The organism is Marinobacterium jannaschii DSM 6295, assembly GCF_000620085.1.
In the GTDB taxonomy this organism is placed as follows: domain Bacteria; phylum Pseudomonadota; class Gammaproteobacteria; order Pseudomonadales; family Balneatricaceae; genus Pontibacterium; species Pontibacterium jannaschii.
The window spans coordinates 115,344-173,014 of the sequence record NZ_JHVJ01000005.1 but is presented as its reverse complement, the minus strand read 5'-3'; the positions used below and the strand labels follow the sequence as shown (position 1 = coordinate 173,014).

Here is a 57,671-nt window from a genome sequence, read left to right as displayed (position 1 = left end):
TGTGCCGGTCGGACGTTCTGCTATCGGTTTGTCCTTTGCCGGTTCCATTACGGCATTCACCTCGTTTTTTGTTGGCGCACCAGGGCCTGCTCTGGCTGGCATTCTGGGACGTTTCAGTCTGAAAAAACTGCAGTTTGTCGGCTCAATTACCGTCTGTATGTTGGGGCTGAACTTGATGAAGTTGTCCGCCTTTTACAGCATCGGATTCCCTGTGCAGCAGTGGTTAACGGTGTGTTTGCTGATGATGCTTGCGGGAGTGGTGGGCACTTTGTTGGGGAGTAAGCTGATGGGTAAAGTCGACGACGGAAAGCTGTTCATCGCTGTACGTGTCGCCATGGCATTGGCCGCAATGAATCTCTTCTACAAGTCTTATGGATCTCTATGGATTTAACACGGAAGGGCAGGGTAACTAGCACTGCTATATTTGCTATATCCAATGCCTGAGCTTGCGGAGGTTGACCATGCAACCCGTTGATCCTGAAGTATTGCTAAGTGAACTACCGTTAGAGCACTTGAGGGAGTTAGCGACATTCGGCGCTTTACCTGAAGATGCGGTGCGCTGGCTAATAGAGAACGGAAAAATCGTTGAGTTGGAAGCGGACGAGATGCTGTTCAAAACGGGGGACCGTGTCAACGAATTCTATATAGTCCTCATAGGTAGCCTGTCGACTTGCCGACCGCTTAAGGACCAGCTGGTGTTAACCCGGTTATGTCAGCCGGGAGAACATGTAGGCTTTACCGGCATGATTGCCCTCCATGACCGTTATGGTACAGCCATCGCCAAGCAGCAGAGTATCTTGCTGGAAATCTCATCCAGCCAGTTTTATCAGATGCATGAGGAGTTACCACAGGCGTTCGGTATCCTGCTGCTTAATCTCACCCGTGAACTGGCTAGGAATGTCGGCGTGCTAGGTGACAAAATTACCACGCTATCTGAGACGCTGCTGAGATAAAAGCCGCAGTTAAGGATGCATAGAACGACTCAGGGTGACTGCTGGTCATCCCTATTTACCACGGCAATATTTTGATCCCCATCCGCAAGGACTCGAGCGCGTGCTCGAAACAGCTTGATAAGCCGGTTTACGCTTTCGGACTGCTCCCGTTGCTGTGGCAACAGCAAGCCAAATGACATCCACTTTTCCGGAATCAGCGGTCGTAGTGTGACCTTGCTTTGATCGACTTTTCACGCTCAGTGAGCTCTTTAGACATCATATACAAGGTATCCGCATCACGGGTGGGTATTGCCCCCCTGGGATGACGGACAAACAACGTGGTATCTAAGGTTTGCTCCAACCCTGTATCGCTGAGGTGATGGATGGCTGGGAAAGCACGCAAGGGCTGTGAATTTCCCGAGGCCATTCGGGCTAATGTTGAACGTCTGGAGGCAAAACATGCCGGAATCCCGAGGCCTGAAAGCATCGGACGGAAGATCGCTATCCGACGGAAATAGATGGGCTTAGCATAGATAAACCCGGCTTGTAGCCGGGTTCTGTATTCGAGAGCTGACAAGTTTATTCGGCAACAATTTCCCGATTGGCCGGATCTAGCCAAAGCTGTTGGTCTTGAGTCAGTACTTCGGTCACATCTTCTTCAAATCCATCCAGCAGCGAGATGCCCGCAAAGGCAGCAGCCTGCACCATTACCGGCCCCGCGTTGTTAAATACCAGCGCGGCTGGCGCAGTACCAAGGCGAACCATCTCACGAAGCAGCCATGAGCTGGCTACACCGCCCTTGGCGCGGTCAGCGATCAGGATTTTTCCTGCGACGCAGGCATCTTCCGTAGCGAGGCCGGGGCGAAGGAATTTGCCGGTCTTGACGTCCAGGTCATAACGGGCGGAAAAGGCGCATTTCAGCACCAGCGCTTTACCTTCAACTGCTGCCCCCAGTCCTGGTTTAGAACTCTTCAGCTTGTTCATGCCTTTGCCTCCCCTTGAATTACGTGCCCGGCAATAGCGGAGGCCACACAAGTTTCCAGTGTTGTCGCAGCGGCTTTATAGCCGGCACCGTTGAGGATGTTGCCCAGCTTCGGCGAAGCCGTTAGGGTGGTGGTCCAACCATTGGCCTGACGGATTGGCTCGGAGCCGGACTGGAAATAATCGATACCATCCAGTAAACGGCAGCCGGCGGCTTCCAGTTTGTCAGCTAGCCCCAGTGTACGGGCGGTTTCGATGCTGCCCTTGTCGACAAAGGCCAGCAGGGTGGTGCAGTCTGCTACCTGATTGCCGTCTAGCAGTTGTGCCAGCTCAACCACTTCGTTCCAGCCCATCTGCGGTGCGCCCAGCACCACCAAATCCAGCACCTGACCGTCGAGCTTTTCGGTGCTTATTACGGCGTCCAGTTCGGTAGCGGTCAGCCTCTCCACCGGCAGATCGATATCGTTGAACTGGTGCGCTTCCGGCGTTACTCCTTCAATGTGGAACAGGCCTACGGCGGCGTAACTGGCCAGGGATGCACCTATATGATTCAGAGCCAGTGCACCCGGATGTTCCCGTAGCCCTTTGATCAGCGGAATTTCGCTGGCGTTGTTTAGACGCAGGCCGATAGCCGCGCCTAAGGCACCCCATTCCGCGAGGCTTTGTGGTGTGCGCTCTACTTCGAATACGCGCTTAGGGACGCGGTTTTCATCCAGATGCAGGCCCCAGCGTGGTACGTATCCGGCCAGCGCAGACGCTAAAGCAGCGGGACCCGCTTCAAAGTTAGTGCGTGCACCCAGGGCGGAGTTGGCATAGATCGCCGTAGGCGTCGAGCCCATCGCAATAGATTCACCAAAGCAGGGCGCGGGGATGGAGTGGTTGTTGATATGACCGTACTCCATAATGCAACCCAGCTTGGCGATGGCATTCAGGCGGCGCTGGTCCAGGTCCATAAACCACTGTGGTAGGCCGTAATCGGCAAGTTCAGCGGCGGTCTGGCGACTCTCCAGATAGAGATTGGCGGCAGGGATGCGTTGCTCCGGCGCAGCCAGTGCCAACTCTTCCATAAAGTTGATACCTGCTTCGCCCATAGCGTCGGTATCGGCCATAAAAAAGGCGTAACGGATAGGTATCAGCCGGTCGGCACCCAGCACGCTACCGGTATCTGCCAGAAACTTCATTGCCCAGGCATAGGCGGGGCCGAAGTTGCCATCAAGCATCTTTTGTTGATGCGCAGTTAATTGCATGTGTGTTTGTCCTCGCCGGGATCGGTCCCGGGCTTATTGTTGTTACGCGTAGATAAATGCGCTTAAAAGCCGTAAAGCTGTGACGGGTTATCAACCAGAATGCGGTTGCGAACGGAGTCATCCGGGGCCCAGAGCGCCAGCATATCGAGCAGATCGCCATCATTGGGCATCGTCAGCGGGATATGCGGATGTGGCCAGTCGGAGGCCCAGACCATGCGTTCCGGGTTAGTGCTGATCAGGGCTTGTGCTACCGCAGTGACGTCCTGATAAGGGGCGCTAGTTTCAGCGGTAAAACGGTAGCTGCCGGAGAGCTTCACCCAGGCTTTGCCGTCGCCCACCAGTGCCAACAGGTCCTGAAAACCAGCATGCGCCTGACTCTGAGTCGTCGGCATATGGCCCATATGGTCGAATACCAACTCCACCGGCAGGTCGCCCAGGGTGGCTTTGAGTTCGCTAAACTGGGATACATCGACCAGAAGCTGCAGATGCATATTGGCATCGGCCAGCTTCGTCGCTAGCCTGCGAAGATCGTCCACCCGAAAGTTGCTGCGAAACAGCAGGTTTATCCGCACGCCCCGTGCACCAGCGTCATACATTGCTTGCAGCTCTTGCGCGGAGATATCTTCGTTTACCACCACGACGGCACGGAACTGTTCGCCACCAGCAGCGACGGCATCCAGGGTGGCGCGGTTATCGGTGCCCAGCACGCTGGGCTGCACAATTACACCGCGTTCAAGACCGAGCTTCTGAAGTATCTGCTGATACTGTTCGAAAGAAGCATCAGGTGGGGTGTAAGTTCGATCTGCGACATAGGGGTATCGATCGACGGGCCCAAACACATGGGCGTGGCAGTCACAGGCATTGGCAGGAGGCGTAAACCTTGCCGGGCGAACGTCTGGATCGGCAGCCGCACACAGCGGTGCTGAGTCTTGAGGAGTTGTCAGCATCTGGCTTGTCTCGTATTCAGCGAAAAACGCCTGGATTGCGATCTACTGCAATCGGCGATAACTGAAACTACGATAACAACGGCTTGGGTATCTGAAAAATACTATAGATATATAGGGGTGTATAAGAATTTATAATAGCAAACCGCTGTGTTTTATCGGTCTGGTGTTCGTCCAGCTCAGCACTCGGCGCAGCTGCAACCTTTGAACTGAAGGGGCCGTAGCTAACGGTATTACGGCTCTAAAGTTAAGCTTATGGTAGAGAGCCGTTCGGATATCAACCAATGCCGCCGGCATATTCGATGGAGGGCTGGCAGTTATGGGGACATTCTCTAGGGGGCTGAACCGTCGCGACGTTCTATGGTTGCTGGCCTACGGGAGCGCACTCGCATCACTCGGAGCCCTGCCTGCCCGGGCGATATCCAGTCAGCCGTTGGTTAAAGCGATTCCTGCCACAGGCGAAACCTTACCAGTCATCGGTATGGGGACCTGGAAGACCTTCGATGTCGGGCGTGATAGTCGGTTGCTCGGTCATCGCATGAAAATTCTGCAGACGTTTTTTGACCGAGGCGGGCGGATGATCGATTCCTCGCCAATGTACGGTTCGTCGGAGGCGGTGATCGGTTACTGCCTGAAGCAGCTTAGCAATACAGCAGACCCCTTCACTGCAACTAAAGTCTGGACCTGGTTCAGCTCCCAAGGCCCTGCGCAGATAGCGACATCACAGGATCTATGGGACGTTAACACCTTCGACCTGATACAGGTGCACAATATCCTTAGCTGGGAGGATCATCTGAAAACCCTCCGCAAGGGGAAGGAGGCAGGGCGTATCCGCTATATTGGCATAACCACCTCCCATGGCCGGCGTCATACGAAGTTTGAGCAGATTATGCGCCAGGAGCCACTCGACTTCGTGCAGTTGACCTATAACATTCTCGATCGCGAGGCGGAGGCGCGTTTACTGCCCATGGCCGCCGAGCGCGGCATCGCGGTGATCGCTAATCGTCCGTTCCGGCGCAAAGCACTCTTTCATCTCTTCCAAAATCAGCCGCTTCCACCCTGGGCGCCTGAGATAGATTGCGCAAACTGGGCACAGTTCTTCCTGAAGTTTGTCGTTTCGCACCCGGCAGTTACTTGTGCGATTCCCGCTACCTCTCAGATTGCGCACATGGAGGAGAACATGGGGGCGCTTTATGGCCGATTGCCCACTCAGGTCGAACGTCGGCATATGATTCGCTACGTTGAAAGCCTCTAGATTGATAGTTGCGGTGCAGTCGCGCGCTATGCCAAAGATATGGAGCCGCCCCATGTTGAACATCGGTTAATGCCAAAAGGCCCAGCTTTCTGATCGATTCTGGAAGCGATGGAAAAGTGGGCGATAGATGCGATGGCCGGGGTAATCACTAAAGTAACAGGATAGAAAGGGGGCAGAATGAATTCTGCCCCCTGAAGGTTCAAACCCGCTCAATAGTTAAAGCAATCCCCTGACCTACACCGATGCACATAGTGCACAGAGCATAACGGCCACCGGTGCGGTGCAGTTGGTACATCGCGGTAGTCACCAGCCGTGCACCACTGGCGCCCAGTGGATGGCCCAAAGCGATGGCACCGCCGTTGGGATTCACTTGCGGTGCATCGTCCGGCAGGCCAAGATCACGCAGTACTGCTAAGCTCTGGGAGGCAAAGGCTTCGTTTAGTTCGATCACATCCATCTGTGCCAACGACAAACCAGACTTCGCCAGCACCTTGCGCACTGCGGGGGCAGGGCCGAAGCCCATAATGCGTGGCTCGATTCCCGCTGTGGCCATCGCGACAACACGCGCTTTTGGAGTCAGGCCATATTTTATCGCTGCGTCTTTGGAAGCGATCAACAAGGCGCAGGCACCGTCGTTGACGCCGGACGCATTTCCGGCGGTGACGGAGCCACCTTCACGGAATGGCGCTTTCAGTTTCGCCAACCCGTCCAGCGTGGTGGAGGCACGTGGGTGTTCGTCGGTGTCCACAATCAGATCGTTACCTTTGCGCTGCGGAATGGTGATGGGACAGATCTCTTGCTTGAACAGAGCAGCTTCCATCGCCGCTGCGGTTTTCTGCTGGCTGCGCAGGGCGAACAGGTCCTGATCTTCACGGGAGATGTTGAATTCTTCCGCCACGTTCTCGGCTGTTTCCGGCATGGAATCGACACCATACTGCGCTTGCATCTTTTTGTTGATGAAACGCCAGCCGATAGTGGTGTCTTCGATCTGGGCGTTACGGGAGAAAGCCGTGTCGGCCTTGCCCATCACGAACGGTGCGCGGGACATGGACTCGCAACCACCGGCGATCATCAGATCCGCTTCACCGGACTTGATGGCGCGGGCTGCGGTGCCGATGGCGTCCATACCGGAACCGCAGAGCCGGTTGATGGTAGTGCCCGTTACTGCCGTGGGCAAACCTGCCAGCAGTGCTGACATACGCGCCACGTTGCGGTTGTCTTCACCGGCCTGGTTAGCGTTGCCGTAGATCACATCGTCGACCGATTCCCAGTCCACCTTCGGGTTGCGCTCCATTAGTGCCTTCAGCGGCACGGCACCGAGGTCGTCGGCCCGCACAGAGGAGAGTCCGCCGCCGTAGCGGCCGAAAGGTGTACGGATGGCGTCACAAATATAAGCGTCAGACATGGAGTGCTCCTTATACGGTGCCGCTTTCGCGCAGTGCGTTTATTTCGTCTTGCGACAGGCCCAGCGAAGCCAACACTTCGCTGGTGTGCTCGCCTTTCTCCGGTGGCGGCAGGCGCAGGTCATCGAGACCGGCGGAGAATTTCACCGGGTAACGTACCTGAAAGGTCTCGTTTTCGCCGTTCTTGTCGGTCATGGTCTGCATCAGGCCACGTGCCTGAATGTGTGGATCGTCGAAGAAACGCATATCACGTAGCACCGGTGCCCAGGGCAGGTCGGTAGGCTCGAACAGCTCGGTCCACTCGGCAAGCGTTTTGGACGCGAACACTTCAGACAACAGGCCATGCACCTCTTTCTTCGCCTGGTTGCGCCGGCGGGTGTTGGCAAAGCGCTCATCGGCCAGCGCCGGGAATTCGCCGGACAGCATCTCGACCAGTTGTTTCCAGAATTTGTTCTCGAACAGGCCGATTGCCAGATTTTCACCATCTTTGGTGGCGAAGATATCGTTATCCGGCATCACGAACGGCATTTTGTCCGGATCACTGTCGCATACATCGTGTGCAACACGCAGCAATGGCGCAGACCATGCGGTCATCGCATCCAGAATCGCTACGTCCAGGTACTGGCCGACACCGGACTGCTTAGCGCTGGCCAGGGCTACGCTGAGGGACAGCGCCGCGTACATCGCGCCGGCGTAGTCACTCAGGCGAACCTTAGGACGCGCAATCTTGTCCTGGACCTGGGAGGGCACACCGAAGTAGCCGGACAGAGCGAGGAAGTCGATATCGTGACCGGCACGGCTGGCGTAGGGGCCGGTCTGGCCGTAACCACTCAGGGACAGGTAGACCAGCGATGGGTTGATCGCTTTGACTTCCTCGTAGGAGAATCCCAGACGCTCCATCGCACCCGGACGGAAGCTCTCCACCAGGCAGTCGGCATCGGCGATCAGCTTGCGGAAGATCTCGCGGCCTTCGTCGCTTTTCAGGTTGATCGACAGTGACTTCTTGTTGCGGTTAAGACGCGCAAACATGTCTTTACCCAACACACGGCCGGTGTCGCCTTCTTTCGGTTCTTCGATTTTGATCACTTCCGCGCCGAGATCTGCCAGCAGCTGAGTGGTCATCGGGCCGGGCAGCAGGCGGGACATATCGATAATGCGGATGTCCTTCAGAAAGGACCAGTTGTTGGTAGTCATGATTGTGCTTCCTCTGCAGCCTGCTGGGCTTTCTGCCAGTCTTTGTTGATGCCTTTGGCGATGGTATTGCGCTGAACTTCGCTGGAACCGGTCAGGACACGGAACATTCGCAGGCGACGGAATACCCATTCCACAGGCTCACCCTGAGTCATGCCCACAGAACCGTGGATCTGGATTGCCTTGTCGGCGATCTGGAAAGCGTTTTCGCCAACGAAGACCTTACACATGGAGGCTTCGCTGCGGATATCTTCGCCACGGTCCGCTTTGGCCGCTGCGGATTCGATCATGCTGCGACAGGCGAAGAGGGCGGTTTTCATATCGGCCAGCATGTGCTGGATCGCCTGGAAGTTGGCGATCGGACGCCCAAATTGCACACGGCGGTTGGCGTAATCGACTGCCTGCGCGTAGACGAATTCTGCATGACCTAGCATGGTAGGGCATTGCAGTAAGCGATTGATATTTATGCGGTTCATTCCTAGTTTAAAGCCGTTTCCCAGGCCGCCGAGTATATTGCGCGCCGGAACGCGCACATCTTTCAGGTAGATATCATTGTCGATGTGCTGGCCGGACATCGGTAGGTATTCACCAGCGATCTCGTAGCCGTCGGAATCTGCATCGACCAGGAAGGCGGTCACGCCGTCGGTACCTGCGTCAGGATCGGTAACCGCCATCACGATGGCATAATCGGAAGTACGCGAAGCCGTGATAAAGCGCTTGTGACCGTTGAGGATGTAGTCGTCGCCGTCCTGTAATGCGCGGGTCTCGATGCGGGTTGCATCGGAGCCAGCCTGGGGCTCGGTAAGGGCGAAACAACCGGCACGCTTACCCTGTGCGGTGGGGATAAAGAACTCCTCTAGCTGGCCTTCGGTCGCCTGATTGAGGATGTAGCCGATACGCATCGGGCCGCCGTTCTCACCCAGTACACAGCCATATAAGGCGGCGTTAGAACGGGTGGCGTCGGCTTTCAAAATACACAGCTGGCTGATCGACAGGCCCAGGCCGCCAAATTCTTTCGGCAGGTTGCAGCCATAGATGCCCAGCTCGTAGGAACGCTGCCAGATCTCCTGCAGCTGATCACGGGAGAAGCAGGTTTCCGGTGTCAGGCCTTGTTCTTTCTCCAGTGGTATCAGCTCATCGTAAATGAAGGCGTTCATCTTTTCGCGCAGGGCGTTGAAGTCCGCTTCCGGCATCCCGGCGTTTTTCATATGTTGCATGGATTGTTTCCTCTTGGCCGTTTGCGGATCAGACCTTACGGTCCTGACCTTTCCAGTACTCAGCACGTACGTCGCGGCGCTGGATTTTGCCGGTGTTGTTCTTTGGCAGTTCAGACACGAAATCCACCGCGTGGGGTTTCTTGAACTTACCCAGCTCGTTGGCGCAGTGTTCGATTAGCTCATCGGCATTGCCTTCGTGACCTTCTTTCAGCACCACCACAGCTTGTACCACTTCGCCCATATCCGGATCAGGCGCGCCAACCACGCAAGCCTCGAATACGGAAGGGTGGTGATAGAGGGCGTTCTCCACTTCGTTCGGATAGACGTTGAATCCGCCAGAGACGATCATGTCTTTCTTACGATCGACGATGAACAGGTAGCCGTGCTCGTCGGCGTAAGCGATATCGCCGGTGTGGTAGTAGCCGTTTTTCAGCGCCGCATCGGTCAGATCCGGCGCGTTCCAGTAACCCGCCATCACGTCGTTGCCGCGGATGATCATCTCGCCGCGCTCACCCACTGGCATCTCGTTGCCTGCGTCATCGACGATTTTTACTTCGCTCTCAAACAGCGGGCGACCACAGGAAGTCAGGCGCTCCGGGTAGCCGTTAAGCGCGCTGGCGTGGTCCTCTTCAGTCAGCATGCAAACGGAGTGGTTAGTTTCACCGGCACCGTAACCCTGGTTCAGGATCGGGCCGAAGAACTCGATTGCTTCTTTTAGGCGGGCAGCAGAGATTGGCGCTGCACCGTAACGGATCTGGCGCAGACTGCTGATGTCATACTTATCGCGATTCGGCGAAGAGAGGATACGGTTGATCATGGTTGGCACCAGATAAGTCTGCTGCGCCTTTTCCGCTTCGATCACGCTCAGGTAGGTATCCACGTCAAAGCGACTCAGGACCACGTGCTTACAGCCCTGGGCCAGCAACGGCAGGATCGACATGCCGGAGGCGTGGGTGATCGGGCCCACGTGCACCATGGTCTCCGGACGATCTACGTGCAGACCGGCCCGGTAGTTGACCTTACGCACAATGGCCATGCGGTTACCCACGGTCTGCATCGCAGCTTTCAGCACTCCGGATGAACCGGAGGTGTAGTGCAGTACCGCCAGGTCGTCGCCAGCCAGATCAGGCAGTTCTAATTTCGCAGACGCGTCTTTCAGCGCGGCTTCGTAGCTGTCTTCGGTGATGCCGTCACCCATTACCAGAATACCGGAAACGGTTGGACATTCGTTCAGAGCCAGCTTTGCGGCTTCCAGATGCTGCGAATCGACAATCAGCAGGTTAGCCTGGGAATCGTTACAAACATGCACCGCTTCCTGCGCCGACAGCCGGGCGTTGACCGGTACGCGCACAAAGCCACCTTTGTACAGTGCGACCTCTGCTTCAACGAGCTCGGTGCGGTTCCACGCCAGTACCGCGACCCGGTCGCCTTGATGGATGCCCAGTGTATGCAGGGCGTTAACCAGGCGGTTGGAGCGTTCGTCCAGCTCAGAATAGCGGACAGTTTTTTGTTCATCTTTGAGGGCTATGCGATCACCCCAGAAGCGGGCGGCACGGACAACGAGACTACCTAAGTTCATTAACCTGTTTCTCCGGTTTACTTAAAGCGGGTCATATCAGCGGGCGTTATTCGACATTCGAGACCAGGCAATCCAGTCGTCAGGTCACAGCCCGTGAAGGTTAAACCGAAGATAAAAGAACATTTGCTATCAGAAAAATATTAAATAAGTCTGCTTGATATATATAAAAATGATAGCTAAGGAGACAGGGGTGTTATAGCAATAAAGGATTGTGATTGCGGTGCCTTAGCTATAGGGAATTGCGATAGTCGCTACATGTAAATTGTATTTTTTGCGCTGATTTCGCTTTGCTACCCTGCGGTCAACCGAGTGGTGTGAACCGGCTGGAACATACCCATATAGCAAAATTCTAAGCGAGGATGTTATGGCAGCAGTCAGCATGCAGATATCAGATGGCGTAGCGGTAATCACCGTCGATCATCCCCCGGTCAATGCGATTTCTCAGGCGGTCCGCCAGGGCATCATGGATGCCGTTAGTGCTGCGAATGCCGATGAACGTGCGCGACGCATTTTGATCTGCTGTGCAGGACGCACCTTCATGGCCGGTGCTGATGTTAGTGAATTTGGCAGACCTTCCTTAGAGCCGGATCTGCCCGATGTGGTTGCAGTGATAGAAGCCAGTGATAAACCAGTTGTAGCTGCGATTCACGGCCAGGCATTAGGAGGCGGCCTTGAGATTGCCTTAGGCTGTCACTATCGCATCGCTGTGAATGGCAGCCGGCTTGGTCTCCCTGAGGTAAAACTGGGTTTAGTGCCCGGGGCAGGGGGAACGCAACGACTGCCTCGGCTGGTGGGTGCCGAAAAGGCACTGGATATGATCACCTCTGGCGCACCGGTTGATACCGACGATGCATTGAAACTTGGGCTGATCGATCAGGTCACTGATGGTGATCTACTCGATACCGCTATCAACTACGCGAACTGTATTCCGTCCGTAGTCCCGGAGGATAGAAGAGTATCGAGACGACTGACTGATAACCTGCCACCGGCGCTTTTTGACTCCTGGCGAAAGTCGAAAGCAAAAGGCCAGCGTGGCGTGCAATCCGTGCAGGCCTGCATCGACGCCGTGGAAGCAGCCTGCACCATGCCGTTTGAAGCCGGGCGCAGGCTGGAAAGGGAGATGTTCCTGGCCCTGCGTCAATCCAAACAAGCACGTGCCTTACAGCATATCTTCTTTGCCGAACGTCAGGCCAGCAGGGTCATCGGCCTGGAAGAGGCTGAAGCCAGGCCGGTTAAAAGCGTGGCTGTGATTGGTGCAGGTACTATGGGCACCGGTATTGCGATGGCATTCGCGCACAGTGGCTTCGAGGTTACTCTGCTTGAGCTATCCGCCGAAGCTCTGGCCAGTGGTATCGACCGGATTCGCAGCCTGAATGCTAAATCAGTTCAGCGAGGCCGCATGAGTGAATACCAGTCCGAGGCGATGCAGGGCAGGATCTGTACGACCAACGATTACAACGCATTAGGCAATATGGATATGGTGGTGGAGGCGGTGTTCGAAGATATTGAGGTTAAAGCCAAGGTGTTCCAGCAGCTACAAGCCGTTTGTAAGCAGGATACAATCATCGCCAGCAATACTTCCTACCTTGATATGAACAGGCTGGCAGAGACCGTTGCTCGCCCAGAAAACGTGATTGGTATGCACTTTTTCAGCCCGGCCAATGTGATGAAACTGGTTGAAGTTGTGAAGACGGATTATGTTAGCCCGGATGTGATCCTCACCGTGATGAAACTGCTCAAAACACTTGGCAAGACCGGTGTTGTAAGTGGCGTATGCCACGGTTTTATCGGCAATCGGATGTACCAATGTTATCAGCGTGAGGCGGGGTTGCTGCTGCTCGAAGGCGCATCACCGGCACAGGTTGATCAGGCACTTTACCAATTTGGTATGGCCATGGGGCCCTTTGCGGTAGCGGATATGTCCGGTATCGATATCGGGTATCTGATGCGTCGTACCCTGACTGCTGCACAGTACGATGAGCGGGCATTTAGAGTGCATGATCGGTTAGTTGAATCTGGCCGCAAAGGCCAGAAAACCGGCGCCGGATTCTACCGTTATGAGGATGGTGCCGGAGCTGGTCAGGATGACACACAAGTGCTGGAGTTGATTGAGCAGGTCGCCCAGGAACTGGGGATTGAGCGGCGAAGTATCTCGAACGATGAGATCGTTGAGCGCTGCATGCTTGGATTGGTAAATGAGGGCGCCCATATTCTCGAAGAAGGGATCGCAACCAGTGCGGCGGATATTGATGTGGTATTTGTAAACGGTTACGGATTCCCACGCCATCTGGGCGGCCCAATGTACTATGCAGAATCCAAAGGCCTGGACCTGGTGGCAGAGAAGATTCATTGCCTTGCCGGGTCTCAGGGTTCCCGCTGGTGGACGTTGGCACAGGCCTTTGAGCAAGCGGCAAAGCGGGGCGCTTGGGCTTAACCCACGCAACGATTAGGCTAACGCACATTACTGATCGATGGCATCGCAGTCCTCGGGCTGATCCTCACTCAGCCACTGGCCTGCGATCACGCCTTCCTCATAAAGATCCCTAATTATCTTAAAAATCATATCCTTGACGATTATCGATGCCGTATTAAGTGGATAGTTTTTTGGCCAGGCGATACAGACCTGTCGCACCATATCGGGTCTGGTAATCTTTCGTGCCGTTATCTTTTTCTGCTCCCAGATATTGTAGATCGACGGCCAGGGCATTACGGCGTTCGCCACGCCACTGGCGGCAAAACTCATGATTAACCGGGTTGATTCCGTTTCGAGCTTGATATTCAGCGGCAGATCCTTCTTCGCAGATAGATCTTCGAGCATCGCCCGGACGGCATGGCTTTTCTGACTGACGGCCAAGGGTTTCTTCGAAACTTCGCGAAACGATATCGCATCATCGATATCCTTGGGCTGGCCTTCGCTAGGGTACTGCTCAACAAAGTAAAGCGGCTCTTCGTAAAGTAATTGCGTATTTACCGTTTTGCTTGGGGTGCTTCCAGCGATGACCCCGAGGTCGGCTCGGCTGCTTTCAACCATCGCCAGGCTCTTAAGACTCCTGGCCTCCATGGCGCGAAGCTGGATGTCGGGGTACTGCTCATCGACCAGCTTAACCAGTCGCGGCGCTATATGGATCGAAAGCATTGGAGGCAACACAACCGCTACATCGCCTTTCGGCGAATTTGCCTCAAGACGGACATCATCCTGTGCCTGTTTTAACTGTGACGAAATCTTCTGAGCGTGTTGGTAGAGTACCTCTCCCGCGGGTGTCGCAGTGACGCCTCTTGGTGTACGGATCAGTAGCTGAGTGCCAAGCTCATCTTCCAGATTGGCGATATGCTGACTTAACGCTGGCTGGGCGATACATAGCACTTTTGCTGCCTTGAGAAAGCTGCCCTGTTCAACGATAGAGATGAAGTACTTTAGCTGTCGTAGGTTCAACGTCTGCCTCCCAGGCTTCGAGCGCCATTGCACCAGCATATACAAGAATCTTACATATACCGGAACACAATATTTTTTTTATATAGCTAACCGTCTTGAAATATATCGCAATCAAGGCGTAATTGAGAGTGCTTAGATATACAAAAAAACTATATCAATGCATACGTAATTCATCTTTTATTTAGCTTGTCGAGGCCTGGTAGCATGGAGTGAAACTGCCCGGAAGAGGTGATTGTTGTAACCAGGCAGTACAAGATCTGACATAGGCGAAGTGGCTACTGACGCCACAAGCGCCTGGATGTTGGAAGTGGTTTTAGTTACATCTGCCCTCAAAGTGGTGCTTCTTATGCGGCTCATTGAGCCGCGCTTTTTCGGCTTACTCGGGGAAACCCTGCAAAGTAGTGCCAAAAAAGGTAATGAAGAGATCAGTGTCATATTGGTCAGGACAGGGGCCTGGGAGCGGTATCCAGCATGAGTTCAAAACAAGTGTCGACTTCACTAAACATTGTTATCGTCGGTGGCTATCCTCTATATCGACTTGGCCTGATAGCTCTCTTTGACAATCTGCAGGTTGAACTCAACATCCGCGAGCTTGGTTCCTGGGCCGAGACCGTTCCAGAAAACCCGTCAGTCGATCTGGTATGTTTCTTCTCGTATCGGGATGCGCAGCGCTTTGTCGAAGCGTGCGGCGCTGGAACTCGTTTGCCAAAAATGCTGTTGTTTTCGCCTTATGCCAGGCTCGGGCAGTCTTTGAGCAAGATTCCGGCACAGGAAACTATCGTTCTCCCATTGGCCATATCTTTGCAGGATGCTGAGAACTATATCCGCTTATTGCTTGAATATGGCGCCGAACATGTAAATAAGCAGTTGCAATACGATCAACATATTAAACAACTCTTCTACCCAGACCCTCTTAGCCTTACGCGCCGAGAGCGGGAAGTAATGCATTATATAAGGGAAGGGCTGGATAATGATCGAATTGCAGAAGAGATGCGTATAGAGAAAAATACTGTTAAGTCATTTATTCAAAAAATATATCGAAAATTTGGTGTGCTAAACAGGACTCAGGCTGCCTGTGTTTTTACATCTTCGTTTTACGCAAATTATTAGTGTCCCTACATATCATTGTATTTTTGATGCTCTCGCCTATAGATTATAAAACTCCTCAAAACATTTCTAGTGCCTAGCTTAGCGCTCGTAGCTATGATACCTCTCTAGCGCTAGGTAGCGCTGGTATTTTTGGGATCTTAATCTTACAGGTTTCCGAATTAAGAGATTTCTGTAACTTATTGATTCTAATAGATATTATGCGGCTTGAGTTTCTCGGGATTATCCGGTTTAAGCTTCGCTTTAGTCAACTCTTTGATAAAGCTAATTTAGCGAGATTCTGATATATATAAATCATATAGCCAAAATAGAATTGTAATATTATTTTGTTGTTGAGCGAGCTGATAGCATCCCCATCGGTACTTCAATCTGAAAACAGCTTTGCCTGTAACCATTAAAGAGTAGAGCAGCGTCTACGCCAGTTGCAGGCAGGGTTTGATTTTTCAGAGAGAATAATAAGTAGAACTCTTTGGCTTCTTATATCGGTATAGCGACTATGGCATGGCGAGTAAGAGGTCAATATGTAGGGGAATTTGTATATGAAGCCTTGCTCAAAGAACCTCGTTATTGGTACAGCGCTGGCAGTATCATCGGGTGTAGTACAAGCCGTAGAGCTTGATTTTTATGGCCAGATTAACCAAGCGATGATGGCAACCGATAACGGAACTGACAGCGAGACCTTTATCGTTGATAACACCAGCAGCTCGACTCGCGTCGGCCTGGTAGCGGCACATGAAGTAGATGATCTGACCTTTGGTGCTCACTTTGAAGCGCAGTTTCAATCAAATCCATCCAATAAGGTAACCTCCACCACCAAATCAATCAGTCCTGAATTTGAAGAGCGCCATGTCAATGTATTCGTCAAAGGTGCATTTGGTAAGATCTCTATCGGACAGGGTGACGGTGCGGCAAACGGCAATGTAGAACGAGATCTGTCTCGCACCAGCGTGATCTCTTTCACCAACCCATCTCTGCTGGGCGGCAACATCAACTTTATCGATGCCAACAGTTCGACCACGGTCGCACTCAAGAAAGCGATGAGCGATCTGGACTTTGAGAGTCGTTACGACCGCCTGCGATATGACCTGCCAAAACTGGGTGGCTTCCAGGTTGCAGTAAGTCACGGCGTTAAAGCCAACAATAATGTTACCGAGATCGGGGCGCGTCGGTTATTTGATCTTGGTAGCGGCGGCCACTTGTTTGCCGGAGCGGGTTACTCTGTTGAAAGCAAGGGCGGGACAGCAGGTGACGAGGTTACTGTCGGCGGATCTGCTAGCTGGCGGGCAAAAAGCGGTTTTAACCTGACAGCAGCCTACTCCACTGTTTCCGACGATAACCCGGCAAACCCGGATGCGGACTTCTATACCGTCAAGGCAGGCTACATCCTGAATAAGAAAAACGCTGTTTCTGTGCGTTATGCGGTCGCCAACGATCTGGTCAGCGAAGGCGATACAGCCGATTCCATCGTCTTGGGTTATGTGCACAGCCCAACTAAAAACATCGATCTCTACGCAGGTTATGGTATCCACGGCCTGGACCGTAGCGGTGCCAACTTTGACGATATCTCTGTGCTAACCACTGGTCTGCGGGTGAAATTCTAAGGAAAGAGTGCGGATGAGCCAGTTTCCCAACCCCTTCGGGCTCGTTCGCTTACGTTAACGCGTCATTTCTCCGATGTCGATTAGTGCTATTCCAGTGGCCCTGTCCCGTGGCCACTGGCTTTTTAAAGTCACTACCATAGCGGACAGCTAACGCTTGGAAGAACAAGTGCTGATTGCCTAACCCATATCCAATCGACTTCCCCAAGCGCAGAAGCGCACGTAACAAACCCTCCTTGTGCTACTATGTGCCGCTTTGATTTTTGGTAAGGGTATTCATACGTGCAGCAATACGATGTGGTCATTATTGGTGGCGGTGCTTCTGGCTTAATGTGCGCGGCGGCGGCGGGCTATCGTGGGCGTTCAGTATTGCTGCTGGAACATACCCGAAAGATTGGCCGTAAGATCCTGATGTCTGGTGGCGGGCGCTGCAACTTCACCAATATTCATAACGGTCCTTCTAATTTCCTGTCAGATAATCCTCATTTCTGTAAATCAGCACTGAGTCGCTATCCCGCTGCGGCCTTTATTGAGCTGGTCGAACGCCACGGGATCGATTTCCACGAAAAGACCCTGGGGCAGCTGTTTTGCAATGAATCCAGTAAGGAGATTCTGCAGATGCTGCTGACCGAGTGTGAGTGGGCTGGGGTAGAGATGCGGACCGAGAGTGCCGTTACCGAAATAGCAGCCCGTGATGGCGGCTATCATCTGGTGACACCGCAGGGTGACGTGCAGTGTCAGTCATTGGTAATTGCTACCGGTGGTTTGTCGATCCCCAATGGTGGTGCGACAGGCTTTGCCTTTGACGTAGCCCGCCAGTTTGGCCTGGAAATGACCGATACCCGTGCTGCCTTGGTGCCTTTCACTCTGCAGCCTGCCGATCTGGAAGTATTTAAGCCGTTGTCTGGGGCTTCTCACAACGTTGTTGCTTCTATCGGCCCGACCCAGTTTAAGGAAGCGCTGCTATTTACCCATCGCGGCCTGAGTGGCCCGGCGATTCTGCAGATCAGCTCCTACTGGACGCCGGGCGATAACGTCAGCATCGACCTGTTTCCCGAATTGGATCTTTATGAGTGGCTGAAGCAGCAGCGTGATGAACGCCCCAAGGCTGAGGTTAGCAATGTGATCAGCCAGCAGATGACCAAGAGTATCGCCCATACCTTCTGTGATCACTGGGGGATCAAGGGCACTATGGCGGATCAGGGCAACAAAGCGCTGCAAGCGATCGCTGATCAGTTTCACAACTGGATTATCAAACCCAGCGGCACTGAAGGCTACCGTACCGCCGAAGTCACCATCGGCGGCATCATTACTGATGAGATCTCCTCCAAAACCATGGAAGCGAAAAAGGCGCCGGGCCTCTATTTTATCGGTGAATGCCTCGATGTAACTGGCCATCTGGGCGGTCATAACTTCCAATGGGCCTGGGCCTCAGGTGTGGCTGCGGGGCAGGTGGTCTAATTGGATCGAAGTAATTAAAACGAAGACTGTTGGAATTAGAACGAAGACAATTAACAGCATGTTTACGGTGTAAACAGGATTTCACGAGGCCGTTAAGAGTGAATTGTCTTCGATTTTGGGCAATGTTGAAGATGCCATTGCCTGTTTGTTTCTCAAACATCTGAACAACTTCCTCAGTACCCACAGCTAGTAAAGGGTTAAGCTATGATCGTGTTTTGATTCTGCCAGCTCCTCGACAGACACGATTCGTGTTAGGTGACGCTGTACCTTTTCCTGAAGGTTCTGAAGACGCTCAGAACAAGATGTATGTAGCGATTACCCGAGCCGTTACAGCATCGGCTTTGTCCTACCTGATGAGCAAGCAAAGGGCCTGCGTTTTCCTGTTTGGCGACCCTAAAATTCGAGACTGATTTTTATTGTTCTACAACGTCCGTTTCGTGCCGTTAAGCGACCGTCCTGGTCGCTGCGGCCTTTGCATCAGACTTCAATCTGTTCTGCCATTTCCAGAGCATCATCTACATCAATACCCAGATAACGAACGGTACTCTCCAGCTTGGTATGTCCAAGGAGCAATTGCACTGCCCTGAGGTTTTTAGTTCGTTTATAGATCAGTGGCGGTTTAGCTCGCCTCATCGAGTGAATGCCGTAGGCGGAAACATCGAAACCGATGGTTGTCACCCAGCGTTTCATGATACGGGCATCTTGCCTCGTACTCATGTGACGTGACCTGTCGTTCCGATTTGGGAACAGGTAGTTGTTGCATGGCCACCTGACAGTTTTATCCAGTGCAGAACAGATTGCTTTGTCTGTTCCATAAATTCGAATCGGACTGGTATCTGTATCTTTTGCTGTAGGATCAAGGCACGTGACTGAACCTCTGAGCCATGTGCTACATCTTTCACTCGAAGCCTCACCAAATCACATGCTCTCAACTTGCTATCAATAGCTAAGTTGAACAAGGCCAGTCACGATGAGATTGGACTATCTGAAGCCTGATGCGGATAGCCCAGATTTCCCTGAGCTTGAGCGGTTTCTTCTGGCCGACCAGATTCCCTTTGTTCCACGGTGTACGTTTGGAGCGGTATAGAGGAGCTGCGATGGTAAGCCTCCTTTGTTGCTGTTGGAGACTTAAAGCTTAGGATCATGAGGTGCTCGCTTACCGTCCCAAAGCGGTCGTGAGGTTTGCGGGCCTAGAATCACTGCTAAATGCCAGAAGCGGTCTTTCAATTTGGTACGGCTACTTCGCTAGTAAAAAGCCTTTTGTAATCAGGTGGTTGGAATAGTCTTCGTTTTAATTTCCATGAACGCGGTAAATTGCCTACCAGTTCATGCGGCCTGTAGAGGAGCTTTGTCTGCGTTTTATATAGGTCGATCCATCGTGTATCCGGACATTCAGTGCGGGCGTGTATTGCAGACAGTTAGTATGCAGAGCTAGCTTAAATGTGGTTGCGGCATTCATTAGCAAAGGCCTGACAATCAGCTTTCTTCAGAAAGGTCGTTGTCAGGCCTGGTTTTAGCTAGTTCTGTTAGTCGAGCAGTTTGGGTGTTTCAGCAGAAAAATCGATCCAGGGGTTGGTATTGAGGAGTTCGGCTCCTTCAATACCTGGTTCCTGGTAGCGAATCACGAAGTTGTCGGGACCGTGGGCATAGGCGACGACAAGTCCGTAGTCGGAATCAAGAAAGCCGCCATGCGGTCCAAGGCCGGGGTAGCTAATTCGCCAGGCCTGTCCCTTCAGACCTACATGGCCCAGGGTGAGTTTGCCGACAACGTTGTCCGGCAAAGAGAAAAACCATGTCCATGGGCCACCGGATACGATGGTCATCACTTCATCGATCCCCATGCCGTTATCCGCACTGTTAACGTGTAGCTTGCCAAACTTTTCCTGCAGATAGGCTTTGATCTCCGGGGTCAGTGCCTTCATGTCATACACTTTTGGATAGGGGGCGTTGCCGCCTTCGGAGGTGGACAGGTAACCACCCCGATGTGCTTCAGGTTTGCGACCGGCTTTGCGAATTTCGTCCAGCAATTCACCGCGATTGAGGGAGAAGTGCGAGATGAGTTGATCGGCTTCTTCCGATGTGATCGCCCGGGCCTGTGAACTCTCCAATATGGGAAGTGCGGCGTCAGGCAGAGGCAGGGTACTGACCCGGACTCCTACTGAGCGTAATACAGCATTGACGTTATCGACCCCGCTGGTGACCGGCCTGCCGTCGCTATAAGCCAGTTTTAGTGTGCCTTCTGTGCCGGTTTGATCTGCAAAGCTATGCAGTGGCAGCAGCAAAGAAGCGCCTAACAGCGCCATACTCAGCAATTTATTCATAACAGGATTCTCCTCTGGTATCCGCGGCAATAGAGCTGCGTTGATGTAAGCCCAGAGTACTTTTCTTATTTGAGTCGAAAAACAGAGGCTGGTCGAATATATTGTTCTTTATTAAAGAACAAAGGAGTCGTATAGAGGGGCGTATGGCAGATAAGTTGGTGGAGATGGAGACCTTTGTACGGGTTGTGGAAGCGGGTTCTATATCTGCGGCTGCGGAACAGCTGGCCGTAGCAAAGTCTGTGGTCAGTAAACGCCTGTCTGATCTGGAAGCGCGTCTTGAGGTTCAGCTACTGGCCCGGACAACCCGGCGCCTGAACCTGACTGACTCAGGCAGGGCATTTCTGGAGCAGTGCAAAAGTATCTTGTCGGCGGTGGATGTTGCAGAGTCCGTGGCAAGCGGTTCACGTGGCCAGGTACAAGGCAGGCTGAGAATAGCGTCGCCTCTGACGTTTGGCCTGATGCACCTGAATCCGGCGATACGCGAGTTTATAAAACTGCACCCGTTAGTCAGGGTTGATATCGACTTTTCTGACAGTCAGATTGATCTGGTCCATGGTGGCTACGACCTGGCGCTGCGTATAGCCGATCTGGCCGACAGTCGCCTGGCCGCCAGGCCTCTAACACAGATCCGGCATGCGGTAGCGGCAAGTCCTGAATATTTCAGAAACAGGGCGTTGCCCAGCACCCCGAAAGAACTGCTGGAGTTAGACTGTTTACGCTACAGCGGGGCGCGTGATTCGAAGTGGTTGTACACTGATCCATCGGGAAAGAAGGGCGCTATCGATCCCGCTACGTTTATCAGCGCAAATAACGGCGCTTTCCTGCGCGATATGGCGATCGCCGGAAGTGGAATTATTAATCAGCCAACATTTATCTCTTATCAGGCAATCTGTTCCGGCGAACTCATGTTGCTACTGGAAGACTATAAGTGGCGCGAGTTTACGGCCTATATCGTCTATCCGAAGACGAATTACCTGCCTTTACGGGTAAGAACCTTTATTGAGTTTCTGGCGCGGTATTTCGACCGGGATCTGCCTTACTGGGAGCGTGAAATCGCCAGTGCGACTAAAAGTTGAGTGCCGGGGCAATTACGAGGCTGAGGGCCATGGCGGGGCGTCGCGATCACATTTATAGCGCCCGAAGCAAACCGACGAAGACAGGCTGAACCGAGGCCGGCGTGAAGATCTGGTAACGCCCCTGTTACTGTTCGCCGCGTGCAGGCTACTCCGATACGCTATCCATCGTCAGCGCATTATCATAAAGAATATCGCAGGATGCATCGCCACCGTCTTTCCAGCGCTCTTTGATGGCCAGTATCTCCGGCAGGCTGTTCCTGAACAGTTCAATCAGGCCGGGATCGAAGTGTTTGCCGGCCTGCTCTTCCAGCAGCGCCATCGCATCCTCGACGCTCCAGGCATCCTTGTAAGGGCGCTTGGACGTGAGGGCATCAAATACGTCGGCAATAGCAACAATACGGCCTTCGACAGGGATCTCCTCACCTTTCAGTCCTTTGGGATATCCCGAGCCATCCCATTTCTCGTGGTGCGACAGGGCGATACGGCGGGCCATTTCCAGCAACGGGCTGGATTTAAGGTCATGGAACTGAGAATCGATGATTCGGGCACCGATAATCGGGTGTTCCAGCATGACGTCCCATTCATCGGCGTCCAGCTTGCCGGGTTTGCGCAGGATTGCATCGGGCACACCGATCTTCCCGATATCATGCATCGGTGAGGCCTGGAAGATCAGATGCTGCTCGCGGGCGGGCCAGCCCAGCGCTGCGGCGAGGATTTTAGAGTAGTAGCTCATGCGAATAACATGAGTGCCGGTCTCATTGTCCTTATACTCAGCAGCGCGTCCGAGCATCCGGATTGCTGCCAATTGTGAGTGCTCCAGTTCGAGCGTACGCTCGTAAACGGCCTTTTCCAGTTCCTGTTGCCGGTGGTAGAGGGCCAGGTGTGTTTTGACCCTGGCGCGCACCAGGGCAGGGACAATCGGTTTGGAAATATAATCGACAGCCCCGGAGGCGAAACCCCGTTCTTCGTTGCCCTGATCGCTGAGCGCGGTAACCAGGATTACCGGGACTTCACCGATCAGCGGGGTCTCTTTTATCTCGCGGCAGAGGGCAAATCCGTCTTTTCCCGGCATCATAATATCAAGCAGGATCAGGTCCGGCTTGTTTTGATGTAGCCGCAGTATCGCTTCTTCAGCACTTCTGGCAAAAAACAGGCTGTATTGGTCCTGAAGGACGCTCTTCAACAGAGAAAGATTAACCGGCTCGTCATCAACCAACAGAATTTTATAGCTCATCCAGTGCCTCTGTCTTATCTACCGATTCCAGCTTCAGTAATATTTCATCAATCAGGTTTGCTGCTTCACCGAAATCAAAGGCGTCGATGAAGCCCATCAGTCTGTCGAGCATATCCCCCCGCATAATGCGCTGAAGCTGTTCTGTCGCCTGGCTGTCAATCTGACCCGAAAGAACGCTAAGCCGCAGTGTTTTCAGTAGGGATATGGCCACTTCTCCCTCATCACAGACGATGCCCGGAGGGCTGGCCGGGCGATCTTCATTCCGCTCGGTGATCGCCGTATAAGTAACTTCGGCGACAGAGCGCACCTCTTTAACCAATAAACGGATATTGGCGATATCCGGGCAGGATTCACTCAACAAACCCTCCATCCGTTCACTTATTTCGGCTAACCGAAGAAGTTTAAGGTTGGCGGCTGCGCCTTTAATGGTATGAATCTGCAACCGTGCCTGTTTCAGATCATCAGGAACAGAATTGGCTAACGCCTGTGCCTCATCAGGCAATGTACTGGCAAAGGTGATCAGCGCTTTGCGATAAAACGCTTCGTCGCCCCAGAGTTCAAGTCCGGCATTAAAGTCACAGATGGGAAGCAGGCCCTGCTCAGCAGGTTTCTTATGTTCTGACTCGGGGGTATCGACAGCAAAATGGACTGAATTTCTTTCAACCTTGACGGCCGTTCCACTGAAGAAGCTATGGATCGTGTCCTGCAGCAGGGCAAAATCGATCGGCTTGGCGATAAAGCCATCCATCCCACTGGCCCGGCACTCGTCCTGCTCTTTCTTCAGTACTGAAGCGCTAAGCGCTACGATCGGTGTGGCTGGCAGGTTGCGCTCGAACTCGATACGCCTGATTGAACGGGTCGCCTCAAAGCCATCCGCCTTCGGCATATGTACGTCCATCAGAATCAGGTCGAAGTGCTGTTCGCGAAATGCCCGTATGGCTTCCCGGCCATCGGATGCCAGCGTCACCTGATGGCCGGCCCGGGTCAGGCGGAGTTTCACCAGTTCCTGGTTAGCGGGCTGATCTTCCGCCACCAGTATATGGAGCGCACGGTTTATCTGATTATGTTGCGGTTTGATAGTGTTTGATGGGATTGCGGGTTTATCGACCGGCCGTAGCGGAATTTCAAAGCGGAAGGTACTGCCGATGCCGAGTTCACTGGTGACGCTGATACTACCGCCCATCAGCTCTACCAGCTGTTGACTGATCGTTGTTCCCAGGCCGGTACCGCCAAAGCGCCGGCTAATACTGTTATCTGCCTGGGTAAAGCTGTCAAAGATCGAAGCCAGTGTGTCATCGGGAATGCCGATGCCACTGTCTATCACTTCAAACCGCACACTGTCTGCTTCGCCGCGCATTATCCTTATCTGCACAAAGCCTGATTCGGTAAACTTAATGGCATTTCCAACCAGATTCGACAGCACCTGCCTGATTCTCAGGGTGTCCCCGGTGAAGTAGGGTGGTAACGCATCATCAATATCGATAACAAAATCGAGTTTGCGGGTTTTTGCCGTAAAGGCAAACGGCGACAGGACTTCATTGATCAGGCCACGGAAGTTGAAGTCAGTCAGGCTCAGTCCGACGCTGCCATCCTCCAGCTTGGCAAGGTCCAGCACCTGGTTAAGGATCTCCAGCAGGGACTTTGCCGACTGCAGGACAATACTCAGGTGTTTGCGCTGCTGGTCTTCAATGCTGCCTTCCAGCACCACTTCAGTCATACCGATAATGGCGTTCATCGGTGTGCGTATTTCATGGCTGATATTTGCCAGAAAGCTGCTCTTTATATCGCTGGCCTGTTCTGCCTGTTCTTTTGCCTGCTGGAGGCTTGCCTCAAATGCCTTCCGGTCACTGATATCCGTGATCATTCCGACATAGAAGTGGTCATTTTCACTCTGTACTTCACTGACAGATAGCTGAATGGGGAAAACATGACCATCCCGGTGCTGAGCTGAAGCCTCACGATTCTGCCCAATGACCTTGGCGTCACCCGTACGCTGGTAACTCTTCAGGTAGCCATCGTGTTCAGCCCGGTAGGGCTGGGGCATCAGCAGCGAAATATTCTGCCCGATGACCTGATCCTTCTGATAACCAAACATCTTGCTGGCGGCCGGGTTGATATCACGGATCAGACCCTGTTTATCGATGGTAATAATGGCGCTGGCGGCCATATCAAAGATTGCCCGGGACCGGGCTTCGCTTTGTGCCAACTCAGCGGTACGAGAGCTTACTTCAGACTCAAGCTCCGACTGATACTTAAGAAGCTGCTTTTCCAGTACTTTCTGTTCGGAGATGTTGTTAACGATTGCGAGGTAACTCACCACATTTTCGCCCTGTTCATCTCTGATCGGGGTGACGTGAATGCGTGCTTCGTAACTGATATCAGAGGTCTTGCAGACGCCTTCGGCGGTAAGGCCGAGACCTTTCTTTATCCTTTCGGACAACTGGGCGGAGAAGGACCGGTCAGTGACGCTCAGTACATCGGACAGTGTGCGCTGAACCACCTCATCGTTTGTTGAGGCAATATCACGCAGATAGTTTTCGTTGGCAAACTGCACCCGTCCGGTCGGGTCGCAGATGAGAATGCCAACCGGGCAGTTCAGAATCGCCCGGTAATAGTTATGGTTTTGTGCCTGCTGACTGTTGAGCTCTTTGATCGTCCTGAACAGTATCATTAACAACCAGCCGAGAATGGCTGAGGTAATCGTAAACAGAACAATCGCTTCGGCGATTACCTGATAACTTATATGCTGCTGTTCTGTGTAGAGTTCATCCAGATAGCGCTGCATCAGGGTGCTGGCATTACTGGCAATACTTTCTGCCGCATCAATCGAATTGGATGCCTGACGCCACCATTGTGAAGGTGACAAGCTGTAGGGGCTGGATTGACGACTTTGCTGAAGGATCAGATTGAAGCTGGCTTGTAATTCATTGCGGTAGATACTCTCGAACAGTACCAGGGAGTTCTTCATATCCAGCGGTAATGAATCCAGCAAACGTGCTGCATTCAGTTTTGAAATGTATCCCTCGATATTTCCGTTTAACCTTGTCAGATCAGCCTGTAACTGAGGCGATACTGGCTTGTCTTCAATCAGCAGCGCCTTAACCAATGCTCTCTGCTGACCTGCGTAATGCACCAGCGATGTCGCATCCTGTTCCAGTTCAGCGAACAGGCGGACCCATTCAATTCCCGAAACGGGCATCAGCAGTTGGCGGTTAAGTTCCAGTTCGTATTCAATCAGAGAGTTGGATAGCTCAAGCCAGTTATCAGCTGAAATCTGGTTTTTGATTATCTGCCCAGCTGACTCGTTGAAGGAACGGACGTTCTGATGCCAGCCACCGAGACGGCTTTTCATTGATGGACTCAGCGCTTCGCTGGCAAGCGCTTCACTGGCGGAAAATTCTGCAACAGCCTGGTTAAGGCTGCCGATCCTTCGCATAATTTCACCATGAAGGAGGGGGGAGCTTTCGCCTTCGGTGAGAATGGCAACACCGAGTCCTCTGACTTTTGCCCGCAGTCCGATTACCGATATGAGTTGCGAAACCATCTGGTTTCTTTGCGAATAGTGGCTCAGCTTTTCCCGCTCATTACTGGTAATACTGTAGTGGTAGCCAAAGGTTGCAATAAGGGTTAGAAACAGGAGGCAAACCAAAGAGGTGGTTTGCCACTTTAACCGGGCGACGGCCGATTCGCTGTTGCTTTTAAGTTCCATTCAAAATCCATTTTGGCCCAAAACAATTCAGATCCGGATACGGTCTGTCCGTCAGCTCCTGAGTCAGTCTCTCAGGGTAACGATAGTCCCTAATCTTAGCAGAAGTTCAAAGGGCAAATACCCCGTCAGTTAATCCTTTTTCAGGGTCTGAATCCAGAAAAATACCCGCGAAACCGTTCAATGCCTGCAGAGCGATTTACTTGACCTGCATCTTTATTCAGCCAGTTAGGAGAGCCTGACTATGGCAGAGATCGCCGGATTTGCTTAGTCTGAAAGTAGGGTATTTAAGAATCCAGGATGACTTTCATGCAAAAAACCAGCGACCTTATCTGGCAGGATACGCAGCATCAGGAACTATTCCGGCTGATTGATCAGATACGTGAGGACAATGTTGATATCGGCGTGTTTCGGAAGTTGCATAACTATGCCGAGTTTCACTTTGCGTTGGAGGAGGCCTATATGGAACAGATGGAGTACCCGGGCCGTGAGGCGCATGTTGCGGCCCATAACAAGTTCCGTAAAGAGCTGGCGACCATGCTGGAAGAGCATCATGAATACGACGAGGAGCTGCGTCACTCGCTGTCGCTCTTTCTGTCTGAGTGGCTGAAACGCCATGTGCTCGGGATTGATAAGAAGCTGGAAAGCTTCATCCTTGATTCGGAAGTGAAATAATCCGGCTGTCCGGCTTTAGTCAGAGGGGTATCGTGGTCGCAATCACCCAGTTTATATCCATATTGGGACGAAAAGGTTCAAGCGTCAGTAGGTAAGTACTATTTCTGAAGCTGAAACGGTGTTGTTGTGGCCGAGAAATCGCCGCCAGGATGATATGCTTGTCGGTCAGTAACTGCGCCACTCGGGGCCCTAAATCCGAGCGGATCTCGGCGAGTCGTGTGCGCTCATTTGCCCCGGACTGGGAGATCACCTCATCAATGCCGTTAGAACTGGCGATCAGCCCGCCCTGATGATCAAGCACCCAGCTAACCTGCCCCAGCCTGTCTCGCGTATCTTTAAGTTCACGGGAAATTTCTGCCAGTAAAAGGTCCAGGCCCAGTATTCCGAGAAATTCACCCTTTGGATCATAGACTGCGGAAGCAAAACTAACGCCAAGGATATTATCCAGCTTACCGGCATAGGGAGGCGACCAGCAGCCGGAGTACCGGTTACTGGCACATTGATACCAACCCCTTTCCCTCGGATCGAAATGGCCGGCGTTTTTCAGTATATCGCTGAGCTTTCCCTGTGCATCGACTCTGTAGGCAATAAAGTCCCCCGGTGCATTTGCCGGAGTCTTCATTATCTGCAGGATACCTTCCGGATTGATGCCTGCGGTCGTGATACCGCCTTCGGGTGTTGCGAAGTATAGATAATCTACGGCATTAAGCGCCGCTTTGTGTTCAAGCAGGTAGAGGCTGAGACCATCAAAGTGACGCAGGTTCACCCGTTGTTCACGGACGTCTTTCATAACCAGCGCCTGAATGTTGGATGCGTGCTGCAAATGAGAACTGAGCAGGTCGACGATCTTTTCAGATGCCGCAAACCCTTTCTGACTGCTGGTTGGCGGTGCGCTCCTGCCCTGATAAGCATGAGTGTCAGCCGGAGCATAAGCCCATATTGCCGCCATCAGGACAAGGACCGCCATCGATAGTACCGGGATAGGATTCATTTTGTTGTATACGGCTCGCTTCAGGACAACTCAACCAGAATGCACGGTATATCTCATGCAATGAAAAGCAAGTATAGTTCACACAGGTCGCTACAGTGTGCACTCTGAATCGAGCCGGGAAGTTCGATGAGGCTGAATGGAGGTAAGGGATGATCAGAAAAGAAGTCTGTCTCGGTGCGATTTATTCCGCACTTTTGCTTAACTCTGCCGGGCTTTTGGCGGGGGAGGCCGATGTCGTCGATGTAAAGGTTAACTGTGCCTCCAGTTGCACCATCAAAGTGACGGTGCTGCATCAGGACGAAGGCTGGGAACATTATGTCGATCGCTGGGAGGTGGTTTCAGACTCAGGCGAAGTGCTTGCTGTGCGTACGCTTTACCATCCCCATGTTCAGGAACAGCCCTTTACCCGCGCTATCTATGATTTTAAGAAGCCGGACACGCCACAATGGGTAACAATCCGGGCGCATGACTCCCGCCACGGCTTCGGCGGCAAGACCAAAAGAGTGCGACTGCCCCGATAAACGACAGAGCGGCCGGAGTTAAGGCACTAAGCATGAAAATCCTGGCTGTAGAATTTCCGACCTTTCGGCAAGCAAAGCTATAGCTGGCTGAGCAGATCAATCAGCGAAGGCGGATAGATGCCGACAAACACAATAAACAGCGCTATCAGAATAATCGGTAGCCGGGTGAGCCAACGTCCGGTTACCGGATCGGCTTCTGCCCCCTCAGCCGGACTGATCAGCATCAGCACTACTTTCAGATAGTAGAACAAGCCTATCGCACTGGCGGCGATCAGTGTCAGCAGCAGGCCCCACAGAGTACCGTTAACCGCTTCGGTGAAGATATAGAACTTTCCAATGAAGCCGGCCGTGAGCGGGATACCTGCCAGAGAAAGCATTGCCAGCAATAACACCCAGCCCGACAGCGGATGGCGCTGACAAAGCCCTTTTAGCTGCGTTTGGTGAAAAGCCTCACTGGCCGGGGCTATATGTAGCATCACCGAGAATACGGCCAGAGTCGCAGCAAGGTAGGTGACAAGATAGATCACCCAGGCTAAAAGAGCCCGGCTTTGTGCGGCTCCCTCGACGCTGTGCAGGGTGGATATGGCGACCAGCAAGACCATCAGATAGCCAAAGTGAGCGATTGACGACCCGGCCATGATTCGCCGCAGATCACGCTGAAACAGCGCCAGCAGGTTACCGGTCAGCATCGACAGAATAGCGAGCAGGGCAATCCCCAGGTTAATCACCTGAAGCACCGCCAGATCCGCCGCCAGATAGAAGCGAAACAACGCCAGTGCCATAGCGGCTTTGGCCAGCGTTGCCAGCACCGTGGCAGAGAGCAGCGGTGCGCCCTGATAGAGATCTGCCGTCCACAAATGAAATGGTGCGAGTGAAAGCTTAAATCCAATGGCTGCTATCACCATCATCAGTCCGCTCAATACAAGCCCTTGCTCCATCAGGTCAATATCGGTGAATGCCTGACTGATGGCGCTGAACTCAAGTGCCCCCAGTCCGATATAGGTCAGCCCGGCTCCAAACAGCAGAACTGCCGATGCAACCCCGGATAGCAGCAGGTATTTAATGCCGGTCTCGAGTGCTGTGCTGTATTGCGGTGCAAAGGGATAGGCGATCATCACGACCAGTGAAAGTGATATCAGTTCGACCCCAATCACCAGCGCCGCCATATGACTGGCGCTGGCCAGCACCAGGGCCCCCAGCAGGGTCAGCAGCAGTAGCAGCAAGTACTCAGCAGATGAGCCGCGGGCAGTTGGTATCCGGTGACAGAAAGGCAGCAACAGCAGTGTACAGATCACCAGGATCTGACTAAACAGGCGTGCTTCGGCATCTACCGTTAGCAGTATCGTCGCTTGCTGGGGCAGTAACGGCGTGATGAAAAACGTCGCCCAGAGCGTTGCGACGACGCCGATAACGGTAAGCCAGTAGCTGAGCCGGTCTCCGGGCACCAGGACGATCTGTAGCATCAGAATCATGATGGTGACAGATATGCAGATCAGCGGTAACAACGAGAGGAGGCTATCGGAACTCATTGCGCATCTCCGGCCATCTGGTGATAAGTCTGATTAATAAGCAGAGTGAGGTTATCCAGCGCGGGCTGGGTCAGGTCGATAAACAGCTGCGGTGCCAGACCCAGTAACAACAGTCCCAACGCCAGCGTCGCCAGCGCGGCCGTTTCATTGGGCTGCAGATCCGCTATATCCCGGCTGATAAGTGCCTTACCGAAAAAGGCCCGGTGCATCATGCGTAAACCATAGACTGCCGACAGTAGCAGACCGCTGGCTGCGATAACGGCAAACCACGGATTGACCAGAAAGCTTCCCATCAGCACCAGCAGCTCTGCGACAAAGTTGCCAAGGCCCGGCAAGCCCAGTGAGGCCATTACGAAAAACAGCATAAATGCCCCGGCACGGGGCAGGCAGTGCCAGAGTCCCCCCATATCGCTAAGCTGACGGCTGTGGATGCGATGCTGGATGATCCCGGCCAGCATAAACAGGGCCGCTGCACTAAGGCCGTGAGTGACCATCTGATAAACCGCCCCCTGAGTAGAAAGGCTGTGCCAGGCAAAAAGGCCGATCAGCACAAACCCCATATGACTGATACTGCTATAGGCGATCATCCGTTTAAGATCCTGCTGCACAAATGCCATCATGGCGGCATAGACGACTGCGACCACGCCCAGCCCCATGGCCCAGGGCGCAAAATAGCCAAGGCTGTCCGGAAACAACGGTATCAGAAAGCGGATCAGGCCGTAGGCGCCGGTTTTCAGCAAAATCCCGGCAAGAATAATACTGCCGCCGGTAGGGGCCTGGGTGTGGGCATCCGGCAGCCAGCTGTGCAGAGGTACGGCCGGGAGTTTAACCACAAAGGCTACAAAGAAACCGAGCATTAGCCAGAAGCTGTCGCGGGCGTAACTTCCGCTGGAGAGCAGGTCGAAATAGTTGAAGCTGAAGTCTCCGGCGCTGTCCTGATGCTGTAACGCCAGCGCGATAATGGATACCAGCATCAGCAGCCCGCTGGCCTGGGTAAAGATAACAAACTTGAGGGCTGCGTAATGACGCTGCTCATAGCCCCAGATGCCGATAAGAAAGTAGAGGGGTATCAGCATCAGCTCCCAGAAGACAAAGAACAGGAACAGGTCCAGTGCGAGAAATACGCCGCAGATACCCGCCAGGGAACTGAGCAGGTTGAAATAGAAGAAACCACACCGCTGCCGTATCTCACGCCATGAGGCCGCGATGGCGATTATGCCCAGCAACAGGGTCAATAGCAGCAGCGCCAGACTGAGACCGTCCACCGCCAGTATCACCGCGACGCCAAACTGCGGTATCCAGTTGTAATGCTCGTAAAGGTACCAGCCTTCACTGAGGCCAACGGCAACGGTCTGATCGGGTTGTGTCAGGGTCAGCGGGAGTAAAAGCAACAGGTCAAACGTCACCGTCGCCAGCGCAATATAGCGTGCGCTGCCAGGCTTTAGCCGTTCACACAGGGCCGCTGAAAGTGCGCCGAGGGTCAGTATCAGGATAATCAGCGCCAGCATAGACTGGACCTCATCATCCCGGTGCTTGCACTGCTCAGTCCAGGCGCAATCATCATAGTGCAGCTCCGGTTCCAATCAGTACGATCACGCCAACAACCATCGCCGCTGCATACCAGCGGGTGAGACCGCTCTGGCTGAAGCGCAACAGATGGCTTAGTGTCTGGCTCAGTTGCTCGGGAATCCTGCTCACCAGATCCGCCAGATCCGCTCGGTTTGCCTCTGCCAGGCGACAAAACGGAGCGCTGATCAGGCGCTGATAGAGCCGGTCGAATCCCCAGCCTTCAAAGAATGCGCTCTGCAACCTGGCGGGCAGGGGCAGCGCCCGGATGCGGTTACTCCAGAGCGGGCGTTTGTAATAGAGCTGCCAGGCCAGTAACAATCCCAGCAGCGGCAGAGCGAGACTCAGCCACTCCTGCCCGTGGGCCGCCAGCAGATACTGCTCCTGCAGCACTGATGAAAGATCCGGTTGCAGCAAGCCCCCCAGCAGACTCAGCAATACCAGGGAGAGCAGGGCGATCGCCATCATACGGCGCGGGGCCTGTGGCAACGGCAGGCGATGGGGACGAGTCTGCGGCTGACCGAAAAACACTACAAACAGCATTCGGAAGCTATACAGCGCGGTGATAAAGGCTCCGGCCGCCGCCAGCAGCCAGAGTGCCATCTGCTGCTGGGCGGCAAACAGCAGAATCGGTTCCTTACTGAAATATCCCGAACTGAGGGGCAGTGCCGCCAGGGCGAATACCCCGGTGACAAAGCCCCAGAACGGCGCCGTAACAAAGCGCCGGAGTCCGCCCATGAGGTAAATATTCTGCTCGTGCTTCATATGCATAATGACGGAGCCGGCCGAGAGGAACAGCAGCGCCTTGAAGAAGGCATGGGTCACCAGATGAAAGATTGCGAATGACCCGGCGCCGACGCCCAGAGCGAGAAACATGTAGCCAATCTGACTGATGGTTGAATAGGCCAGTATGCGCTTGAGATCGGTTTGCACTAATGCGCTGCACGCGGCGATAAACAGAGTCAGTCCGCCAACCCAGGCCAGCACCAGCTCGACCTCGGGATGGATCAGGAACAGCGCCTGCAGCCGCGCGATCAGATAGACGCCCGCCGTAACCATGGTCGCGGCGTGGATCAGGGCGCTGACCGGCGTCGGACCAGCCATCGCATCCGGCAGCCAGGTATGCAGCGGCAGCTGAGCTGACTTGCCGCAGGCACCGAGCAGCAGTAATAACGCGATCAGGGCCGAGAGCGTATCCGGTTTGGCGATGACGTCAGACACGCTCTCGGTGATGCGTGATATATCGAGGGTGCCAAACAGACTGTAAATCAGAAACAGCGCGATCAGCAGGGCGGTGTCACCGATACGGGTGATAATAAACGCCTTCCGCGCTGCCAGCGCATTTTTCTCCTGCTGATACCAGAATCCGATTAACAGGTAACTGCAGAGCCCGACGCCTTCCCAGCCCAGATACAGCAGTAGCAGGTTGCCCGCCAGCACCAGAATCAGCATCGAGGCGACAAACAGGTTCATATAGGCGAAAAAGCGACAATAGCCGGGATCGTTATACATATAGCCCGCGGCGTACAGATGGATCAGCAGGCCGACGCCGGTCACAACCAGCGCCATGACCATTGACAGCGGATCAAACCAGAGGCCGAAACGCACACTCAGGCCCTCAAGGCTGAGCCAGCGCCATAAGGGTTGGCTAAGACCGGAAACGTCGGACAACAGAAACTCTACGGTGGCGATCAGTGCGCTGACAAACGCCAGCAACAGCGAACCAACGCCCAGTGCCATCACCGGGCGCTGCCTGAATCGTCCCTGACCGGAGATCAGTATCATGGCACTGAACAAGGGCAATGCAGGGATCAGCCAGAGCACGCCACTCATTCCGTTTCCCCCATCTTGCTGAGGCGATCGATATCCAGTGATTTACAGCGACGCTGTAGCTGAATCAGTAACCCCAGCCCCACGGCAACCTCCGCCCCGGCGACAGTCAGCACGATGATAAACATCACCTGTCCATCTGCCTGTCCCCAAACGGCACCGCCGCAGATAAACAGTAATGCGGCAGCATTGAGCATCAGCTCCAGACTGAGCAGCATAAACAGCATATTGCGCCGCACCATCAAGCCAATAAAACCGATCGCGAAGAGTACGGCGGCCAGCCAGATGGTCTGTTGCAGCAGGTCGGCAGTCATAGCCAGGGCTCCTTCTGCACTTTAGCGCGCAGATCGGCCGCCGGAAGCATGCCGTTCGCGCCCTGCCTGGGATGCAAATAGGGGCGAGTCAGGTGCCAGGCTCCGATCAGCCCGCTGAGCAACAACATCGAGCAAAGCTCGACCACCAGAAGGTAGGGGCCGAACAGACTGATCCCCAGTGCTTTCGGCGCGACATACTGGCTGTCCTGGCCGCTGCTGTAATCCAGCGCGTAGAGTAGCTCGACCAGCAGGACGCCGCAGAGTAGCGTGGGCATAAACAGCGATGACAGCGGAAACCACTGACGCTCCTGCTCCAGCGTCGAACGACCAAGGTTCAGCATCATGATGACGAAGATAAACAACACCAGAATGGCACCGGCGTAAACCAGCACCTCCAGCGCCGCCGCAAAAGGGGCTCCGAGCAGAAAAAACAACAGCGCAACAGCCAGCTGGGTCAGTACCAGCCAGAGCAGGGCGCGTACGGCATGGCGGCTGCAGATAACTGAAAGTGCCGAGAATAGCGCGATGGCTGCAGTGAGGTAGAACAGGCTCTGAATCATGGCAGCAGGCTCCTGTAGTCCTCCGGCGGTTGCTCGTTGTCGCCACTGCCTTTAGTCTTGACGCCGACATCCTTACCCGCCACGCGGTAGAAGTTGTAGTCGGGATACTTTCCGCTGCCGGCGATCAGCAGATGTTCCTTTTCATAGACCATGTTCTGGCGGTCGTACTCACACATCTCCACATCGGGGGTGAGCTGTATGGCATAGGTCGGGCAGGCTTCTTCACAAAGGCCGCACATGATGCAGCGGGAGAAGTTGATACGGAAAAATTCCGCCTGCCAGCGGCCGTTTTCATCCAGTCCCTGCTGCAGCGCAATACAATCCACCGGGCAAACGGCGGCACACAGATTACAGGCCACGCAACGCTCTTCACCGTCCGGGTCCCGGGTCAGCACAATACGGCCGCGGTAGCGAGGTGCCAGATAGGGTTTCTGTTCCGGATACTGCACGGTGTCAGGGGGTGTGAAGCTGTGTTGGAACACTTTCCACAGGGATCTCAACTGGCTCAGCATCGCCTATGCCTCCCACCAGAGCAGCACCGCTCCGGTTAACAGAAGATTGATCAGCGCCAGCGGTAGCATCAGCTTCCAGCCAAAAGCCATCAGCTGATCGAAGCGCGGGCGTGGAATCGCAGCCCTCAACAGGATAATAAAACTGACTACCAACAGAGTTTTCAGGCAGAACCAGATAAACGGCGGCAATATCGGGCCAAGCCAGCCGCCGAAAAACAACACCACGCTCATGGCCGATATCAGCAAGACGCTGAGATATTCACCGACAAAGAACAGGCCAAACTTCATACCCGAGTACTCGGTATGAAAGCCGGCGATGATCTCGTGCTCCGCTTCCGGCAGATCAAAGGGCAGGCGATGGCTCTCGGCCACGGCGGCCACCATAAAGATACCGAAGGCGACGAACTGCGAGGTAATATGCCAGCCCTGTTGCTGTGCTTCGACTATCTCTCTCAGATTGAATGAACCACTCAGCAGCACGACGCCCATCAGGGACAGCCCCATAAAGACGTCATAGCTGATCATCTGAGCAGCGGCACGCATACCACCCAGCAGGGCGTACTTATTGTTGGAGGACCAGCCCGCAAGTATGGTGCTGTAGGCGGCCAGAGCACTCATCGCGAGAAAAAACAGCACCCCGACATTGAGATCCGATACCCAGAGCGATTCGGCGAAGGGAACATTGGCAAAGGCCAGCAACATGGTGATCACCACCACGGCCGGGGCCAGTACAAAGACGGCCTTCTCGGCGAAGGGGGGAATCCAGTCCTCCTTGAAGAAGATCTTGATCATATCTGCAGCAACCTGCAGCAGTCCGAAAGGGCCGACCCGATTGGGACCGTAGCGGTCCTGCCAAAGTGCCAGCAGGCGTCGCTCATACCAGATCAGCATGGCTGCCAGCACCAGAAGCAGAAGCAGTGTCAGCAACACATACAGCACGGTCATAAATTCAGCCATCGGCAGGTTCCTCCCCATCACGCGCAATCAGGTTGCTTCGTTGCACGACGACCAGCTCGACCTGCTGCGGCAGTGGCAGCCAGGGCTGGTCCGGCAGGTTCCAGGGGATGGCGGCAACGCCCGGCGCCAGGGTGTTGTCAGTCTTTATCGGTAATTCCAGATGGAACCGGCTGGATTCCAATCGGACCAGGTCATGTGGATTCAGCCCGCGCCGCTGCGCATCCTCCGGATGCAGCATCAGGCAGGAAGAGGGTGCCAGCGAGGCAACCGGCGGCGAATCCATACTGAGCGGATCGGAGCCAAACAGATAGTGGCGTGGCACCAGCGTCAGAGACTGATCGGAGGTTTGCTGCACCTCGGTATCGGGTTGCAGGGTGGTGAGGTCTGATTCATGATCTGCCGCCGGCTGAAGCATCAATACGCCGCTACCCGGTCGGCCGTCGCTGTATTCCTGCATAAACTTGTGCACCGACTGTCCGGAATTCCAGCCCGGATACCAGCTCATCGGTAATAAACGGCTGAGCTGCAGGTCGCGCACCTGCGTTGGCGGCACGCCTTCCATATCGAAGCTGAGCAACGACTGAGCATCCTGCGCCAGGGCCGGTTCACGCACGTCATCCGCCGCATCTATCGCGGTCCGCCCGCTATAGCGCTGACTTTTTCTTGGCAGCTGCATATAGCCGAGCCGCCCGTCTGCGGTGCTAAGGTCCAGCTGTTTTAACAGCTCCGTCAGCCGTGCCAGTGGCGGATCGCTTGCTGCGCACTGCTGCAACAGATGCAGGGCATTTTCATCAACCGGTCGGGCTTCATGGCGCGACTCCCACAGCCAGTGCCAGCTCATCATAGTGCCGGGTGCCGGGGGCTGAGCGGCAAAATAGTACTGGGCACGCCCCTCGTTATTGATCAGGGTACCGCCGGATTCACTGAACGGCGTCACCGGCAAGACCAGATCGGCTTTGCTGAAGGTGCGCTGACGCTGGTAGTCGAGCAGGGTCAGCTCGCCCAGTTGGCCGATAAACTGATCGACCTGTTGCGGTGCGGCCCGCTGGTAAAGGTCGTTTTCCAGCAGGATCAGATGGTTCTTACCCTGGGCCGCCGCGTCAAAGGCATCCTCCAGGCGGTTTTCATGATCATTATCTGTCAGCAGCGCCAGCCCCAGACTGTTGCATTCAGGCAATACAAATGCGCTTCTGGCGGCGGGATTATGGGATTTCAATGCAGTCATTATCCGCCCGGCGGCGGCGAGCAGTGCCGGGTATTGGGTGCTACAGCCGGCAATAATCAGTGGCTTTCTGGCCTGCTTAAGGGCATCTGCCACCATGATCGCCCAGGTTTGCATCCCTTCAGAATGTGTCTTAGAAAGGGAGGGTATCTCATTGATTTTATTTGCAATAAGGTCCGCCACCAGAGTCTGGCTCTGGGGACTGTTTCGCCACAATCCAGAGGCCACTTCGTCAAGGCCGGTCCGGTAGCTGGAGGTAATAAAGCAGGGACTGAGCGCTATGCTGCTGAGGTTGCGCACCGCCTGATCCTGCCATAGAGGAATATGCAGCGCCTCAGCCTGCCGGCGCTGATTGTTGCGCACCGCCTGACGAACGCTGAGCGCCATTCGCGGGGCGGTATGGATGAGGTCTTCACCGAGAATCAGTATGGCATCGGCCTGTTCGACTTCGCGCAGGCTGGCACTGCGGACGCCTGAGTACATTAACTGTAAAACCAGCCGCACCATCTCATCTTCAACAGCGCTGACACCGGCGTAAAAGTTCTTTGCCCCGACGATCTGACGCAGGGCAAAGTTAGCCTCCAGTGAGGCCCGCGGCGAGCCGATGCCGATCAGGTGCTGGTCTGCCTGTTTTATCCGGTGCCACAGGCGGGAGAGGGCGTTACCGGTCGAGAGGGTTTCTTCGCCCTCCTCAGTGCGCTGCAGCGCCTGAAGCAGGCGGCGGTCGGGATCGGTAAAACGGAATCCGTAGCGTCCCCGGTCACAGAGAAAATAGCCGTTGATATCGGGGTGGTAGCGATTCTGTACCCGCTTCAGACGTCCATAGCGCGCGCCGGGAGAAATATTACAGCCCAGGCTGCAATGGACACAGATTGCCGGAGCGGACTGCAGATCCCATTTGCGGCTGTAACTCTCGCCGTGCGGTTTATCGGTGAAAACACCGGTCGGACAGACTTCCACCAGGTTGCCGGCAAAGGGGCTTTCCAGATTGCCATCTTCTACCCGACCGAAGTAGGTCCGGTCGCGCGATCCCATCGCGTGCAGGTCATGGCCGCCCGCGTAATCGCGATAGAAGCGGACACACCTGAAGCAGGTAATGCAGCGGTTCATCTCGTGGCGTACCAGCGGCCCGAGTTGCTGATTGTGAAAGGTTCGCTTGGCCCCGCGATAACGCCTGCGGTGGTGACCGCTCATCACTGTCATATCCTGCAGGTGACAGTCGCCACCCTCTTCGCATACCGGGCAGTCATGGGGGTGGCGGCTCATCAGGGTTTCAATAATGCCGCTGCGAAAGGCCTTTTCGGCATCGTTTTGTAGCGAGATGCGCAGACCGTCCGAGACCGGCGTCATACAGGCCATTGCCAGGCGTCCCCGGTTGTCGTCGGCGTCCATATACTGGGTAACCGCGCATTGACGACAGGCACCGACTGATCCGAGCGCCGGGTGCCAGCAGAAGTAGGGCAGGTTGAGTCCGAGGCTGAGGCAGGCCTGCAGCAGGTTCTGGCCTGCCTCGACCTGATAGCGTCTGCCATCGACATCAATCGTTACCATAGTACCTCCGCCATGCACATAACTCAGGCCCCGTAAGGGCATCTGCCCTGATTGATATGGTGTTCAAATTCATCACGAAACAGCCGCAGCGCGCTTTGTACCGGTTCTGCCGCGCCGGGCGCCAGGGCACAGAAGGTATTGCCCGGCCCCATAAACCTGCATTGCCAGGCCAGCGTATCGAGATCGCTCATCTGACCCTGCCCCTGTTCGATCTGGTCGAGCAACTGCACCATCCAGGGCAGGCCATCCCGGCAGGGTGTACACCAGCCGCAGGATTCACGGGCAAAGAACTGGCTGAGGTTCTTAACCATGCCGACCGGGCAACTCTGGTCATCCAGTACAATCAGTGCCCCGGTGCCCATACGGCTGCCCGCCTTGCCGATAGCGTCATAATCCATCCGCAGATTAAGATCCTCCGGCAGCAGGAAGTCGGTAGACGCGCCGCCGGGCTGAAATGCGCGCAGGCTGAAACCCTCCGCCATGCCACCGGCGTGATCTTCCAGAATCTCGTGGATTGGGGTGCCCATGGGCAGTTCCCACACTCCCGGGTTGCGCACCCGCCCCGCAGCCGAGAACAGCTTGGTACCGCTATCATCGCCGCGCCCCAGGTCCTGATACCACTCGGCACCATTTGCCAGAATATGGGGGATGTTGCACAGGGTTTCGGTGTTGTTGACCACCGTTGGGTGGCCAAACAGGCCGCTCACCTGGGGGAAGGGCGGCTTGGCGCGGGGATGCGCGCGACGGCCCTCCAGGGCATTGATCAGCGCGGTCTCTTCACCGCAGATGTAACGCCCGGCACCGGTATGAAGATAAAGATCGAAGCTGAAGCCGGAGTCCAGAATGTTGCTGCCAAGAATGCCGGCCTCACAGGCTTCATCCAGGGCGCGCAATATATTTCGTGCCGCCCGGGTATACTCGCCGCGCAGGAAGATGTAACCGGTATCGGCACCGATACAGTAGGCCGCCAGTATCATCCCTTCGATTAGCTGATGCGCCGTGCTTTCCAGCAGCAAACGATCTTTGAAGGTACCGGGCTCCATCTCATCGGCATTGGCGATCAGGTAGGTTGGCCCGGGGTATTCTTTAGGTACAAAACTCCACTTCAGTGCAGTGGGAAACCCGGCGCCGCCGCGTCCCCGCAGCCGTGATGACTTAACAATCTCGAGCGCATCCTCCGGCGAGTACTGGCTCAGGGTACGTCTCAGGCCACGATAGCCGCCATGCCGCTCGTACTCAGCCAGACTCAGGGCAGAGCGGTCTGATGGAATCATCGCGGTCAGCGGTTGCTCCATTACATGTCCCCCTCCGGAATTTCCTCGTCCCGGTAAAGCTGCAGCAGTTTATCCACCATTTCGCAGCTCAGGTCCTGATAGTGATGGTGATCGATCATCATCGTCGGGGCGTGGTCGCAATCACCCAGGCAAACCGTCGGCAACAGTGTAAAAAGACCATCTTCGGTGGTCTGGCCCGGCTCGATTTTTAGCCGGTCTGCGATAAATGCACCGATCAGGTGCCCCTCTTTGAGCCAGCAACAGACGCTGTCACAGACCAGAATCACATGTTTTCCGACCGGCTTGCGGTAGATCAGGTTATAGAAGGTGGCGACGCCCTCCAGTTCACCGGCAGGCATCCCAAGCTCCCGGGCGACGGCAAACAACACCGGGTCAGACACCCAGCCGCGGTAATGCTGGACGATCTTAAGGGCTTCTATGGCAGCGGCCCGGCGCTCAGGATAGTGCATGCACTCGCTGTTGATCTCCTGCAGCTCGTCCTGACTCAGGTGAATATCAAGCAGGTTATCCGGTTCCTCTGATGACGCTATATCCTGACGATGTCTGTCTTTAAATTGCATGGTAAAACCTCGTCATCGATCCACATCGGCCATAACAAAATCAATGCTGGCGATAATGGCGATCAGGTCAGCCACCATCAGTCCCTGGCTGATCAGGGGGATCATCTGCAGGTGGGGAAATGAGGGTGTCCGTATCCGGGTACGATAGGATTGGGTCCCTCCATCGCTGATCAGGTAGTAGCTGTGGTTGCCTTTAGTTGCCTCAACACCGACAGAAGCCTCACCGGGTGGAATCACCGGCCCCCAGCTCATGCCGAGGAAGTGGTCTATCAGTGTCTCTATATCCTTCAGGGTGCGCTCTTTCGGTGGCGGTGTGGTGAGGGGGTGGTCCGCTTTGTAGGGGCCCTGGGGCATATGCTCCAGGCACTGGCGGATAATCGAGAGGCTCTGCCAGATCTCGTCGATACGCACCCGGGCCCGGTCGTAGGCATCTCCCCGGCCCCCCGTCGGAACCTCAAAATCAAAGTTCTGGTAACCACTGTAAGGGCGGAATTTACGCCAGTCCCAGCCCAGCCCGGTGGCCCGTAGTCCGGGACCTGTGACACCCCATTCGATCGCCTCAGCGGTGTTGTAACAGCCTATACCCCGGCTGCGACGGCGGATCAGGCTGTTCTGCATCACCATCGACTCATATTGTTGCAACCGGGCCGGCATATATTCGAGGAAGTCCCGTACCAGTGTCTGCCAGCCCTTGGGCAGGTCCTGTGCCACGCCGCCGATACGGAACCAGGCCGGATGCATGCGTGCCCCGGTGATCGCTTCGATAATGCCAAATAACTTTTCCCGGTCGGCAAACATATAAAATACCGGTGACAGCTGGCCGATATCCTGAGCAAAAGTGCCGTAGAACACCAGGTGACTGGCGATACGGAACATCTCACACAGCATGACGCGAATGGTTTTGACCCGCTCAGGCACCTGAATCCCCGCGAGCTTCTCCACCGCCAGCACATAGGGCAGGTTATTCATCACACCACCGAGATAGTCGATGCGATCGGTGTAGGGGATATAGCTGTGCCAGCTTTGCCGTTCCCCCATCTTTTCCGCACCACGGTGGTGATAGCCGATGTCCGGAATGGCGTGCAGTATCTGTTCGCCGTCCAGCTGCAATACGATGCGGAACACGCCGTGCACTGACGGGTGATTGGGGCCAAGGTTTAAAAACATATAGTCGCTGTCATCACCGCCGCGGCTCATGCCCCAGTATTCCGGGTCGAACCGCAGTGCTTCCTGCTCCATATCCTGCCGTTCGTCGGGCAGGGAGAATGGCTCCATCGAGGTCGCGCGGGCGGGGTGATCCTTGCGCAACGGATGGCCCTGCCATGTGGGGGACATCAGTATGCGTCGCAGGTGGGGGTGTCCGTTGAAGCGGATGCCGAACATGTCCCACACCTCGCACTCATACCAGTTGGCACAGGGCCAGATGCCGGTGACCGAAGGCATATTCAGGTCATCAATATCCAGCGCAACTTTCAGCCTCAGATCCTGATTCCGGTCGTAGGAGAGCAGGTGATAGACCAGGGTGTAATCTGACGGCGGTTGTTCGTCGCGCCCGCTGCGGGTGCGTTCATCAATAGCGGTCAGGTCATACAGGGTAAGATAGGGCGCTTCGATCTCCAGCTTGAGATAGCTGACAATCTCCAGCAACTTGCAACGACTGATCCACAGCGTCGGGATCTGATCTGTGGTGAGTTGTTGCTGCACGGTCTCCGGGCCAAACTGCCCCAGCAGTGTCTGGGTAACGGGCTGGATTGAGAGCATGTTCCCCATCGCATCAGCCTCAGATCGAATCAGGTTTTTTCAGATCCGTCTGGTTATTACGCTCCTCCTGGAGCTGATCACGAAAAGAGGGAGTCATGCGCTGCGTGGCGTGGCCCTGGCTATCAAGCACCCAGCTCAGGGGACGGCGCTCGCTGGCGATGGATTCCTGCAGCAGTATCAGGCCCTGAAGCAGCACTTCAGGCCTTGGCGGACAGCCGGGTACATAGACATCCACCGGTAGGAAGCTGTCAACGCCCTGCACTACGCTGTAGATGTCATACATGCCACCGGAATTGGCACAGGACCCCATGGAAATAACCCAGCGCGGCTCCATCAGCTGTTCATAGAGACGCTGAATCACCGGAGCCATCTTGCGAAAGACAGTGCCTGAAATAACGATAAGGTCGGCTTCACGCGGTGTGCCCCGAATCACTTCAGCCCCGAAGCGGGCGATATCGTGGCGGGGAGTGAAGGCGGTTGCCATCTCGACGTAGCAGCAGGAAAGGCCAAAATTGAATGGCCAGACTGAATGGCTTCGTCCCCAGGAGACCATATCTTCAAGCCGTGCCATAAAGAGGTTTTGTTTCAGATGATCCTGGTTTGGTTCTGAACGCGCTATGACCGAAGAACCATTCGCCGGTGTCAGGTTCCAGCTCATAACCGCACCTCAGGCTCGGCCGGGGCAGGCGCGGGCAGCTTGCCGCTCAGGATCTGACTGTCCCCCTGAATCGGCTGCGGGCGCAGAGTAGTGTTGTCGGCTCGATTTCCCCATTCAAGGGCACCCAAAAGCCAAAGATAGAACAGCGCGATCAGGAGTATCCCGATAAAAATGCCGATCTCTATTAAACCTGCCCAGCCTGACTGTGGAAAAGAGATAGCCCAGGCATAGATAAACGCTGCTTCCAGGTCGAAGATGACAAACAGTACGGCAATAACAAAGTAGGGGGCTGAAAACCGGATATGGGTGTCGCCGACATGAACGATGCCGGACTCGAAGGGTTCATCGGCGGCACGGGCGCGATGTCGCTGGCCTAGCACAGAGGACACCGCCAGTATCAGGGCCACCAGCGTGACCGCCATTAGCCCGTACAGGAACAGTGGCCAAAGTTCCCGGATATGCTCGGATACAGTCATCGGCTGAGTCCTCCTTAATATTCAGGTTGGTCACAGCGTCCCGGCTTGCAATGAAAATGAATCTCTGCAGATTTATTGAACGAACACACATGTTCGCTTTTTAAACAGTTTAGGCGATCTTTACCGAAGCCATCGCACCTGCTGCTGAAAATACACCCATTTTTCTGAGTTTTACTTTAACTTCAGTTGCCACAGCGCTTTGGCCGTATTGCCGCCACGATCTGGATGGTGGGATAATCCGGTCGCAAATTTTGTTGCTGATCTGCGACACTTTTTGATCGAACTGTCATTTGTAACGGACCGGGCTGAATGTAATGGACTACACCCTGCGGAAAAAACTCAGCCTGACGATACTTCTGGCAACGGCGGCTCCCTGCCTCAGCGCCGAGCAGTTATTCGATGAAACGGCACTGTTCGATCAGATTCCGGCGGTCATCTCGGCGACCCGGGTTGAGCAGCCCGCAAAAGACCTTCCGGTATCAATCACCGTCATTGACCGCGCGCTGATCGAGGCATCCGGCGCGGTCAGGGTGCAGGACCTGTTCCGGCTGGTTCCCGGCATGCTCTCGCTGGCAAACAACAGCAATGGCGGGGCAGTTTCCTATCACGGTATTCGCGATATATTCCCGCGCCGGCTTGAGGTGATGGTTAACGGCCGGGCCGTCTACTGGCCACTGCTCTCTACCGTGGACTGGGGCTCGCTGGGGGTCTACCTGGACGATATCGATCATATCGAGGTTGTCCGTGGTTCCAATACGCCCACCCACGGCGCCAATGCCTTCCTCGGGGCCGTTAATATCGTGACCAGGCATCCGCTGGAAACGGAAGGTTCTTCCGTCAGTACCCGCTTCGGCAGCCTGCACAGCCGCCAATATCAGTTTCAGCATGTTGAGAACAGTGAGACCTTCAATCTTCTGTTATCAGCAAACTACGACCGCTCTGCTGGCAGTAAAGCGTTATCCGATCAGGAAACAAATCGCGGTATTAACTTCTACGGTGAATTCACGCCAACCTTCGTCGACACAGTGGATATTCAGCTTGGCGGAACCTGGGGACAGGCTGACTGGGAGGGGATCGCGGTCGACAATCTCTTCATACCCCGTGACTACAACTACGACTATCAGTTGCTGCGCTGGACGCATGAAGACCTGGATGGTTTTACACATCAGCTCACGGGATACCGGAATGCGCTGAATCTGGACACGCCCGAGATGAGGCCCGTCGAGCTGGCCGGGTTTGCCGGAATCCCCCAAGATCTGGCGGCCGGTGTTATCTCCGCCAATCCCGGCGAAGTCAGGGCCGTACTGGAACACGGTCAGACAGAGATACGTGACCTCGAATATCAATTGTCCGGACGGTTAGGGGCGAAATCACATATCGTCAGCGGCATCGGTTACCGTCAGTCACTCGGACGCAGCCCGACAGTACTGAACTCTGAGTCAGACCTGAAAGCCGAGCGCTGGCGCCTGTTCGGCAACCTGGAACTCCAGCCAACAGAGCCATTACGCCTGACTTTCGGCCTGATGGCCGAAAAAGGCAACAAGATCGACGCTTTAAAACTATCACCCCGGCTGGCCGTCAACTATCAGCCTCAACAGGACCTCAGCCTGCGCAGCTCTTATACTCTGGCGCACCGGATACCGTCTATGCTGGCATTCAATGCCGAACTGAATCTGCAAAGCCCACTCCCCGGGCCAACATTCGATGAAGTCTGGCGCCCTAACAGCTCACTGCGCACCGAGAGACTGAACGCATTCGATATTGGCGTGCTAAAGCAGTGGCAGCGCTACAAGCGCCAGCTGGATATCCGTCTGTTTCATGAAAAGGTATCCAGGGGCATCGATACCCGGTTAATCGCAGCCAATGACCTCGCAGACCAGCAGGTGAGAGTGCCGCAGAACGGTGGCAACTGGCATCAGCAGGGACTGGAGGTGCAGTTCCGCATGCGGCCACGGCGGGATGATATTCTGGCTGCTACCTACGCCTATATCGAGACACGGGGCGAGCTGGATAAAGGGCTGGGAGGCATTGAGGACCTGGCAAGCCACTTTCCCGACCATAGTGCTTCATTGCTCTATAGCCATCGCTTAGGCCGGGGCCTGACGCTGGGCGGCGTTCACTACTTTGTAGCAGGATCATCCAACTGGGACGGCGAGGCGACTGGCGTGATACAGAGAACTGACCTGCGACTGGCCTATACAACCAAATCCCGGGCGGCGGACTGGCAGCTTGAGCTGATCGTGCAAAACCTGTTTGATCGGGACAATCGCGAGAGCACGGCGAAAAACCGGTTGGAGCGGCGGGGATACATCCGCCTTAAAGCGCGCTTCTGAAACCGAAAATCTCAGAGAACCTGTCACAGGCCTCTGAGATTATCTGATTACGCGGGTTATCTGCCGTGTTAAATCTCGTCGGAGACAATCTGGATCTCTTCTTCCATCGAGAAGTTGTCCGATAGCTCAGGGGAGGGCTTGCCGATCAGATATCCCTGGGCATAGTTCACACCCAGACGCCGCAGTATATTCAGGACTTCCGGCGTTTCGACAAACTCGGCCACTGTAATCATGCCGAAACCGCGCACCATCTCCGACAGGCACCTGACGAAGAGTTGCTCTTCATCGCTCTCTGCAAGTCCTTTGATATAAGAGCCATCCAGTTTGACGTAGGTCAGCGGCATCTTTTTCAGGTAGTTGAACGACGAATAGCCCACACCGAAATCATCCAGCGCTATCTGACAACCCTGATCAACCAGCATCTGTAAGGTTTGCTTCGCGGTATTCAGGTCATCGAGGAAGGCGGTTTCGGTAATCTCGATGATTATCTGGGACGGTTTGATCTGATAACGATGGCAGAGACGGAAAAATATCTTGGTAAAGCCCGGCGCCTGAAGCGTCGGAGCCGAGACATTGACCGCAAGCTTCAGCCTGTCGCCAAAGGTCTCCTGGTATTCCGCCAGGTAGCGCATTGTCGCCGCCAGTACCCACTGGTCGATCTGGCCGATCAGGCCGGTGCGTTCAGCCACCTCGATAAACTGGCCAGGCATGGCGATATCACCGTTATCCATCACCATACGCAGCAACACTTCGTGATGACTGACTTCGCAACGGTCGATCTGCATGATCGGCTGGAAGTGCAGCTGGAAGCGGTTCTGCTCAAGCGCCCGGCGGATCTGATCTTGCCAGTGCACATCGGTCTGGATACGCTGCAGGATCGATTCGGTCTCATCAAACAGGTGCCATTGGCCCTGACCGCGTTGCTTGGCCTGATACATTGCCATATCGGCATGGGCCAGCAACTCTTCGTCGGTATGACCGTGATCGGGGTAGAGTGCGCCACCGATGCTGCAACTGAAATGCTGCAGCGAGCCGTCACTGAGGGTGATTGAGCCGTTCAGCAACCGACTTAGCTTCGCCATCACCTTACGGGCATCGATATAGTTGGCCCGCGGCAGCAGGATAATAAATTCATCACCACCGAGGCGCGATACTACATCTGTGTCACGCGTATTCTCCAGCAATGTTGTCGAGATGGTTTTAAGTACCCGATCGCCAACCGCGTGACCCGCAGTATCATTAATATACTTAAAGTGGTCGGCGTCTATAAACAACAAGGCTCCCCGGCGTCCCTCGGCAACCGCCTGTCTGAGGCGTTCCTGGAAGCTGTGACGGTTCACCAGGCTGGTAAGCGGGTCGTGGGAAGCCAGCCATGACAGTTTCTGTTCCGCTTCAATTCGCTCAGTCAGGTCGACGCCAACGGACAGGATCAGGCTCTGCCCGGCTTCACCGGTCACTGTCGAGTGGAACCATGTCATGTAGTGCAGGCGTCCGGCATCACGCAGATGACCTTCATGCTGAAACCCCATTGCCGTCTGATCGATGATAGACATCATCCGCGACTGCACGTCCGTTGGCAGGGATTCCGTCAGGTGCAGGCTATAGAAATCCGGGTTGTGATCGTTCTCGCCATCCCAGCCGGTCAGCGTTCGCCCGATTCTGTTCATCATATAGATGGTGCCGTGAAGGTCCTGCGTCAGGATCACCATTGGCGCTGTATCCAGAACCCGGTGCATGAATTCGCGGGCCCGTTTCTGCTCTTCCATATTCGATTTAAGGGATCCGGTACGCTCCTCCACCTGGATATTCAGCTGCTCCAGCTGACTACAGAGGTTAAGCGCTGAATTTTCCAGCACATCGAACTCATCGGGCAGGAGTCTGCTGCGAGGTGTCTCAATCCGGCTTTGAGCATCCCTGAACCGGTTATCCGCCAGCAATGGTAAGGCCGCCGCCAGGCTTCTGAGGCGCTCTGTTGGCCGCCAGATCAGCCACACCAGCAACAATTCTGATAGCAACAGTCCAATCAGTCCGGTAACGACTCCGGCCCTGATTGTGGTTGCCTGGGCAGCTTTAACCTCTGTGACATCCGCGATCGATAGTAGGGTCAGTTCGCCCTGGAAGTTCTGGTGTGACTGGAGGGCCAGTTCGGTAATCCGATAGGTACGACCGCTGGCCGCCGTAACTTCAGCCCCGTCTGGCGAGGGACCGCTGCTTGCCTGAAGTTGCCGTAACAGTGGCAGGCGGCGGTTTACGTGGCTCAGCGCCCAAACCTCCTGATTCCACTGTTCGAGATAACGTTCATCGTTGCGGTTTCGGGCACCCGGCAAAATCAGAGCAAGGTCGGCACCCGTCTGGCGAAAGTAACGGGATGCAATATCTGCAATATTGCGCCCGATCGCAATAACACCGCGAACGCCGTTATCGAGAATAAAAGGCTCAACCACATACAGGCTGCACTGACTGTCACAGATCAGGAAGTTTCCCGGTTCTTCTGTATCCAGAACTTCCTGAACGTTTTTGCGTATGATCTCAAGCTGTAATGCCGTTGTATCGTAATTTCGGTGAATACCGGTAATGCTGTGGCCATCTTCGCTGAAAAGGTGAAGATAGTTGACGTCGATATAGAGCGAGAGCCGTTGCCAGTGAGTTTCCAGCGCTCTCTTAATCTCATCCCGCTGTTCAGTCCGCAATGCACTGTCGACATTGCTGAGGCCAGGAATCAGGACCGCCAGCTGTGTCTGCTCATTTCGCCAGTCACTGAGCAACCCGTCCAGGGCGGTGATAGCGCTATCCCGGAAAACCTCCTGCTGGCGCTGTTCGAGATTTTCTATCGACCAGGTATACAATCCGACCATCAGTCCGGAGATGGAGATAAGTACAGCACTGAGGAAGATCACTGCCTTCCATTTGATACTCATCTTGGGGATCAGATTCATTCAGTCATACGCTTATCTAAAAACTATATACAAACTGCAGGGCGAAAAAGTTCCAGACCTTCTCCCGCTCCGCAATACTCTTGTTGTCCTGCTTTGGTAGCCAGAGTGTACCATCCGTATGATGAAGTTCGCCTTTAATTACCCAGTCCGGGGCCGGAATCCAGCGAACGCCGGCAGCAATCCCTTTGGAAAACGCCAGGTGGGCGATACCAAAGACAGGCTCATACAGCCGGGTTCCTTTTCGGTCGGCGGTATCCAGATATTGTTCTTCGTAACGTAACATCAGTGTCCATTCCGATGATAAGTGGTATTCACCCTGCAGGTACCAGGCCTCTGACACCCCTTCTTTGGATGGGAAGCGGGGACCGAATCCTGCGAGGTCGTTTTCCATGCGGGAATATTCCGTTGTCAGCGACCATCTTTCCGCATTGTATTGAGCAGACAGCAGATACGCCGTTGATTCGACCGTTCCCGGCTCAAACGGATCGGGTGATCCCGGCAGGTACTGCAAGTCAGGTTCATAGATACTGAAAGCGAAGCGGGTTTGTCCGCCAATCGGCTCGTAGCGAATCTGAGCGCCCCAGACATCGATACTATCGAATTCGCCCGGCGCATCGGTCTGCAGGGCAAAGTATTCCAGCTCAGCGACACCGCCCTTGGCTTTACCGGCAAACATATCCAGTTCGAGCGTTCCCCAGCTGTTAACGCTGCCGGCGTATAGGTTCAAACCATCCGTTGCCAGTAAGGTGTCCCTGAGCTGCTCGAAGTAGACTGAAGGCGCAGCAATGACACCCAGGCGGGCGTGGGGGATGTCGCGGGTCTGGTTATAGAAACCGTAAGGTGTTTTGAATCGCCCTAATCGCACGCCACCCCAGAGATCGGGGTTCTTACCAATGCTGTAATCGGCCAGCAGATAATCGATACGCGGATCACCATCGCTCAGATTACCCGCCGAGCGGGAGAGTAGCTGGCCGGCAAAGCTAAGGTCAGCGGTTGGCTGCCAATAGGCATTGATACCCAGCTCGCGGTAGTCAAAGCTACCGTCCTGTGAGTCGCCAAAGTAGTTGTTACCCGCGGTATGCACATAGGACTGACTGACAAAGCCATGTACAGAAAGCTGATCGGACACTTCGATCGCCGTGGCGGTCGAGCTGCCGGCCAGGGTGAGAATGCCTAAACTCAGACACCGCAAGCGTTGCTTATGGGGTGACGATAAGGACATGGCTTTCTCCTGTATCAAAATCGGCGTCTACATACCCGATAGCACCGGGTGTCGAAGAGACTTTTAGCAACATTTCCTGTTGATCCTTAACTATGTAGGGGGCACGTCCCGTGCCGGAGAAAGCCAGGCGCTTCCAAACCCGTTTTAATTGATAGGGGTAGGTGTGCAATCGCTTGATTGCAAAGGAACGATGTACAGGATGTTTGTCCGGTAGTACGAATACTTTTACGGCGGAGCCATCAGGCCAGGCGCGATAATGGACGCCAAAAATGGCCCAGAGATCGCCATCAGAAAAGAAATCAACATCGACAGAAGGGTTGACGATCACCACCGGGGGAGCGGGGCTGCCAGCTAACGCCAGAGGGGTGTGGGACGATAGTATCAGCACGAATAGAGCCACAGAAATACTGGCGATCCGACTGAATTGTCTGCAGTTTAACGACATCGACATAGAGTCTTATGCATCCCTGTAAAAGGCCTGTGTACGGATTGATTATAGATTAGGTTGAGACAGTGATTGGATTTTAGTCCGAAGAAAAACTCGTGATAGATCAATTCCGTAAAATGTTGCACAACCCACCGATGCCTGAACAGGGTATTCGCCGATCAGATCGAAAACGACAATATTAACAGGCCCCCTGGCTATATTCGAATACCGTATAGCGCTTGAAACCGGTACAGGCTTCGCGCTATAGCATCCTGCAAGATGCGGCCTTTTCCCATAGCAAGCCCCGGAAGTATACAAATTAGTCGTCGACAACCAGCAAACAAATACAGGAATACGTATTGGATACTGATTGATATCTTTTATCACTGTTTAAGCGACTGGCTATATTAGTAAGTAACACAGATTACTTGCTCCGGGTTTCCTCAGATTTCAGGCGATTCCGGCGCAATCGAAATCGTGACGCAGAAAGAGAAAAGGGAAGGTGAAACTGCAGTGTTTTACCCTGAAAGTCATATATACAAGACTGAAAAAGATATATGTTGGTATTTTTCTCTAATTAAAATCAGTTATTCGCAGCATTTCTCCCTTTTGATGCTGGCGAAGCATTAATTTGCACGGTAATCGCGGGGATTTACTGGTAATCTTTGCGCCTCTTCGCCAGTCACCGCTCACAAGGCCCGCTGGTGAATCAGTCAGCAAGGATACGATTACGGACACAGCAGTATGAAACTCTCTACATTCGGAAAAAAATTCACCACAGAATCCGGCATTCTTACGTTGATGGATGATCTCGGCAACGCGCTGGCAGGTGATAAAGAGATGATCATGATGGGGGGCGGCAATCCTGCCCATATCCCGGAAGTTGAGCAGCGCCTGAAGACAAGGTTGCAGCAGGTAGTGGATGATCCCAAAACTTTTCGTCAGCTGGTGGGCATCTATGACCCGCCTCAGGGCCATCTTGGGCTGCTGACCGACCTGGCCGCATTGCTGAAAAAGCAGCTGGGCTGGAATATCACAGCAAAAAATATCGCCCTGACCAACGGCAGTCAGTCCGGCTTCTTTATGCTGTTTAATATGTTCGCCGGTAAATTTGATGATGGCAGTCAGCGTAAGATTCAACTACCACTGGCGCCGGAGTATATCGGTTACGCCGATGCAGGGCTGGAACGGGAATTCTTTACCGCCGGTCATCCTCAGATCGAACGCCAGGATGATCACCTGTTTAAGTACCGTATCGACTTTAATGAAGTGTCGATTGGCGAAGAAACCGGGGCCATCTGCGTATCCCGGCCGACCAATCCGACCGGCAATGTTATCACCGATGAAGAGCTGGCCCGGCTGGATGCGCTGGCACAACAGCACGATATCCCGCTGATGATCGACGGTGCCTACGGTATGCCGTTCCCGAACCTGATCTATACCCCGGCAACACCGATGTGGAATGAAAACAGCATCGTCTGTCTCAGCCTGTCAAAGCTGGGCCTGCCAGCGGCGCGCACCGGAATTATTGTCGCCTCCGAAGAGGTGATTCAGGCGGTGTCTGGCATTAACGCCATCATCAACCTGGCCAGCGGAAGCTTTGGTGCGGTGATGACTCAGGAACTGGTAAAAACCGGCGAGATCATCAGCCTGAGTAACGATGTAGTTCGACCACACTATAAGCGCCGTTCGGAGGAAGCCGTCAGCGCTTTCCGTAAGGCCTTTGGCGATCAGTTGCCATACCATATCCATAAACCCGAAGGGGCTATGTTCCTCTGGTTGTGGTTTGAAGGCCTGCCGATCAGCAGTCAGACCCTGTACGAGCGCCTGAAAGAACGCGGTGTGGTGGTGGTTTCCGGGCATCATTTCTTCCCGGGAATCGATGACGACAACTGGGCCCACCAGCATGAATGTATCCGGGTGAACTATGCCGCCCAGGAGCCTGCGGTGGTACAGCGCGGCATCGACATCATCGCCGAAGAGGTGCGCAGAGCTTACGCGGAAGGCTGAGTTTATCCATATAAAATCTTATAAATCAAAAGCCTGAATGTGGTTTTATAGAAATTACTTCAGGCTTTTTTGTGGCTGTCGTTCAGCTAACGTTAGTCCTGCTGTGCCAGTTCAACAAAAGCTTCGGCCAGGCGCTGACGGAACAGCAGAGTAAAGTCTGTGATACCTGACTGCTGTAATATGCGGTCTGTGCCATCCAGTTGCGCCTTAACCGAGGTTGCCACTTCAGGCTTAAATCGGCGCCCATTTCCCGCCAGCTTGTAAAAACGGTTCACCCAGTCGGTGCCTGCCACCGCATCGGCATCCACGACAATCATTGCCTGCGCCATAACAGCGCTCTTAATACCGTATTCATTCTTTGGTGCGCCGACGATACGCTGGGCGGTGCCGGTGACCTTAAGACCGTTGATATTAAGATTGAAATCACCGTCACAATAGGAACCTTCGGTTTCGCCGTAGTGCGCTTCTATGCCAAAAGAGGCGATGGCGCGCCGGATCGGTTCACACAGGGCGATGTAAGTGTCATCCAGACTTGGAGAACGCACTGAAGACTGCGGGTAGAACAGGGTAAAGTGAATAATTCCCGGCTGATGGGGCACACAGGTTCCGCCACTCTCGCGCACCAAAACCGGCCAGGCTTCACTCTTCAACTGCTCACAGGCAGCTGTAAACTGCGGAAAACGGGTTTCCCGACGGGTTACTACCAGACATTGTGGGTTCTCCCAGATTCTGGCGGTGGCGCTGCGCGTTCCTGCGGCAACCTCCTGTAACAGTTCGCGATCCCGCTTCAGGGCGGCAACCGGATCATCTGCCAAAGGGTCGTTGATCAGGCTCCAGCGCTCTTGCTTGCTGATCAGGTGGGGGATTTGCAGTTCCGGTTGTAGCTCCATGGGACTCCTCGGGAGATAAAGTACGGGTCGTTAAACGTTCCGGGGAGGTCGTACTCGCTTTATGGCTTAAGCCAACGCTGCTATGATCGCCGCCCACAACCATTATTCTGCAGTTTTATCAGCATCGCGTCATGTCCCAAAAGCTAATCTCCGCCAATATCGACAATCTGAAAACCTGGGTGAAATATAAAAAAGGCCTGTGCGACAGCTGCAGGGGCACCTGCTGCAGCCTGCCGGTCGAGGTAAAATTCGACGACCTGGCCCGCATGGGCGTGGCTGACCCTTTTGAAGTGGATGAGCCGGCGAAAAAGCTGGCGAAACGCCTGACCAAGGCGGGCGTAATTCAGCACTTTAACTTTAAGACTGAAACCTACACACTGAGCCAGCGTTCCAATGATGATTGCGTCTACCTGGACCAGAAAACCCGTCTTTGCACCATTTACCAGGTCAGGCCGGATACCTGTCGCAACCATCCGCAGATCGGTCCGCGCCCAAACCATTGCGCTTACCAGACTAAATAATCGCCAGTAGAAAAGACTATGCCCACTGACGCTTCACTTCCGGTTCTCTATTCTTTCCGACGTTGCCCCTACGCTATGCGTGCCCGGCTTGCCATCGCATACAGTGGCGTGGAGGTTGAGCTGCGCGAAGTGGTTCTGCGGGATAAACCGGCAGAAATGCTGCAGATATCACCCAAGGGTACTGTGCCGGTGGTGCTGCAGCCAGACGGCCGGGTGATTGAGGAAAGTCGCGATATTATGCGCTGGGCATTGCAACAGAACGATCCGGCCGGCTGGCTGATTGGCCGTGAAGTCGATCAGCTGGACTGGCTGTGGCAGGCGGAAGGACTGATTCAGGAAAATGATTTTGTCTTTAAGCAGCATCTGGACCGTTACAAATATGCCGATCGTTACCCGGAACACAGTCCGGAATACTACCGTGACCAGTGTGAGGTTACGCTATCCAAGCTGGACCGGCTACTGCAACAAAACAACGGTTACCTGGCAACTGACCACCTGACCATTGCCGATATGGCGATATTTCCCTTTATTCGCCAGTGCGCCCATGTCGACCGGGAGTGGTTTTACGCCACCGGTTACCAGGCGCTGCAACAATGGCTGGATGACCATATCGCCTCGGAGCTGTTTCAGAGCATTATGCAGAAATATCCCCGGTGGCACAGCGGTGACGCCATCACCCGGTTTCCGGCGCCGTCTGCGACAGAGAGAGGCAAGCATCAGTCATGAACGACGATTTTGACGGCCTGAACATCAAGGTCACGATGCCGCAGAAAGTACTGGGGGCAAACTGGCAACAGATCAGCCTGCAAGCAGATAGACTGCAGATTGACCAGCGAACGATCGCCCTGACTGATATTGCTACGCCGGTTGAACTGGACGACGGCATGACCAGCAGCACCCTGATGTATCTGCTGCAAGCAGAGCCTGGTAACGAAACCGGCGAATCCCTGCAGATCAAAGCACTGACTAAGTCCGATGCCAACAAGCTGCGCACTGAGATTAACCGCTTACGCTTTCTGCTGTTAGAGGACGCCGTGTTTACCCAGGCCAACCTGTTGAAACAGCAACTGTCTGACCGCCACTATCTGCGCCAGCAGCGTTTTCAGCAGATCAGATCAGAAGCACAGGCAGCCATCTATCGCTTTGGCCCGGCCGAGCAGCCCGGTGCTGATTCTGCCCAGGCTCCGCTGGAGTTCCTGCACCGCATATCAGGCTGGCCGGACGATACACTGGACAAGCTCCATCAGCGATTTTTCCAGCGTCAGGGCGAGCGTTACAGTCAGTTATTCGACAGTATTGAAAGCCACCCCCTGACAGAGCAGCAACGCCATGCCTGCCTGCTGGATGAGGAGAATAACCTGGTACTGGCCGGCGCAGGTACCGGCAAGACCAGTACTATGATCGGCCGCGCCGCTTACCTGATCAGCGACCATCAGGCATCGCCGCAGCAAATTCTGATGCTGGCCTTTGCCGGTAAGGCCGCCGCCGAGATGCGCGAACGCCTGCAGCAAAAGCTGGGCGATAGCATCAATGGCCTCAATGTGCAGACCTTCCATGCCCTGGGGCGGATGATTATTGCCCAGGTCGAGGGGCAGCAGCCCGCCATGACCCTGATGGCCGAAGACGAGCGCCTGCAACGAAACTTTGTCGAGCAGAGCTTCAACCACTTGCTGCAGCGTCCTGACTACCTCAGTGATGTGCTCGATTACTTTGTGCAGTACCTCTATGCCGATATAGACCCGTTCCGTTATCAACGCGAAGGCGATCACCTCTATGCGCTGACCGAGAACGAAGTGAAGACCCTGAAGGGGGAAACCGTCGCCAGTGTCGCCGAAGCATTGATCGGCAACTTCCTGTTCCGTCACGGCATTGAGTACAACTACCAGGCGGGCTACCAGCAACATCCGGGCGTGGCGGGCAAGCCGTTGCAGGGAGCGATATTCCTGCTGCCCGAGGAGGGCACCTGTATTCACTATATGCCGCTCGATCATAACGGAGCGGCGCCGCAGTGGTTCAGTGCCGCCGAACTGCTGGAAGATCACGCCAAGATCGAGCAGCAATGCAGTCCGAAGAACTGGCACCTGATCCGTTGTGATTATGCCGGCTGGAAAAGCGGACAGTTAACCGCTCAGCTGGCCGAGAGGATGAATACGCTTGAGATAGAGCTGGAGCCTCTGCCGGATAAAGCGGTGCTGGAGACCTTGCGCGAGTTCGGCGCCCTGAAGCAGGTCAGCGACCTGCTGGCTCAGATGCTGAAACACGCCAAGTCCAGCAATATGGACAGCGATAAACTGGTGTCGCTGGCTCAGGCATCTTCTGATCCCGGCCGGATGAACGCCGCCTTTAAGCTGCTGCAACCGGTGACTGCGCTCTATCAGGAGAATCTGGAGGACGCCGGACAGATCGACTTTGACGATATGATCAACCGCGCCATTCACTATGTACGCAGCGGGCGTTTTCAATCACCCTGGGTTCATATACTGGTGGATGAGTTTCAGGACATCTCGGCATCCCGCGCCGAACTGATCAAGGCACTGAAGGAGCAACCTCATGAGCGCGGACGCTCGCTGTTCTGCGTCGGTGATGACTGGCAGTCGATCTACCGCTTTAGCGGCAGTGATATCAGCCTGACCACCGGTTTCAGTGAATACTTCGGCCCAACCCGGGTGATTGCGCTGGACAGAACTTACCGTTTTAACAACGCGATCTGCGATCTGGCCAGCCGCTTTGTCTGCCAGAATCCGGCCCAGATCGACAAAGTGCTGCAAACCCATAGCCAGGTCGAAGGCCCTGCGGTCTCGCTGCTGCGCAGCAGCTATAGCCCGAAAGAGGCAATCCGCCCGCTGCGTGAGGTGTTGATCCGTATCAATCAGATTGTGGCCGCTCAGGACACGACAGCAGCCCAGACAGTCTATCTGTTGGCGCGTTACAGCTTCAGTCTGCCGGATCGCTCGGCGCTGGATTCCCTCAACCAGCAGTATCAGCACCTTAATATCGATGCGATGACCGCCCATGCCAGTAAGGGCAAAGAGGCGGATTATGTGGTGGTACTGGATATGGTCAGCGGCCGATTTGGCTTTCCGTCAGAGAAACAGACACATCCGTTGCTGGATGCGATGCTGCCTGCAGCAGAGCCTTATCCGGATGCGGAAGAGCGCCGCTTGTTCTATGTTGCCCTGACCCGTGCCCGTCACCGGGTTTACCTGATCAGCGATATGACCCGGCCTTCGCGCTTCATCAATGAATTGATGCAGCCGGGGTATAAGCTGGAAACCGAAGAGTTCGGGCCGGCCGACGTCGACTCTGAAGTAGTAACCTGTCCTGAATGCAGTCGTGGCAAGCTGCAACGCCGGGAAGGCCGCTTCGGGGTTTTCTATGGTTGCACCGAGTATCCCCGCTGCGAATATCGTCAGTCCGGTTGTCCTGAATGTGACTCGGTGATGCGGCCGGAACGATCGGCCTATCGTTGCTGTAATCGCGACTGCGCCAGCGAGATACCCAGCTGCGCCCGCTGCGGTGCCATGATGCAGTTACGTAAAGGCAAGAAAGGCGAATTCTGGGGCTGCAGTGCCTTCCGCAGCGCTGACCCCGATAGCTGCCGCCATACCATGCCGGTCGAATAATCTACTGTCTCAGCTTTAAGTTATAAACATAAGTCTTTGTTTTTGT

Annotated in this window: 45 protein-coding genes (1 of these 45 only partly in view); 15 read left to right on the top strand and 30 right to left on the bottom strand. The window is 54.5% G+C overall.

All coding sequences use genetic code 11. The features are described from left to right. Window positions 1-391 carry the 3' portion of a sulfite exporter TauE/SafE family protein gene (locus Q354_RS0104135; protein ID WP_027856512.1) on the top strand. Its footprint begins 362 nt before the window's first position, so only the last 391 of its 753 coding nucleotides appear in the window; its start codon lies off the left edge, out of view; it ends in the stop codon at window positions 389-391. A 70-nt stretch (window positions 392-461) separates the two neighbouring features. Next, window positions 462-953 carry a cyclic nucleotide-binding domain-containing protein gene (locus Q354_RS0104130; RefSeq protein WP_027856511.1) on the top strand — a complete coding sequence of 164 codons (492 nt, stop codon included), beginning with the start codon at window positions 462-464 and terminating at the stop codon, window positions 951-953. A 558-nt stretch (window positions 954-1,511) separates the two neighbouring features. Here the strand turns inward: Q354_RS0104130 and Q354_RS0104120 are convergent. The 3 genes from Q354_RS0104120 to Q354_RS0104110 all read right to left on the bottom strand — a co-directional run bounded on the left by Q354_RS0104120 (window position 1,512) and on the right by Q354_RS0104110 (window position 4,107). After that, complete coding sequence (locus tag Q354_RS0104120; protein ID WP_027856510.1) at window positions 1,512-1,916, bottom strand: aconitase X swivel domain-containing protein; 405 nt, start codon at window positions 1,914-1,916, stop codon at window positions 1,512-1,514. After that, window positions 1,913-3,160 (bottom strand): aconitase X, encoded by a 1,248-nt coding sequence (locus Q354_RS0104115; protein ID WP_084332468.1) that lies wholly within the window; start codon window positions 3,158-3,160, stop codon window positions 1,913-1,915. Before Q354_RS0104115 ends, Q354_RS0104120 begins: the two co-directional genes overlap by 4 nt. 62 nt (window positions 3,161-3,222) lie before the next feature. Further along, entirely contained in the window at window positions 3,223-4,107 is an 885-nt protein-coding gene (locus tag Q354_RS0104110) for an amidohydrolase family protein (protein ID WP_036228451.1), read from the bottom strand. 316 nt (window positions 4,108-4,423) lie between these two features. On the opposite strand from Q354_RS0104110, the gene Q354_RS0104105 reads away from it, so the two are divergent. Continuing rightward, window positions 4,424-5,359 carry an aldo/keto reductase gene (locus Q354_RS0104105; protein WP_051559872.1) on the top strand — a complete coding sequence of 312 codons (936 nt, stop codon included), beginning with the start codon at window positions 4,424-4,426 and terminating at the stop codon, window positions 5,357-5,359. A gap of 199 nt (window positions 5,360-5,558) precedes the next feature. Here Q354_RS0104105 and pcaF read toward each other — a convergent pair whose 3' ends face one another. Genes pcaF through Q354_RS0104085 form a run of 4 tightly spaced genes read right to left on the bottom strand, consistent with a single transcriptional unit; the run spans window position 5,559 to window position 10,749 of the window. After that, the gene (gene pcaF, locus Q354_RS0104100; protein ID WP_027856506.1) at window positions 5,559-6,764 is read right to left on the bottom strand and encodes a 3-oxoadipyl-CoA thiolase; all 1,206 of its coding nucleotides are present in this window, start codon (window positions 6,762-6,764) and stop codon (window positions 5,559-5,561) included. A 10-nt stretch (window positions 6,765-6,774) separates the two neighbouring features. Continuing rightward, the gene (locus tag Q354_RS24535) at window positions 6,775-7,956 is read right to left on the bottom strand and encodes a CaiB/BaiF CoA transferase family protein (protein ID WP_084332467.1); all 1,182 of its coding nucleotides are present in this window, start codon (window positions 7,954-7,956) and stop codon (window positions 6,775-6,777) included. Further along, window positions 7,953-9,170, bottom strand: a complete 1,218-nt coding sequence (locus tag Q354_RS24530; protein WP_211252203.1) for an acyl-CoA dehydrogenase family protein — start codon at window positions 9,168-9,170, stop codon at window positions 7,953-7,955. The genes Q354_RS24535 and Q354_RS24530 overlap by 4 nt, the downstream gene beginning before the upstream one ends. Before the next feature lie 28 nt (window positions 9,171-9,198). After that, the gene (locus Q354_RS0104085; RefSeq protein ID WP_027856505.1) at window positions 9,199-10,749 is read right to left on the bottom strand and encodes a class I adenylate-forming enzyme family protein; all 1,551 of its coding nucleotides are present in this window, start codon (window positions 10,747-10,749) and stop codon (window positions 9,199-9,201) included. Between the two features lie 379 nt (window positions 10,750-11,128). Between Q354_RS0104085 and Q354_RS0104080 the strand changes: the two genes are divergently transcribed. Then, the gene (locus Q354_RS0104080) at window positions 11,129-13,183 is read left to right on the top strand and encodes a 3-hydroxyacyl-CoA dehydrogenase NAD-binding domain-containing protein (protein WP_211252201.1); all 2,055 of its coding nucleotides are present in this window, start codon (window positions 11,129-11,131) and stop codon (window positions 13,181-13,183) included. Window positions 13,184-13,210: 27 nt separating this feature from the next. On the opposite strand, the gene Q354_RS0104075 is transcribed toward Q354_RS0104080, so the two are convergent. Beyond that, complete coding sequence (locus Q354_RS0104075; protein WP_169828858.1) at window positions 13,211-14,182, bottom strand: LysR family transcriptional regulator; 972 nt, start codon at window positions 14,180-14,182, stop codon at window positions 13,211-13,213. A gap of 471 nt (window positions 14,183-14,653) precedes the next feature. Between Q354_RS0104075 and Q354_RS0104065 the strand changes: the two genes are divergently transcribed. From Q354_RS0104065 to Q354_RS0104055, 3 genes are all read left to right on the top strand, one after another. Then, window positions 14,654-15,292, top strand: coding sequence for a response regulator transcription factor (locus Q354_RS0104065; RefSeq protein WP_027856501.1), 639 nt, complete (start codon window positions 14,654-14,656; stop codon window positions 15,290-15,292). A gap of 536 nt (window positions 15,293-15,828) precedes the next feature. Then, window positions 15,829-16,890, top strand: a complete 1,062-nt coding sequence (locus tag Q354_RS0104060; RefSeq protein WP_027856500.1) for a porin — start codon at window positions 15,829-15,831, stop codon at window positions 16,888-16,890. A 279-nt stretch (window positions 16,891-17,169) separates the two neighbouring features. Beyond that, window positions 17,170-18,348 (top strand): BaiN/RdsA family NAD(P)/FAD-dependent oxidoreductase, encoded by a 1,179-nt coding sequence (locus tag Q354_RS0104055; RefSeq protein WP_027856499.1) that lies wholly within the window; start codon window positions 17,170-17,172, stop codon window positions 18,346-18,348. Between the two features lie 477 nt (window positions 18,349-18,825). Here Q354_RS0104055 and Q354_RS28940 read toward each other — a convergent pair whose 3' ends face one another. Together Q354_RS28940 and Q354_RS0104045 are read right to left on the bottom strand one after the other, a co-directional pair. Further along, window positions 18,826-19,065 carry a site-specific integrase gene (locus Q354_RS28940; protein ID WP_322786129.1) on the bottom strand — a complete coding sequence of 80 codons (240 nt, stop codon included), beginning with the start codon at window positions 19,063-19,065 and terminating at the stop codon, window positions 18,826-18,828. An 809-nt stretch (window positions 19,066-19,874) separates the two neighbouring features. Next, window positions 19,875-20,669, bottom strand: coding sequence for a hypothetical protein (locus Q354_RS0104045; RefSeq protein WP_027856498.1), 795 nt, complete (start codon window positions 20,667-20,669; stop codon window positions 19,875-19,877). Between the two features lie 143 nt (window positions 20,670-20,812). On the opposite strand from Q354_RS0104045, the gene Q354_RS0104040 reads away from it, so the two are divergent. Further along, complete coding sequence (locus Q354_RS0104040; protein ID WP_027856497.1) at window positions 20,813-21,745, top strand: LysR family transcriptional regulator; 933 nt, start codon at window positions 20,813-20,815, stop codon at window positions 21,743-21,745. 145 nt (window positions 21,746-21,890) lie between these two features. On the opposite strand, the gene Q354_RS24520 is transcribed toward Q354_RS0104040, so the two are convergent. Both Q354_RS24520 and Q354_RS27175 read right to left on the bottom strand, forming a co-directional pair. After that, window positions 21,891-22,979, bottom strand: a complete 1,089-nt coding sequence (locus Q354_RS24520; RefSeq protein ID WP_084332466.1) for an HD-GYP domain-containing protein — start codon at window positions 22,977-22,979, stop codon at window positions 21,891-21,893. Further along, window positions 22,969-26,688, bottom strand: coding sequence for a PAS domain S-box protein (locus Q354_RS27175; RefSeq protein ID WP_051559871.1), 3,720 nt, complete (start codon window positions 26,686-26,688; stop codon window positions 22,969-22,971). The genes Q354_RS24520 and Q354_RS27175 overlap by 11 nt, the downstream gene beginning before the upstream one ends. A 306-nt stretch (window positions 26,689-26,994) precedes the next feature. On the opposite strand from Q354_RS27175, the gene Q354_RS24510 reads away from it, so the two are divergent. Further along, window positions 26,995-27,360: a hemerythrin family protein gene (locus tag Q354_RS24510; protein WP_051559870.1), complete on the top strand. Its 366-nt coding sequence runs from the start codon at window positions 26,995-26,997 to the stop codon at window positions 27,358-27,360. A 19-nt stretch (window positions 27,361-27,379) separates the two neighbouring features. On the opposite strand, the gene Q354_RS0104020 is transcribed toward Q354_RS24510, so the two are convergent. Beyond that, complete coding sequence (locus tag Q354_RS0104020) at window positions 27,380-28,327, bottom strand: PDC sensor domain-containing protein (RefSeq protein WP_169828857.1); 948 nt, start codon at window positions 28,325-28,327, stop codon at window positions 27,380-27,382. A 173-nt stretch (window positions 28,328-28,500) separates the two neighbouring features. On the opposite strand from Q354_RS0104020, the gene Q354_RS0104015 reads away from it, so the two are divergent. Continuing rightward, a complete protein-coding gene (locus Q354_RS0104015) occupies window positions 28,501-28,872 on the top strand; it encodes a hypothetical protein (RefSeq protein WP_027856495.1) in 372 nt (123 codons plus the stop codon). Between the two features lie 77 nt (window positions 28,873-28,949). On the opposite strand, the gene Q354_RS0104010 is transcribed toward Q354_RS0104015, so the two are convergent. Genes Q354_RS0104010 through Q354_RS24490 form a run of 13 tightly spaced genes read right to left on the bottom strand, consistent with a single transcriptional unit; the run spans window position 28,950 to window position 43,663 of the window. Next, window positions 28,950-30,401: an NADH-quinone oxidoreductase subunit N gene (locus Q354_RS0104010; protein ID WP_027856494.1), complete on the bottom strand. Its 1,452-nt coding sequence runs from the start codon at window positions 30,399-30,401 to the stop codon at window positions 28,950-28,952. Continuing rightward, complete coding sequence (locus Q354_RS24505; protein WP_245600985.1) at window positions 30,398-31,984, bottom strand: complex I subunit 4 family protein; 1,587 nt, start codon at window positions 31,982-31,984, stop codon at window positions 30,398-30,400. Before Q354_RS24505 ends, Q354_RS0104010 begins: the two co-directional genes overlap by 4 nt. Then, on the bottom strand, window positions 31,962-33,800 hold the full coding sequence (gene nuoL, locus Q354_RS0104000) for an NADH-quinone oxidoreductase subunit L (protein ID WP_027856493.1): 1,839 nt from the start codon (window positions 33,798-33,800) through the stop codon (window positions 31,962-31,964). Before nuoL ends, Q354_RS24505 begins: the two co-directional genes overlap by 23 nt. Beyond that, a complete protein-coding gene (nuoK, locus tag Q354_RS0103995) occupies window positions 33,797-34,111 on the bottom strand; it encodes an NADH-quinone oxidoreductase subunit NuoK (protein ID WP_027856492.1) in 315 nt (104 codons plus the stop codon). Before nuoK ends, nuoL begins: the two co-directional genes overlap by 4 nt. Then, the gene (gene nuoJ, locus Q354_RS24500) at window positions 34,108-34,671 is read right to left on the bottom strand and encodes an NADH-quinone oxidoreductase subunit J (RefSeq protein WP_051559869.1); all 564 of its coding nucleotides are present in this window, start codon (window positions 34,669-34,671) and stop codon (window positions 34,108-34,110) included. Before nuoJ ends, nuoK begins: the two co-directional genes overlap by 4 nt. Next, on the bottom strand, window positions 34,668-35,183 hold the full coding sequence (nuoI, locus tag Q354_RS0103985; RefSeq protein WP_027856491.1) for an NADH-quinone oxidoreductase subunit NuoI: 516 nt from the start codon (window positions 35,181-35,183) through the stop codon (window positions 34,668-34,670). Before nuoI ends, nuoJ begins: the two co-directional genes overlap by 4 nt. Before the next feature lie 3 nt (window positions 35,184-35,186). Then, window positions 35,187-36,140 carry an NADH-quinone oxidoreductase subunit NuoH gene (gene nuoH / locus Q354_RS0103980; protein WP_027856490.1) on the bottom strand — a complete coding sequence of 318 codons (954 nt, stop codon included), beginning with the start codon at window positions 36,138-36,140 and terminating at the stop codon, window positions 35,187-35,189. Continuing rightward, window positions 36,133-38,913 (bottom strand): NADH-quinone oxidoreductase subunit NuoG, encoded by a 2,781-nt coding sequence (nuoG, locus tag Q354_RS24495; RefSeq protein ID WP_169828856.1) that lies wholly within the window; start codon window positions 38,911-38,913, stop codon window positions 36,133-36,135. Before nuoG ends, nuoH begins: the two co-directional genes overlap by 8 nt. A gap of 23 nt (window positions 38,914-38,936) precedes the next feature. Then, on the bottom strand, window positions 38,937-40,208 hold the full coding sequence (nuoF, locus tag Q354_RS0103970) for an NADH-quinone oxidoreductase subunit NuoF (protein ID WP_027856489.1): 1,272 nt from the start codon (window positions 40,206-40,208) through the stop codon (window positions 38,937-38,939). Continuing rightward, window positions 40,208-40,768, bottom strand: coding sequence for an NADH-quinone oxidoreductase subunit NuoE (gene nuoE / locus Q354_RS0103965; protein ID WP_027856488.1), 561 nt, complete (start codon window positions 40,766-40,768; stop codon window positions 40,208-40,210). Before nuoE ends, nuoF begins: the two co-directional genes overlap by 1 nt. 12 nt (window positions 40,769-40,780) lie before the next feature. Next, on the bottom strand, window positions 40,781-42,538 hold the full coding sequence (gene nuoC, locus Q354_RS0103960; RefSeq protein WP_051559867.1) for an NADH-quinone oxidoreductase subunit C/D: 1,758 nt from the start codon (window positions 42,536-42,538) through the stop codon (window positions 40,781-40,783). A gap of 10 nt (window positions 42,539-42,548) precedes the next feature. Continuing rightward, window positions 42,549-43,187, bottom strand: coding sequence for an NADH-quinone oxidoreductase subunit B (locus Q354_RS0103955; RefSeq protein ID WP_027856486.1), 639 nt, complete (start codon window positions 43,185-43,187; stop codon window positions 42,549-42,551). Further along, window positions 43,184-43,663, bottom strand: a complete 480-nt coding sequence (locus Q354_RS24490) for an NADH-quinone oxidoreductase subunit A (protein ID WP_084332464.1) — start codon at window positions 43,661-43,663, stop codon at window positions 43,184-43,186. The genes Q354_RS0103955 and Q354_RS24490 overlap by 4 nt, the downstream gene beginning before the upstream one ends. Window positions 43,664-43,977: 314 nt before the next feature. Between Q354_RS24490 and Q354_RS0103945 the strand changes: the two genes are divergently transcribed. Then, the gene (locus Q354_RS0103945; protein ID WP_027856485.1) at window positions 43,978-45,996 is read left to right on the top strand and encodes a TonB-dependent receptor plug domain-containing protein; all 2,019 of its coding nucleotides are present in this window, start codon (window positions 43,978-43,980) and stop codon (window positions 45,994-45,996) included. 68 nt (window positions 45,997-46,064) lie between these two features. Here the strand turns inward: Q354_RS0103945 and Q354_RS0103940 are convergent, their stop codons facing one another. From Q354_RS0103940 to Q354_RS24485, 3 genes are read right to left on the bottom strand one after another with little or no spacing between them, the layout of a single operon-like run. Then, window positions 46,065-48,914, bottom strand: coding sequence for a bifunctional diguanylate cyclase/phosphodiesterase (locus tag Q354_RS0103940; RefSeq protein ID WP_169828855.1), 2,850 nt, complete (start codon window positions 48,912-48,914; stop codon window positions 46,065-46,067). A gap of 34 nt (window positions 48,915-48,948) precedes the next feature. After that, complete coding sequence (locus Q354_RS0103935) at window positions 48,949-50,154, bottom strand: hypothetical protein (RefSeq protein WP_027856483.1); 1,206 nt, start codon at window positions 50,152-50,154, stop codon at window positions 48,949-48,951. Beyond that, complete coding sequence (locus Q354_RS24485; protein ID WP_051559866.1) at window positions 50,132-50,605, bottom strand: type 2 periplasmic-binding domain-containing protein; 474 nt, start codon at window positions 50,603-50,605, stop codon at window positions 50,132-50,134. The genes Q354_RS0103935 and Q354_RS24485 overlap by 23 nt, the downstream gene beginning before the upstream one ends. Before the next feature lie 720 nt (window positions 50,606-51,325). Here Q354_RS24485 and Q354_RS0103925 point away from each other — a divergent pair. Then, window positions 51,326-52,591, top strand: coding sequence for a valine--pyruvate transaminase (locus tag Q354_RS0103925; protein ID WP_027856482.1), 1,266 nt, complete (start codon window positions 51,326-51,328; stop codon window positions 52,589-52,591). A 92-nt stretch (window positions 52,592-52,683) separates the two neighbouring features. On the opposite strand, the gene Q354_RS24480 is transcribed toward Q354_RS0103925, so the two are convergent. Next, window positions 52,684-53,481 carry a lipoate--protein ligase family protein gene (locus tag Q354_RS24480; protein WP_051559865.1) on the bottom strand — a complete coding sequence of 266 codons (798 nt, stop codon included), beginning with the start codon at window positions 53,479-53,481 and terminating at the stop codon, window positions 52,684-52,686. A gap of 131 nt (window positions 53,482-53,612) precedes the next feature. Here Q354_RS24480 and Q354_RS0103915 point away from each other — a divergent pair, with 131 nt between their 5' ends. Genes Q354_RS0103915 through Q354_RS24475 form a run of 3 tightly spaced genes read left to right on the top strand, consistent with a single transcriptional unit; the run spans window position 53,613 to window position 57,625 of the window. After that, window positions 53,613-54,002, top strand: a complete 390-nt coding sequence (locus Q354_RS0103915) for a YkgJ family cysteine cluster protein (RefSeq protein ID WP_027856481.1) — start codon at window positions 53,613-53,615, stop codon at window positions 54,000-54,002. Between the two features lie 18 nt (window positions 54,003-54,020). Next, window positions 54,021-54,728: a glutathione S-transferase gene (locus Q354_RS0103910; protein ID WP_027856480.1), complete on the top strand. Its 708-nt coding sequence runs from the start codon at window positions 54,021-54,023 to the stop codon at window positions 54,726-54,728. After that, window positions 54,725-57,625: a UvrD-helicase domain-containing protein gene (locus Q354_RS24475; protein WP_051559864.1), complete on the top strand. Its 2,901-nt coding sequence runs from the start codon at window positions 54,725-54,727 to the stop codon at window positions 57,623-57,625. The genes Q354_RS0103910 and Q354_RS24475 overlap by 4 nt, the downstream gene beginning before the upstream one ends. Window positions 57,626-57,671 lie beyond the last annotated feature (46 nt).

Coding starts and splice junctions, on each gene's coding strand:
- Q354_RS0104130 (WP_027856511.1), top strand. CDS start 462: ATGCAACCCGTTGATCCTGAAGTATTGCTAAGTGAACTACCGTTAGAG.
- Q354_RS0104120 (WP_027856510.1), bottom strand. CDS start 1,916: ATGAACAAGCTGAAGAGTTCTAAACCAGGACTGGGGGCAGCAGTTGAA.
- Q354_RS0104115 (WP_084332468.1), bottom strand. CDS start 3,160: ATGCAATTAACTGCGCATCAACAAAAGATGCTTGATGGCAACTTCGGC.
- Q354_RS0104110 (WP_036228451.1), bottom strand. CDS start 4,107: ATGCTGACAACTCCTCAAGACTCAGCACCGCTGTGTGCGGCTGCCGAT.
- Q354_RS0104105 (WP_051559872.1), top strand. CDS start 4,424: ATGGGGACATTCTCTAGGGGGCTGAACCGTCGCGACGTTCTATGGTTG.
- pcaF (WP_027856506.1), bottom strand. CDS start 6,764: ATGTCTGACGCTTATATTTGTGACGCCATCCGTACACCTTTCGGCCGC.
- Q354_RS24535 (WP_084332467.1), bottom strand. CDS start 7,956: ATGACTACCAACAACTGGTCCTTTCTGAAGGACATCCGCATTATCGAT.
- Q354_RS24530 (WP_211252203.1), bottom strand. CDS start 9,170: ATGCAACATATGAAAAACGCCGGGATGCCGGAAGCGGACTTCAACGCC.
- Q354_RS0104085 (WP_027856505.1), bottom strand. CDS start 10,749: ATGAACTTAGGTAGTCTCGTTGTCCGTGCCGCCCGCTTCTGGGGTGAT.
- Q354_RS0104080 (WP_211252201.1), top strand. CDS start 11,129: ATGCAGATATCAGATGGCGTAGCGGTAATCACCGTCGATCATCCCCCG.
- Q354_RS0104065 (WP_027856501.1), top strand. CDS start 14,654: ATGAGTTCAAAACAAGTGTCGACTTCACTAAACATTGTTATCGTCGGT.
- Q354_RS0104060 (WP_027856500.1), top strand. CDS start 15,829: ATGAAGCCTTGCTCAAAGAACCTCGTTATTGGTACAGCGCTGGCAGTA.
- Q354_RS28940 (WP_322786129.1), bottom strand. CDS start 19,065: ATGAGTACGAGGCAAGATGCCCGTATCATGAAACGCTGGGTGACAACC.
- Q354_RS0104045 (WP_027856498.1), bottom strand. CDS start 20,669: ATGAATAAATTGCTGAGTATGGCGCTGTTAGGCGCTTCTTTGCTGCTG.
- Q354_RS0104040 (WP_027856497.1), top strand. CDS start 20,813: ATGGCAGATAAGTTGGTGGAGATGGAGACCTTTGTACGGGTTGTGGAA.
- Q354_RS24520 (WP_084332466.1), bottom strand. CDS start 22,979: ATGAGCTATAAAATTCTGTTGGTTGATGACGAGCCGGTTAATCTTTCT.
- Q354_RS27175 (WP_051559871.1), bottom strand. CDS start 26,688: ATGGAACTTAAAAGCAACAGCGAATCGGCCGTCGCCCGGTTAAAGTGG.
- Q354_RS24510 (WP_051559870.1), top strand. CDS start 26,995: ATGCAAAAAACCAGCGACCTTATCTGGCAGGATACGCAGCATCAGGAA.
- Q354_RS0104020 (WP_169828857.1), bottom strand. CDS start 28,327: ATGGCGGTCCTTGTCCTGATGGCGGCAATATGGGCTTATGCTCCGGCT.
- Q354_RS0104015 (WP_027856495.1), top strand. CDS start 28,501: ATGATCAGAAAAGAAGTCTGTCTCGGTGCGATTTATTCCGCACTTTTG.
- Q354_RS0104010 (WP_027856494.1), bottom strand. CDS start 30,401: ATGAGTTCCGATAGCCTCCTCTCGTTGTTACCGCTGATCTGCATATCT.
- nuoL (WP_027856493.1), bottom strand. CDS start 33,800: ATGAGTGGCGTGCTCTGGCTGATCCCTGCATTGCCCTTGTTCAGTGCC.
- nuoK (WP_027856492.1), bottom strand. CDS start 34,111: ATGACTGCCGACCTGCTGCAACAGACCATCTGGCTGGCCGCCGTACTC.
- nuoJ (WP_051559869.1), bottom strand. CDS start 34,671: ATGATTCAGAGCCTGTTCTACCTCACTGCAGCCATCGCGCTATTCTCG.
- nuoI (WP_027856491.1), bottom strand. CDS start 35,183: ATGCTGAGCCAGTTGAGATCCCTGTGGAAAGTGTTCCAACACAGCTTC.
- nuoH (WP_027856490.1), bottom strand. CDS start 36,140: ATGGCTGAATTTATGACCGTGCTGTATGTGTTGCTGACACTGCTTCTG.
- nuoG (WP_169828856.1), bottom strand. CDS start 38,913: ATGGTAACGATTGATGTCGATGGCAGACGCTATCAGGTCGAGGCAGGC.
- nuoF (WP_027856489.1), bottom strand. CDS start 40,208: ATGGAGCAACCGCTGACCGCGATGATTCCATCAGACCGCTCTGCCCTG.
- nuoE (WP_027856488.1), bottom strand. CDS start 40,768: ATGCAATTTAAAGACAGACATCGTCAGGATATAGCGTCATCAGAGGAA.
- nuoC (WP_051559867.1), bottom strand. CDS start 42,538: ATGGGGAACATGCTCTCAATCCAGCCCGTTACCCAGACACTGCTGGGG.
- Q354_RS0103955 (WP_027856486.1), bottom strand. CDS start 43,187: ATGAGCTGGAACCTGACACCGGCGAATGGTTCTTCGGTCATAGCGCGT.
- Q354_RS24490 (WP_084332464.1), bottom strand. CDS start 43,663: ATGACTGTATCCGAGCATATCCGGGAACTTTGGCCACTGTTCCTGTAC.
- Q354_RS0103945 (WP_027856485.1), top strand. CDS start 43,978: ATGGACTACACCCTGCGGAAAAAACTCAGCCTGACGATACTTCTGGCA.
- Q354_RS0103940 (WP_169828855.1), bottom strand. CDS start 48,914: ATGAGTATCAAATGGAAGGCAGTGATCTTCCTCAGTGCTGTACTTATC.
- Q354_RS0103935 (WP_027856483.1), bottom strand. CDS start 50,154: ATGTCCTTATCGTCACCCCATAAGCAACGCTTGCGGTGTCTGAGTTTA.
- Q354_RS24485 (WP_051559866.1), bottom strand. CDS start 50,605: ATGTCGATGTCGTTAAACTGCAGACAATTCAGTCGGATCGCCAGTATT.
- Q354_RS0103925 (WP_027856482.1), top strand. CDS start 51,326: ATGAAACTCTCTACATTCGGAAAAAAATTCACCACAGAATCCGGCATT.
- Q354_RS24480 (WP_051559865.1), bottom strand. CDS start 53,481: ATGGAGCTACAACCGGAACTGCAAATCCCCCACCTGATCAGCAAGCAA.
- Q354_RS0103915 (WP_027856481.1), top strand. CDS start 53,613: ATGTCCCAAAAGCTAATCTCCGCCAATATCGACAATCTGAAAACCTGG.
- Q354_RS0103910 (WP_027856480.1), top strand. CDS start 54,021: ATGCCCACTGACGCTTCACTTCCGGTTCTCTATTCTTTCCGACGTTGC.
- Q354_RS24475 (WP_051559864.1), top strand. CDS start 54,725: ATGAACGACGATTTTGACGGCCTGAACATCAAGGTCACGATGCCGCAG.